The organism is Roseateles sp., from assembly GCF_036486225.1.
Lineage (GTDB): Bacteria > Pseudomonadota > Gammaproteobacteria > Burkholderiales > Burkholderiaceae_C > Roseateles.
The window spans coordinates 1-51,892 of record NZ_DASVNZ010000393.1 but is presented as its reverse complement, the minus strand read 5'-3'; the positions used below and the strand labels follow the sequence as shown (position 1 = coordinate 51,892).

General features: G+C 69.0%; 45 protein-coding genes and 1 pseudogene. 27 read left to right on the top strand and 19 right to left on the bottom strand.

Going from position 1 to position 51,892, the window contains the following annotated elements; genetic code table 11:
• The 3 genes from VF536_RS25650 to VF536_RS25640 all read left to right on the top strand — a co-directional run.
• On the top strand, window positions 1-6,184 hold a 6,184-nt coding region (locus VF536_RS25650), incomplete at its 5' end, for a YDG domain-containing protein (protein WP_331617787.1).
• A 194-nt stretch (window positions 6,185-6,378) separates the two neighbouring features.
• Window positions 6,379-7,743, top strand: coding sequence for a GAF domain-containing protein (locus VF536_RS25645; RefSeq protein WP_331617786.1), 1,365 nt, complete (start codon window positions 6,379-6,381; stop codon window positions 7,741-7,743).
• A complete protein-coding gene (locus VF536_RS25640) occupies window positions 7,709-8,275 on the top strand; it encodes an MOSC domain-containing protein (RefSeq protein ID WP_331617785.1) in 567 nt (188 codons plus the stop codon). The genes VF536_RS25645 and VF536_RS25640 overlap by 35 nt, the downstream gene beginning before the upstream one ends.
• Before the next feature lie 67 nt (window positions 8,276-8,342).
• On the opposite strand, the gene VF536_RS25635 is transcribed toward VF536_RS25640, so the two are convergent.
• Window positions 8,343-9,419 (bottom strand): alkene reductase, encoded by a 1,077-nt coding sequence (locus tag VF536_RS25635; RefSeq protein WP_331617784.1) that lies wholly within the window; start codon window positions 9,417-9,419, stop codon window positions 8,343-8,345.
• A 298-nt stretch (window positions 9,420-9,717) separates the two neighbouring features.
• Between VF536_RS25635 and VF536_RS25630 the strand changes: the two genes are divergently transcribed.
• On the top strand, window positions 9,718-10,905 hold the full coding sequence (locus VF536_RS25630; RefSeq protein WP_331617783.1) for a hypothetical protein: 1,188 nt from the start codon (window positions 9,718-9,720) through the stop codon (window positions 10,903-10,905).
• Here VF536_RS25630 and VF536_RS25625 read toward each other — a convergent pair.
• Together VF536_RS25625 and VF536_RS25620 are read right to left on the bottom strand one after the other, a co-directional pair.
• Window positions 10,896-11,123 (bottom strand): hypothetical protein, encoded by a 228-nt coding sequence (locus tag VF536_RS25625; protein ID WP_331617782.1) that lies wholly within the window; start codon window positions 11,121-11,123, stop codon window positions 10,896-10,898. The two genes, VF536_RS25630 and VF536_RS25625, sit on opposite strands and share 10 nt — an antisense overlap.
• Window positions 11,101-12,705, bottom strand: coding sequence for an anti-phage dCTP deaminase (locus VF536_RS25620; protein WP_331617781.1), 1,605 nt, complete (start codon window positions 12,703-12,705; stop codon window positions 11,101-11,103). Before VF536_RS25620 ends, VF536_RS25625 begins: the two co-directional genes overlap by 23 nt.
• Before the next feature lie 188 nt (window positions 12,706-12,893).
• Between VF536_RS25620 and VF536_RS25615 the strand changes: the two genes are divergently transcribed.
• Window positions 12,894-13,748 (top strand): 23S rRNA (adenine(2030)-N(6))-methyltransferase RlmJ, encoded by an 855-nt coding sequence (locus VF536_RS25615; RefSeq protein WP_331617780.1) that lies wholly within the window; start codon window positions 12,894-12,896, stop codon window positions 13,746-13,748.
• 135 nt (window positions 13,749-13,883) lie between these two features.
• On the opposite strand, the gene VF536_RS25610 is transcribed toward VF536_RS25615, so the two are convergent.
• Window positions 13,884-14,525, bottom strand: coding sequence for an NAD(P)-dependent oxidoreductase (locus VF536_RS25610; RefSeq protein ID WP_331617779.1), 642 nt, complete (start codon window positions 14,523-14,525; stop codon window positions 13,884-13,886).
• Window positions 14,526-14,677: 152 nt separating this feature from the next.
• On the opposite strand from VF536_RS25610, the gene VF536_RS25605 reads away from it, so the two are divergent.
• The 4 genes from VF536_RS25605 (at window position 14,678) to VF536_RS25590 (ending at window position 17,653) form a co-directional block, all read left to right on the top strand.
• A complete protein-coding gene (locus VF536_RS25605; RefSeq protein WP_331617778.1) occupies window positions 14,678-15,604 on the top strand; it encodes a LysR family transcriptional regulator in 927 nt (308 codons plus the stop codon).
• Complete coding sequence (locus tag VF536_RS25600; RefSeq protein ID WP_331617777.1) at window positions 15,601-16,452, top strand: AraC family transcriptional regulator; 852 nt, start codon at window positions 15,601-15,603, stop codon at window positions 16,450-16,452. The genes VF536_RS25605 and VF536_RS25600 overlap by 4 nt, the downstream gene beginning before the upstream one ends.
• Window positions 16,453-16,492: 40 nt before the next feature.
• Window positions 16,493-16,900 (top strand): DUF2000 domain-containing protein, encoded by a 408-nt coding sequence (locus VF536_RS25595; protein ID WP_331617776.1) that lies wholly within the window; start codon window positions 16,493-16,495, stop codon window positions 16,898-16,900.
• A 78-nt stretch (window positions 16,901-16,978) separates the two neighbouring features.
• Entirely contained in the window at window positions 16,979-17,653 is a 675-nt protein-coding gene (locus VF536_RS25590) for a CAAX prenyl protease-related protein (protein WP_331617775.1), read from the top strand.
• 18 nt (window positions 17,654-17,671) lie between these two features.
• On the opposite strand, the gene VF536_RS25585 is transcribed toward VF536_RS25590, so the two are convergent.
• Window positions 17,672-18,436: a helix-turn-helix transcriptional regulator gene (locus VF536_RS25585; RefSeq protein WP_331617774.1), complete on the bottom strand. Its 765-nt coding sequence runs from the start codon at window positions 18,434-18,436 to the stop codon at window positions 17,672-17,674.
• A 172-nt stretch (window positions 18,437-18,608) separates the two neighbouring features.
• Between VF536_RS25585 and VF536_RS25580 the strand changes: the two genes are divergently transcribed.
• From VF536_RS25580 to VF536_RS25560, 5 genes are all read left to right on the top strand, one after another.
• Entirely contained in the window at window positions 18,609-19,856 is a 1,248-nt protein-coding gene (locus tag VF536_RS25580; protein WP_331617773.1) for an amidohydrolase family protein, read from the top strand.
• Between the two features lie 233 nt (window positions 19,857-20,089).
• Window positions 20,090-20,563: a YiaA/YiaB family inner membrane protein gene (locus VF536_RS25575; protein WP_067279986.1), complete on the top strand. Its 474-nt coding sequence runs from the start codon at window positions 20,090-20,092 to the stop codon at window positions 20,561-20,563.
• Window positions 20,564-20,610: 47 nt separating this feature from the next.
• Window positions 20,611-21,051, top strand: coding sequence for a hypothetical protein (locus VF536_RS25570; protein ID WP_331617772.1), 441 nt, complete (start codon window positions 20,611-20,613; stop codon window positions 21,049-21,051).
• A 14-nt stretch (window positions 21,052-21,065) separates the two neighbouring features.
• The gene (locus VF536_RS25565; RefSeq protein WP_331617771.1) at window positions 21,066-21,878 is read left to right on the top strand and encodes a DUF2145 domain-containing protein; all 813 of its coding nucleotides are present in this window, start codon (window positions 21,066-21,068) and stop codon (window positions 21,876-21,878) included.
• Between the two features lie 57 nt (window positions 21,879-21,935).
• Window positions 21,936-23,861, top strand: coding sequence for an MFS transporter (locus VF536_RS25560; protein ID WP_331617770.1), 1,926 nt, complete (start codon window positions 21,936-21,938; stop codon window positions 23,859-23,861).
• Here the strand turns inward: VF536_RS25560 and VF536_RS25555 are convergent, their stop codons facing one another.
• The gene (locus VF536_RS25555; RefSeq protein WP_331617769.1) at window positions 23,862-24,362 is read right to left on the bottom strand and encodes a hypothetical protein; all 501 of its coding nucleotides are present in this window, start codon (window positions 24,360-24,362) and stop codon (window positions 23,862-23,864) included.
• A gap of 56 nt (window positions 24,363-24,418) precedes the next feature.
• On the opposite strand from VF536_RS25555, the gene VF536_RS25550 reads away from it, so the two are divergent.
• Complete coding sequence (locus tag VF536_RS25550) at window positions 24,419-25,918, top strand: tetratricopeptide repeat-containing sulfotransferase family protein (RefSeq protein WP_331617768.1); 1,500 nt, start codon at window positions 24,419-24,421, stop codon at window positions 25,916-25,918.
• On the opposite strand, the pseudogene cysC reads toward VF536_RS25550, so the two are convergent.
• Together cysC and tgt are read right to left on the bottom strand one after the other, a co-directional pair.
• Window positions 25,919-26,485, bottom strand: a pseudogene (cysC, locus tag VF536_RS25545) (adenylyl-sulfate kinase); the annotation flags it as partial. It abuts the gene before it with no gap.
• A gap of 46 nt (window positions 26,486-26,531) precedes the next feature.
• Window positions 26,532-27,659: a tRNA guanosine(34) transglycosylase Tgt gene (tgt, locus tag VF536_RS25540; RefSeq protein WP_331617767.1), complete on the bottom strand. Its 1,128-nt coding sequence runs from the start codon at window positions 27,657-27,659 to the stop codon at window positions 26,532-26,534.
• Window positions 27,660-27,771: 112 nt separating this feature from the next.
• On the opposite strand from tgt, the gene VF536_RS25535 reads away from it, so the two are divergent.
• Together VF536_RS25535 and VF536_RS25530 are read left to right on the top strand one after the other, a co-directional pair.
• Complete coding sequence (locus tag VF536_RS25535; RefSeq protein WP_331617766.1) at window positions 27,772-28,554, top strand: substrate-binding periplasmic protein; 783 nt, start codon at window positions 27,772-27,774, stop codon at window positions 28,552-28,554.
• Window positions 28,555-28,607: 53 nt separating this feature from the next.
• On the top strand, window positions 28,608-29,204 hold the full coding sequence (locus tag VF536_RS25530) for a YigZ family protein (protein ID WP_331617765.1): 597 nt from the start codon (window positions 28,608-28,610) through the stop codon (window positions 29,202-29,204).
• Here the strand turns inward: VF536_RS25530 and VF536_RS25525 are convergent.
• Complete coding sequence (locus tag VF536_RS25525) at window positions 29,201-30,433, bottom strand: type II toxin-antitoxin system HipA family toxin (protein ID WP_331617764.1); 1,233 nt, start codon at window positions 30,431-30,433, stop codon at window positions 29,201-29,203. The genes VF536_RS25530 and VF536_RS25525 overlap by 4 nt on opposite strands.
• Window positions 30,430-30,741 (bottom strand): helix-turn-helix domain-containing protein, encoded by a 312-nt coding sequence (locus VF536_RS25520; RefSeq protein ID WP_331617763.1) that lies wholly within the window; start codon window positions 30,739-30,741, stop codon window positions 30,430-30,432. Before VF536_RS25520 ends, VF536_RS25525 begins: the two co-directional genes overlap by 4 nt.
• Window positions 30,742-30,934: 193 nt before the next feature.
• On the opposite strand from VF536_RS25520, the gene argG reads away from it, so the two are divergent.
• Window positions 30,935-32,275 (top strand): argininosuccinate synthase, encoded by a 1,341-nt coding sequence (gene argG, locus VF536_RS25515; protein WP_331617762.1) that lies wholly within the window; start codon window positions 30,935-30,937, stop codon window positions 32,273-32,275.
• A 123-nt stretch (window positions 32,276-32,398) separates the two neighbouring features.
• Window positions 32,399-33,661: a hypothetical protein gene (locus VF536_RS25510; RefSeq protein WP_331617761.1), complete on the top strand. Its 1,263-nt coding sequence runs from the start codon at window positions 32,399-32,401 to the stop codon at window positions 33,659-33,661.
• 100 nt (window positions 33,662-33,761) lie between these two features.
• On the opposite strand, the gene VF536_RS25505 is transcribed toward VF536_RS25510, so the two are convergent.
• From VF536_RS25505 to VF536_RS25490, 4 genes are all read right to left on the bottom strand, one after another.
• A complete protein-coding gene (locus tag VF536_RS25505; RefSeq protein ID WP_331617760.1) occupies window positions 33,762-34,436 on the bottom strand; it encodes a PEP-CTERM sorting domain-containing protein in 675 nt (224 codons plus the stop codon).
• 185 nt (window positions 34,437-34,621) lie between these two features.
• Window positions 34,622-35,638: an RNA polymerase sigma factor SigJ gene (gene sigJ, locus VF536_RS25500; protein ID WP_331617759.1), complete on the bottom strand. Its 1,017-nt coding sequence runs from the start codon at window positions 35,636-35,638 to the stop codon at window positions 34,622-34,624.
• A 72-nt stretch (window positions 35,639-35,710) separates the two neighbouring features.
• On the bottom strand, window positions 35,711-36,754 hold the full coding sequence (queA, locus tag VF536_RS25495) for a tRNA preQ1(34) S-adenosylmethionine ribosyltransferase-isomerase QueA (RefSeq protein WP_331617758.1): 1,044 nt from the start codon (window positions 36,752-36,754) through the stop codon (window positions 35,711-35,713).
• Window positions 36,755-36,788: 34 nt separating this feature from the next.
• Window positions 36,789-37,535, bottom strand: coding sequence for a transporter substrate-binding domain-containing protein (locus VF536_RS25490; RefSeq protein ID WP_331617757.1), 747 nt, complete (start codon window positions 37,533-37,535; stop codon window positions 36,789-36,791).
• Window positions 37,536-37,767: 232 nt separating this feature from the next.
• Between VF536_RS25490 and recG the strand changes: the two genes are divergently transcribed.
• Window positions 37,768-39,915 carry an ATP-dependent DNA helicase RecG gene (gene recG, locus VF536_RS25485; protein WP_331617756.1) on the top strand — a complete coding sequence of 716 codons (2,148 nt, stop codon included), beginning with the start codon at window positions 37,768-37,770 and terminating at the stop codon, window positions 39,913-39,915.
• Between the two features lie 15 nt (window positions 39,916-39,930).
• Here recG and VF536_RS25480 read toward each other — a convergent pair whose 3' ends face one another.
• The 3 genes from VF536_RS25480 to panB all read right to left on the bottom strand — a co-directional run bounded on the left by VF536_RS25480 (window position 39,931) and on the right by panB (window position 42,606).
• Window positions 39,931-40,662, bottom strand: a complete 732-nt coding sequence (locus VF536_RS25480; protein ID WP_331617755.1) for a peptidylprolyl isomerase — start codon at window positions 40,660-40,662, stop codon at window positions 39,931-39,933.
• Between the two features lie 208 nt (window positions 40,663-40,870).
• Window positions 40,871-41,704 carry a pantoate--beta-alanine ligase gene (gene panC, locus VF536_RS25475; protein ID WP_331617754.1) on the bottom strand — a complete coding sequence of 278 codons (834 nt, stop codon included), beginning with the start codon at window positions 41,702-41,704 and terminating at the stop codon, window positions 40,871-40,873.
• Window positions 41,705-41,706: 2 nt separating this feature from the next.
• Window positions 41,707-42,606 carry a 3-methyl-2-oxobutanoate hydroxymethyltransferase gene (gene panB / locus VF536_RS25470; protein WP_331617753.1) on the bottom strand — a complete coding sequence of 300 codons (900 nt, stop codon included), beginning with the start codon at window positions 42,604-42,606 and terminating at the stop codon, window positions 41,707-41,709.
• A 100-nt stretch (window positions 42,607-42,706) separates the two neighbouring features.
• Here panB and VF536_RS25465 point away from each other — a divergent pair, with 100 nt between their 5' ends.
• Window positions 42,707-43,627, top strand: a complete 921-nt coding sequence (locus VF536_RS25465; RefSeq protein WP_297532779.1) for a hydrogen peroxide-inducible genes activator — start codon at window positions 42,707-42,709, stop codon at window positions 43,625-43,627.
• A 13-nt stretch (window positions 43,628-43,640) separates the two neighbouring features.
• Here VF536_RS25465 and VF536_RS25460 read toward each other — a convergent pair whose 3' ends face one another.
• A complete protein-coding gene (locus tag VF536_RS25460; RefSeq protein WP_331617752.1) occupies window positions 43,641-44,288 on the bottom strand; it encodes an NYN domain-containing protein in 648 nt (215 codons plus the stop codon).
• A gap of 577 nt (window positions 44,289-44,865) precedes the next feature.
• Here VF536_RS25460 and VF536_RS25455 point away from each other — a divergent pair.
• The gene (locus tag VF536_RS25455) at window positions 44,866-45,390 is read left to right on the top strand and encodes a Dps family protein (protein WP_067280034.1); all 525 of its coding nucleotides are present in this window, start codon (window positions 44,866-44,868) and stop codon (window positions 45,388-45,390) included.
• Here VF536_RS25455 and VF536_RS25450 read toward each other — a convergent pair whose 3' ends face one another.
• On the bottom strand, window positions 45,391-46,344 hold the full coding sequence (locus VF536_RS25450; protein WP_331617751.1) for a phosphate acetyltransferase: 954 nt from the start codon (window positions 46,342-46,344) through the stop codon (window positions 45,391-45,393).
• A 119-nt stretch (window positions 46,345-46,463) separates the two neighbouring features.
• Here VF536_RS25450 and VF536_RS25445 point away from each other — a divergent pair, with 119 nt between their 5' ends.
• The 5 genes from VF536_RS25445 to VF536_RS25425 all read left to right on the top strand — a co-directional run bounded on the left by VF536_RS25445 (window position 46,464) and on the right by VF536_RS25425 (window position 51,808).
• Window positions 46,464-48,746: a DUF3141 domain-containing protein gene (locus VF536_RS25445; protein WP_331617750.1), complete on the top strand. Its 2,283-nt coding sequence runs from the start codon at window positions 46,464-46,466 to the stop codon at window positions 48,744-48,746.
• Window positions 48,743-49,534 (top strand): enoyl-ACP reductase FabI, encoded by a 792-nt coding sequence (gene fabI / locus VF536_RS25440; protein ID WP_331617749.1) that lies wholly within the window; start codon window positions 48,743-48,745, stop codon window positions 49,532-49,534. Before VF536_RS25445 ends, fabI begins: the two co-directional genes overlap by 4 nt.
• A gap of 3 nt (window positions 49,535-49,537) precedes the next feature.
• Window positions 49,538-50,761, top strand: coding sequence for an acetate/propionate family kinase (locus VF536_RS25435; RefSeq protein ID WP_331617748.1), 1,224 nt, complete (start codon window positions 49,538-49,540; stop codon window positions 50,759-50,761).
• Between the two features lie 2 nt (window positions 50,762-50,763).
• Complete coding sequence (locus tag VF536_RS25430) at window positions 50,764-51,135, top strand: hypothetical protein (protein WP_331617747.1); 372 nt, start codon at window positions 50,764-50,766, stop codon at window positions 51,133-51,135.
• 67 nt (window positions 51,136-51,202) lie between these two features.
• Window positions 51,203-51,808, top strand: coding sequence for a DJ-1/PfpI family protein (locus VF536_RS25425; RefSeq protein ID WP_331617746.1), 606 nt, complete (start codon window positions 51,203-51,205; stop codon window positions 51,806-51,808).
• Window positions 51,809-51,892: the final 84 nt, after the last annotated feature.

Here is a 51,892-nt window from a genome sequence, read left to right as displayed (position 1 = left end):
CGCGCTGCCCACCGGCGCGCAGATCGCCGCCGGCCAGGCCGCGCTGACACAGCAGGGCTCGCAACTGCGCATCGACCAGAGCTCCAACAAGCTGATCCTCAACTGGAACAGCTTCGACATCGGCAGCGGCGCCTCGGTGCGCTTCAACCAGACCGGCGCCGATGCCGTGGCGCTGAACCGCGTCACCGGCGGCGCACCGAGCCAGATCTTCGGCGACCTCTCCGCCAACGGTCAGGTCTGGCTGGTCAACAACAGCGGCGTGGTCTTCGGCAAGGGCGCGACGGTCAACGTCGGCGGCCTGGTCGCCAGCACGCTGAACATCAGCGACGCCGACTTCCTCGGCGGCCGCGCGCGCTTCTCCGGCACCAGCACCGCGCAGATCCGCAATGACGGGGCCATCCACGCCGACGGCGTGGTCGCGCTGCTGGGCGCGTCGGTGGTCAACACTGGCACGATCAGCGCCGGCCAGGTCGCCCTGGCAGCTGGCCAGCAGGTCGCGCTCGACTTCAACGGCGACGGCCTGCTGCAGGTCCGCGTCGACCAGGCGGCGCTGGACGCCGAGCTGTCGCAGGAAGGCCTCGTGCAAGGCCGCCAGGTCGTGCTGAGCGCGCCCAGCGCCAGCGCGCTGCGCGCCAGCGTCATCAACATGGACGGCGTGATCGAGGCCAAGGGCCTGTCCGAGCAGGGCGGCCGCATCATCCTGGACGGCGGCGACAACGGCCAGGTGAACATCACCGGCCGCCTCGACGCCAGCTCGGCCCAAGGTCTGGGCGGCGACGTGCGCGTCACCGGCGGCACGCTCGCGCTGCGCGGTGCGACGATCGACGCCAGCGGCGCCACCGGCGGCGGCCAGATCCACGTCGGCGGCGGCTGGCAAGGGAAGGACGCGAGCCTGGCCAACGCGGAGAACGTCAGCGTCGACGCAGCGACCACGCTGCGCGCCAATGCGACGGTGAACGGCAACGGCGGCGAGGTCGTGACCTGGTCGGACGGCCGCACCGAATTCGCCGGCCGCGTGGAATCGCGCGGCGGCGATCAAGGCGGCAACGGCGGCCGCATCGAGGTCTCCGGCAAGCAGGAGCTGGCTTACAGCGGCCGCGCCGACGCGCGCGCGGCGAAGGGCACGACGGGCGACCTGCTGCTGGATCCCGCCTCGCTGACCATCAACGGCGGCGGCAGCGGCACCGACGTGCTGACGGGCTCAGTCGTCTACGAGAAGGACATCGAAGCGCAGCAGGCCAACGTGCTGCTGCAGGCCACCGGCGACATCCTGGTCAACGACCTGAACCTCAACGGGGGCGACGGCAAGATCACGATGCAGCCCAACGTCAGCCTGCGCATCGAGGCCGGCACCTCCTCCGGCACCCACCTCACGCCGCCGTCCAACCTGACCGACGGCGCGTTCACGAGCAACTTCGACCTGATGTTCGCCAACGCGAGCAACGTGCTGGAAGTGTCGGGCAGCGGCAGCCTGATGCTGGTGGCCGGTGCGACCGGCTCGGGCCGCGTGCTCAATGCGCCGACGATGATCGCGCACGGCGCCGGCACCAATCCGTCCGGCGCACTGCCGGCCCACAATGTTTCCACCCCCGGCAGCGGCACGCCGGGCGCGGGCTCGATCACCATCTACGGCGCCGACGGCGCCACGGTGGGCGGCTCGCTGACCACCAACGGCGGTTACGTCCGCATCTGGGCCGACTCCGACAACGGCGGTGCCGGCTTCTTCACGCTGAACGCCCCGGTGTCCACCAACGGCGGCAACCTCTACGTGTCGACCGGCAGCGGCGACGTGACGCTGAACTCCAGCATGGTGCTGGGCGCGGGCCGGGTCTTCTTCCGCGCCGACGGCAGCTACACCAACGGCAACAAGATCCTGGCCGGCCTGCTGAGCGTCAGCGGCGACGTCAACATCGACACGCCCTTCGTCTTCAAGGGTGGCGCGAGCATCTACACGGACAGCGCGATCAACTTCGGCAACGTCAACGTCAACCTGAACACCGGCGACGGCGTCCTGACGCTGCGCGCCAACCGGATCGACTGGGGCACCTCGACGCTGCAGAACCTGAGCACCGCGTCCATGCGCCTGGAACCCTACGACCCGGCGACCAACATGGTGCTGGGCGACGCGAACGGCTTCGCCTCGTCGACGACGCTGGCCAAGCTGCCGGGCATCAAGAACCTGACGATCGGCCGCGCCGACGGCACCGGCACGATCAGCGTGCCGGGCAACTTCAGCTTCAACGCCGCAGGCAGTTTCGAGATGGTGGACCGCACCATCGACATCACCGCCGGCACGCTGAACAACACGACGGGCAACATCGTGCTGACCGGCGACAACGTCAACCTGTCGCAGACCATCACCGCCCATGGCGGCACGGGCAAGGTCACGATCCGCCAGATGACGGCAGCCAACGAGCTGCACCTGGGCGGCGGACTGAGCAACGCCTCCATCGGCCAGGTCAACGCGGCGACGCTGGAAGTCGGCCGCAGCGACGGCGGCAACCTCGTCTTCGACAGCGACATCACCACCAACGCCACCACGGTGAGCCTGAAGAGCGGCGGCCAGGTGATCGGCGTCAACGGCGGCGTGGCCGCGGCCAACGTGGCCGTGACCGCGGGCCAGGGCGCGACGCTGACCGACGACACCTTCAGCTTCACGACGCTGGCGATGGACGTCGGCGGCACCACCGTCGTGAATCCGGCCAGCGCCAGCGGCTTCACGCTGGGCACCGTCGACGGCGTCGCCGGCCTGACCACGCGCGGCGCCGCCAACGTGACGCTCAACAGCGGCACCGGCACGCTGACGCTCGACGCGCCGATCAACTTCACCGGCGGCGCGGCGCAGCTCATGCTGCAGGCGCCGAGCTGGAGCAGCACGGCCAACCAGGTGACGAGCAACGGCGCGCAGGCCACGGTCGTCTTCGACCGTACCGGACCGGCCACCGGCATCACCGTCGGCGGCACGACCACGGCGGACCTGACCAACACGATGCTGGCGCGCTTCAACGGCGTGAACACGCTGCGCGTGGACGCGTCCGACCTCGACCTGAGCGTCGTCGGCCCGGTCCAGCTGTCGCTGGGCAACCGTCTGGAGCTGCTGGGCGACACCTTCACCCAGGCCGGCGCGATCACGATGACCAACGGCGGCGTGCTCGTGCGCGCCGAGTCCGGCGGCATCAACGTCGCCAACAACATCAGCTCGAGCGGCACCGTGTCGCTGGACGACCGCAGCACGGTCGGCATCGGCAACCAGCAGGGCGTCCTGATCACCGCCGGCCAGCTGGCACTGCGCAGCGGCGGCGACGCCAGCTTCAGCAGCGCGCAGCAGGTCGGCACGGTGGCGGCGGATGTCCATTCGCTGACGATGTCCAACACCGGCTCGCTGATCGTCGGCGCCGCCGACGGCCTGCAAGGCGTCCAGGCCGACGGCACGGTCTACCTGCGGGCCCAGGGCACCACCGCCGATCTGACGCTGCAGCAGCAGGTCACTGCCGGCAACGACGGCGCGGACGCCACCCCGATCGTCCTGCGCGCGGCGCGCAACTTCATCAACCAGGCCGGCGCGTCGGCGCTCCAGGCCGGCAACGGCGGCGCGTGGCAGGCGTATTCGACCTCGCCGCTGAACGACGCGCGCGGCGGGCTGGTCGCCGACTTCAAGCAGTACGACGCCCGCTACGGCAACGCCGTGCTGGGCACCGGCTCCGGCTTCCTGTACACGGTGGCGCCGACGCTGACCGTCGGCCTGTCGGGCAGCGCCTCCAAGGTCTACGACGGCAACGTCGACGCGGCGACCGGCGGCCTGCAACTGGGCGCCACCGGCGCGATCGACGGCGACATGGTCAACCTGGCCATCGGGTCCGGCGGCTCAGCCCATTACGACACGAAGAACGTCGGCTCCGGCAAGACGGTCACGGTCGACGGCGTCGTGATCTCCGGCGGCCAGAACGGCGGCACCGCCGTCTACGGCTACACCCTGGTCTCGGACAGCGCCAGCGCCGCCATCGGCCAGGTCACGCCCAAGACCGTCACCATCGCCAACGGCGCAGTGCAGGACAAGGTCTACGACGGCAACACGACGGCACAACTGTCGGGCGGCGGCATTGCGGGCCTCGTCGCGGGCGACGACACGTCGCTGAACGGCACCGTCAACTTCCTGGACAAGAACGCGGGCAGCGCCAAGGCCGTCAACGTGTCCGGCCTGGTCCTGGCGGGCAACGATGCCGGCAACTACGTGCTGGACACCAGCGCGGGCGCGACGGCCGCGATCACCCCGAAGGCCGTGAACGTCGGCGCGATCCAGGTGGGCGACAAGGTCTACGACGGCACGCGCACCGCGCAGGTCACTACCGGTGGCGCTGTCGGCGTCATTGCGGGTGACGAGCTCGGCGTCGCGGCGAGCGGGCAGTTCGACAACAAGAATGCCGGCACCGGCAAGGCCGTCGACGTGCAGCTCGCGCTGACCGGCGCGGACGCAGGCAACTACGTGCTGAGCTCGGGTTCGACCCAGGGCGCGGCCTCGATCACGGCACGCACGGTGGACGTCGGAGCGATCCAGGTCGGCAGCAAGGTCTACGACGGCACGCGCACCGCGCAGGTCACCACCGGTGGCGCCGTCGGCGTCGTCTCGGGCGACGAGCTCGGCGTTGTGGCCAGCGGCCAGTTCGACAACAAGAACGCCGGCACCGGCAAGGCCGTCGACGTGCAGCTCGCGCTGACCGGCGCGGACGCGGGCAACTACGTGCTGAGCTCGAGCTCGGCGCAGGGCGCGGCCTCGATCACGGCACGCACCGTGGACGTCGGCGCGATCCAGGTCGGCAGCAAGGTCTATGACGGCACGCGCACCGCGCAGGTCTCGACCAGCGGCGCTGTCGGCGTCATTGCGGGTGACCAGCTCGGCGTCGCGGCCAGTGGCCAGTTCGACAACAAGAACGCCGGCACCGGCAAGGCCGTGGACGTGCAGCTCGCGCTGACCGGCGCGGACGCGGGCAACTACGTGCTGAGCTCGGGCTCGGCGCAGGCCCGCGGCGACGTGACCGCCCGCACGATCCAGGCGCCGACGGTCATCGTCGTCGGCGGGGTCTTCAACAGCGACACCGCGGCCACGCTGGTCATCGGCGCGCCGCAAGGTGTCGTGGCGGGCGACCAGGTGAACGTCGGCGGCACGGGCCGCTTCGACACGCCCTTTGTCGGCACCGACAAGCCGGTGAACGTGCAACTGACGCTGAACGGCGCGGACGCGGCGAACTATCGCCTGGAGCCCGCGTCGCTGACGGTGACCGGCGCGATCAATGCGCAGGTCGTGCCCACGGCGATCGGCGCGCTGGTGATCCAGCCTGCCGGCGGCAATGGCACGCAGGACGGCGGCGGCAGCAAGACCTCGAATGTGCCGACCGGCAACGGTGGCAACGGCGGTGGCATCGGGAACAGCGTGGCCTCGGTCGCGGCGGGTCCGTCGGGCAATCCGGCAGGCACGATCGATCTGGGCAACGGCAGCAGCGCGGGGAACGGCTCCGCCAGTGGTTCCGGCAATGGCAGCGGCACCAACGGCACCAGCAGCAATGCAGGTTCCAGCAACGGTGCGGGTGCGAATGGCGCGGCAGGCAACGGCGCAGCAGGCAACGGTCAGGCAGGCAATGGCCAGGCAGGTGTCGACGGCAGCTCGGGAGGTTCCGGTCTGAACGGCGGCAACGGCTCGGGCCAGAACGCGAACGGCACCGGCGGCAGCGTCGCCGTCGCCAACGTCGGTCTGGAGCAGATGCTGCGCGACAGCGGCCAGGTCAGCCTGGCGGTGGACGCGCCGGCCTACGAGCAGCCGCGCCAGAGCCAGATGCCGGTCTACGCCGACAACGGCGGATCGGCACCGACCCCGCTGGGCATGTTCCGCGTGGACGACCTGGGCGACAGCCTGGCGCTGAAGCCGGTGCAGCAGCCGGTCCCCGCGGCGGAAGCCGTGTCGGGCGGCGTGAGCCGCCAGGTGCGGACCATCGTGGCGCTCGGCGGCGAGCGCTCGACGACCCTGGACCTCGTGCTGATGGCCGACGGCACCTTGCGGGTGCAAGCGCCGGCGGCGGCCTCGGAACTGGACGACGACCTGGTCACCACGCTGGCGCTCAGTGCGCTCAAGCAGCAGACCGGCATCGCGCCCACCAGCGTCCGGGCCGTGATGCTGCGCCGCGGCGGCTGACCCGAACCATCCCCGCCAAGGGGATCCCCACCAACGCCGTGGCGTCTGCACGCCGCGGCGTTGCCATTTCCGGGCCCGGCAGTCGCTGGCGGACGGCGGCGTCACTGGACGCCCCACCCCCAAAGTTCCGGGGATCGGCTCGCGCGTCGAAACGCCCTATGCTCGGCGCCTCCTCCGCGAGGTCCTCGACATCCATGTCCGCTCCCACCGGCCTGTCGCTCCGCGCCCGCCTCTACCTGGTCCTGGGCCTGGCCCTCGCGTTGGTCGCCTCGTCGGCGCTGCTCGGCTGGTGGCAGTCGCAACGGCTGGCCGACATCGCGCAATCCCTCTATGACGACCGCCTGGTCCCCGTCGACCTGCTGCGCGAACTCGAGCACACGCTCGGTCCGCATCAGCTGGGCGCGCTGCTGATCACGCAGGCGCAGCAGCCCGACGCGGCCAAGCTCGACGGCGCCGGCCGCCGGCTGGCCGACACGACGCGACAGCTCTGGACTCGCTACCTCGCCACGCGCATGGCGCCGGCCGAGCGCGCCCTCATCGTCCGCACCCAGCCCTTGCTCGACCAGCTCTGGGCCGCCCTCTCCACGACCCAGGCGCCCACGCCCGACTCGCTGCGCGAACTCAACCAGCGCCGCCTCGCAACGATGCGCATGCTCGACGAGCTGATCGCCTTCCAGTTGAGCCAGGCCCGCGTCGACACCGAACGCGCCCGGCAGACCGCCACCGAGGCCGCGCACCTGGGCCTGCTGCTGGTGCTGCTGACCGGCGGTCTGTGCAGCGTCGTCGTCTGCACCGTCTGGACGCGCTACGACGACGAACGCCGCGTCAGCCAGGACGCGCGCGAACGGCTGCAGCGGCTCTACGTCGCACTGTCGCAGACCAACCAGCTCATCGTGCGCCGCGAGGCCGAAGCCTTCGACGACCCGCGCGCGGAACAGCGCCTGTTCGAAGGCCTGTGCCGCATCTGCGTCGAGACCGGCCATGCGCGCTTCGCGGCCGTGGTGCTGGTCGACGACGACCACTTCGAGCGTGTCGCCGAACACGGCCCGGCCGACCGCCTGATGCCGGGCGCACCACGCCAATGGTCCCGCGACACGCCCTTCGCGCGCAGCTCGATGGCGACACGCGCGATCCTCGAGGGCAAGCACCAGGTCAGCAACCACGCGCTCGAGGATCCCACGCTCGCCGCCTCCGGCGCGCCGATGATCCCGCCCGGCGTGGAGGCGATGGCGGCCTTCCCGCTGCGCCGCGGCGGCGAGGTCGTGGGTGCGATCAGCCTGCTCGCCGGCGAACGCGGCTACTTCGATCCCCAGGTGCTCGGCCTGATGGACGAGATGGCGGGCGACCTGTCCTTCGCGCTCGACCACCTGAGGCGCGAGCGCGACCAGGCGCGCGAACTCGACGGCCTGCGCGACGCGCTGCACCGCCATGAATCGGGCCTCGTCGAGACCACGCCGGCGGCCTTCCGGCCCCCGATGCCACCGGCGCCGGCGACGCCATCGACGCCTGCGGCAAAATTGCCGGATGCAACTGATCAGTCTGAACACGGCCCGCGCTGAACCCCTGCTCATCGACGGGCGCCCGGTCATGACGGGCATCCGCAAACGGCCGGTGGACGGCGAGGTCGAAGTGAGGCCCCTCGGCCTGGAGGGCGACGAGCAGGCCGATCCGAGCGTGCACGGCGGGCTGTCCAAGGCGGTCTACGCCTACCCTTCCGAGCACTACGCCTTCTGGCGCACGGTCCGCGCACAGGCGCAGGCGGCCGGCTGGGACGACCCGCTGTCCTGGGGCGCGATGGGCGAGAACCTGACGATCTCCGGTCTGGCCGAAGGCGACGCCTGGATCGGCGATGTGCTGGTCTTCCCGGACTGCGAGCTCGCCGTCAGCGAGCCGCGTTACCCGTGCTTCAAGTTCAACGCGGTGATGGGCTTCAACAAGGCCGCGAAGATGATGACGCAGAGCGGCTGGTGCGGCTTCTACCTGGCGGTTCGACAGCCCGGCACGATCACGGCGGGTCAGTCCTTCACCGTCCGCCCCGGCCCGCGCGAGGTCTCCATCGCGGAGCTCTTCCGGGCCAAGACGAAGCGCTGATCTCTTTCTCCCTCTCCCGGGGAGAGGGTAAGAGTGAGGGCCAGCGGCGGTCGCAGTGCAGAGGCCCTCAGTCCGCCAACGCCGGATAGTCGGTGTACCCCTCCGCGCCACCGCCATACATCGTCGCCGAGTGCGCCTTCTGCAGCGGCGCATTGAGCTTGAGCCGGCGCACCAGATCCGGGTTGGAAATGAAGCTCCTTCCGAACGCCACCGCGTCGGCATGCCCCTTCGCGACGGCCTCGATCGCCATCTCCCGGGTGTAGCCGTTGTTGGCGATGTAGACGCCCTTGAAGCGCTCACGCAGCGCGTCGTAGTCGAACGGCGCGACATCGCGCGGACCGCCGGTGTGGCCTTCGATGACATGCAGGAAGGCCAGCTTCATCGGCGACAGCTGCTCGACGACGTAGTTGAAGAGCTTCTGCGCATCGCTGTCCTGCCCCGCGTCGTTGACCGGCGTGACCGGCGACAGACGCAGGCCGGTGCGGTCGGCGCCGATCGCGCCGGCGATCGCCGTCATCACTTCGAGCAGCAGCCGCGCACGGTTCTCGATCGACCCGCCGTACGCGTCGGTGCGGTCGTTGATGCTGTCGCGCAGGAACTGGTCCAGCAGATAACCATTGGCGCCGTGCACTTCGACGGCGTCGAAGCCCGCCGCCATCGCCGCCTTGGCGGCATGGACGTACGACTCGATGACGCCCGGCAGCTCTTCGAGCTTCAGCGCGCGCGGCGCAGCCACGTCGACGAAGCCGTCCTTGGTGAAGGTCTTGCTGTTGGCCTGGCGGTCCGTCGCCGACAGCGGCTTGGCGCCGCCCGGCTGGAAGTCCGGATGGGAGATGCGCCCCACGTGCCACAGCTGCACGGCGATCTTGCCGCCGGCCTGGTGGACGGCGTCCGTCACCTGCTTCCAGGCGGCGATCTGTTCGGGCGAATGGATCCCGGGTGTGTCGAGGTAGCCCTGTCCCTGCTGCGTGATCTGGGCGCCTTCGCTGATGATGAGTCCGGCGCTGGCGCGCTGGCGGTAGTACTCGATCGCAAGCGGTCCCGGCACCAGGCCGACGGAGCGGTTGCGGGTGAGCGGCGCCATGACGACGCGGTTGGCCAGCGAGACGGCGCCGACTTGCAAGGGATCGAAGAGACTGGGCATGGCGATGTCGAGGATGCAGATGAAGGTGGACAGCGTCCGGCAGGGGTGCCGGACCACGATGGCACGCAGCTTAGCGAGCGAATCCGGCCTTCGCAGCGCCTAGGCGACAGCCCGGACGTGGGCTGGGGCCTTGCGCCGCCTTCACGGCCGGCCCGAAACGCTTGGCTACACTCGCCCGGCTGCCTGGGGACGCTGTCCCCGCCTCCGCGCGGCGCCCCCTCCTTCACCGCCCCGACTCGGGAGCCTGTCGATGCCCTCTTCTGGTTCCCCGCTCTCCCCGCTCCCCCCGGTTGAATCCTTGCTCCGCGCCCCGCTCGCCGACATCGGCCGACGCCGGCTGCTGCAAGCCGGCGCCGCGGTGGCGCTGCCGTCCTGGCTGCTGCCGGTCCAGGCCCAGCGAGGCGGCGCCTCGGGCGCCGTGATGCACGTGGGGCCGGACCATCCGGTGAAGACGCTGGCGGCGGCCGCCTCGCAGGCGAAGGCCGGCATGACGATCGAGGTGCAGGCCGGCGAGTACGCCGGCGACGTCGCCGTCTGGCCGCAGGACGACCTGACGCTGCGCGCCGTCGGCGGGCGCGTGCGGATGCTGGCCAAGGGCGCGCATGCGCAGGGCAAGGGGATCTTCGTCACGACCGGCAAGCGGATGACGATCGAGGGCTTCGACTTCGTCGGCGCACGCGTGCCGGACCGCAACGGCGCGGGCATCCGGCTGGAACGTGGTTCGCTGAACTTGCGGGACTGCCGCTTCCAGGACAACGAGAACGGCCTGCTGGCCGGCAACGACGCGAGCATCGAGCTGCGCATCGACGGCTGCGATTTCGGCCCGATCGCGCCCGGCGAGGGCCGCACGCACAACTGCTACGTCGGCGCGATCGGCAAGCTGTCGGTGGTGGCGAGCTACTTCCACCACGGCGCGTCGGGGCATCTGCTGAAGACGCGCGCGGCGGTGAACCACATCTTCTACAACCGCCTGACCGACGAGACCGGGCGCGCGAGCTTCGAGCTCGAGTTCCCCAACGGCGGCGTGGCGCTGGTGATGGGCAACGTGATCCAGCAGAGCGCGTCGACGGAGAACTACCACCTGATCGCGTACGGCAGCGAGGGGTTGTCCAACCGCCGCAACGAGCTGCACCTGATCAACAACACGCTGGTCGACCGGCGCCCGGCCGGCGGCGTGTACCTGCGCATGGGGCAGCAGGCGCAGAAGCTGCGGCTGATCAACAACCTGCTGTGCGGCAAGCACGAGCTACCGGCGGGACCGGACCGCGAGCAGCACCACAACTACTTCGTCGAGCTGGACAGCTTCGTCGACGCGGACCGCTACGACTTCCGCCTGCGGCCGGACTCGCCGCTGATCGGGCGCGCGGTCGACGCGGGCACGGTCGACGGGCAGGTGCTCAAACCGGTAATGCAGTACCAGCATCCGTGCGGACTCAAGGAAGTGCCGGCGGGGACGGCGTATTCGCCGGGGGCGTTTCAGGTTTGAGCCATCAGCTTCTTCGCTTCGCGATCCGCTGCAAGCTCGAAGAGTCGGACGATGTCGATGTGCTGAACGCTCGCGATGATCTCGTCGATCAAGGCCTCCTCCATCTTCGCTCGGCGCTCCGCGCGAAACGCCGATAGCGAGATCACTGGTGCGGCGGTACCGCTGGTCGTCGACGATGTTGCCTTGGCCTTCGCTTCAGATGGGATATGCAGAATCATGGGTGGAGGCTCCTTGAATGACCGAGAGGTGAGGCGTCTTGTCTGCGAGCGCGCGTTGACGCAAGGATTCGATGACGATTCCCTCAAGCGCAGGAAGGGCCTCGAGGCTTTTCTTCAGTCGGGGAGATGCCGAGCCCGGTGCGATGCGGATGACCCGTCCTGATTCCTTGCGCGAGTTCGCCGGGATCCGGAAGAAGCTCAAGTAGCGCGTCGGCGCGACGCCGTCGAACGGGATCAGGCGCACTTTGTCGACGTCCTTCTCGCACTCCGACAATGCGTCTCCGTGCAACTTGACTGCCAAGCTCTTCTTGTACGGTTCGATGAAGTAGACCTCTTTGATGCCCGCGGCAACGAGGTGCCTCGCGCAGACGTGACAGGGATAGGTGGTCACAAAGAGCTGCCCCCCTCGCACACGCTCTCCAGCATGTCGAAGTGCCGTCAACAACGCATGCATCTCAGCATGCACGGCGCGCGAAAACTCGATCAAGCTTCGCAGCTTCTTGTTCTCGAAGACGGCTTCCGCCGCCTCTCCCCTCCTGGATTCTTCGATGAACGGGGTCAGCGCCGACATGAGTTGCGCCGACAGCGCACGCTTCTCCTCGTCGTTGTGACAGATGCCGCCATAGCTCCAGCACCGGCCGTCCTTGTCCCCCTTCGGATCGGTTTCAAGATCCGTGACGTAGAGATCGCCGAACGGGCGAGGAACATCGTTCCAACCGATAGCCAGGACCTCGCCCTGCTGATCGGTGACCGCAGCACCCACTTGCCGAGACAGGCAGGCGGAATTGCCGGCGGCAGAAGCGGCCGCGTGCATGGCTGTCTCCTGCCGCGTCGGCGTAATCACCTGCGTCCCGAGGACAAGATCGAGGAACCGCTTTACATGCGTCGAACGCCCGGATTCGGCTTCAGCCCGAAGGAAGTAGTCGCATTGCGGAAAGATCTCGTCGACGCCGATGCCCTCGTGCACTTCGGCGCCCGACTCTGGATCCATGAGCGCGCCGATCTCGGCGTCGCTCAATCCCTCATGTCGCAGAGTGGCCTCTCGATGCGACGGTGGGGAATACACGCCCACCATGTAAAGCACCTCCCGGTAGACGGTACGAAGAAGTTCGAGCTCCTGCGGCGTCTTGATGGACTGGATGATGTGACATACCCGCCGCGACATGAAGTCGCGCGAGATCGGATTGCGACCATTGACCTGCCGGCTCAGTCGAATCTGCTGGACCGCCAGCTCGGCAAGCACAGCAGATCCGTAGCGGCGACGGAGTTCCAGACCGTCCCGGATCAAGCCCGTCCGTCGATGCAGGGCCCCTTCAACGCGCTGCGCGTCGTCTTGCGGCGAGTGCTTCCGGATGAAATCGCTCACCCGGATGATTTCGACCTCGTACTTGAAAGATGCGTTGAGCATCGCGCCAATCTCGATCGCCACGTCCTGGAGAGGCGTGCCGATGGGACCGCACAAGGCAATGACGAGTTCGTCGGTATGGGTTCCCTTGAGAACACTCGTCGACGAGTGATCGGATAACAGGCGTCCGCGCGAAGACTCGCCGGATGCGGAGGGGGCATTCAACTTCTGGCTCATTCGGATCTCCATCAACAGATCGAAATCCTGCGCCCGTTCCGGAGGGCCCAATTTCACCTGGCCGCGATGCCGTCGCGATTCCGCGACGGGCCCTCCTGCACATTCATGGGTCCGTTGAGGGATCGATGCCTTGGATTTGCTAGCCCCGTGGGGGGAACCTTGGCCGGGGGCGCGCTACAGTCCTGTCCATGCTCGCTTACCGACACGCCTTCCACGCCGGCAACCATGCCGACGTGCTCAAACACCTGGTGCTGGCCGAGGTCCTCCGCTACATGGGGGAAAAGGACAAGCCCTACACGCTGGTGGACACCCACGCCGGCGCCGGCGGCTACGCCCTCGACGGCCGCTACGCCCAGAAGAACGCCGAACACGCCGGCGGCATCGCCGCGCTCTATTCGCGCAAGGACCTGCCCGAACCGCTGCAGCAGTACGTGCAGCTGGTGCACGACTTCAACCCCGGCAAGAAGCTCGAGCAGTACCCCGGCTCGCCGGCCATCGCGCGCATGCTGATGCGCTTCGACGACCGCCTGCGCTGCTACGAGCTGCACGGCACCGACCACCGCATCCTCGCCAGCTACCTCGAGGACCGCGCCAACACGCAGGTCCTGCAGCAGGACGGCTTCGCGTCGCTGAAGGCGGAACTGCCGCCGCCCTCGCGCCGCGGCGTCGTGCTGATGGATCCGTCCTATGAGATCAAGGCCGACTACGGCAAGGTCGTCGCCGCGCTGCGCGAGGCGCTGCAACGCTTCGCCGACGGCACGATCGCGATCTGGTATCCGCAGCTGCAGACCGTCGAGTCCGCGCAGCTCGTGCAGCGCCTGAAGTCCGCCTCCGAGCCCGTCGCGAAGAAGGGCTGGCTGCATGTGCGCCTCACCGTCACGCAGGCCGACGAGCGCGGCTTCGGCATGATGGGCAGCGGCATGTTCGTCGTGAACCCGCCGTTCGTGCTCCACGACAAGCTGGCCGAATGCCTGCCCACGCTGGTGGACACGCTCGGCCAGTACGACGACGCCAACTACCTGCTGGAACAGCAGACGGCCTGATCGCGCTCACGCACGCTCTTACGAAGTCCTCGCCCGGAGCGGCGGATGCCGGTGCCCCCGGCCGCGAATTCCGAGCGGCGAGGAGGAGATTGAGCGGACGGGGGCACCGGCATCCGCTGCGATCGCCGTCCTCGATCAGTATCCGACGGTGAACCGCCGGCGAATGTGCTGCGGGCGTTCCAGCTCGTCGACGATGGCGACCGCCAGGTCGGCCGTCGACACATGCGCCGGCCCGTTGGCGTCCATCACCGGCGTGTCCAGGCTGACGCGGTAGCTGCCGCGGCGCTCACCCGGTTCCAGGTGCGGGGCGGGCGACAGGAAGGTCCAGTCGAGCGACGATTCCAGACGGATCAGGTTCAGCGCCTCGCGCGCGGCCAGGGCGCCCTGCTTCCATTGGTCCGGGAACTCCGGCAGGTCCACGATCTGCACGCCCGGCGCCGCATACAGGCTGCCCGCGCCGCCGACCACCAGCAGGCGCTTCACGCCGGCGCGCTTGACGCCGTCGTAGATCGCTCGGGTGCCTTCCAGGAACTCGGTGTGGATGTCTGCCACCGACCAGCCCGGGTTGTAGGCGCTGACGACCGCATCGACGCCTTCGACAGCGGCGGCGACCTGATCCGACTGCTTCGCGTCGGTCTTCACCACGGTGAGGCCGGCACGGGCGTCCAGCTTGGCCGGATCGCGCGCCAGGGCGACGACCTCGTGGCCGCGGGACAGCAGTTCCTTGAGCACTTCCTTGCCGACAAAGCCGGTCGGTCCGATCAGGGCGACTTTCATGGGGATTCCTTTCGAGCGGGTTTCGCTGGGTTCCGAAGATTCCGGGGGAGCGACGGGGGTGTCGCCATGGATTCGACTGTAGGAACTTCACAATCTCCGCAGAAGTCCTCAGAATCCGACTCCATTCTTTAGACGATCTACACAATCCCCCGATGCTGGACCAACTCCGCCGGATGGCCGTGCTGGCGACCGTCGTCGAACAGGGCAGCCTGGTCGCGGCGGCGCGGCAGTTGCAGACCACGACCTCCGCGGTCAGCCAGCAGCTGCGTGCGCTGGAGCGCGACATGGGCGTGACGCTGCTGCACCGGTCGACCCGCCGCATCAGCCTGACACCCGCCGGAGAACGCTTCGTGCAGGGCTGCCAGGCGATGCTGGCCGCCGCGCGTGACGCGCAGACCCAGCTGCATCACCTGCGCGACGCGCCCGAAGGCGAGTTGCGCATCAGCGCGCCCGTCGGCGCGGCGCGGCAGATCGGACCGGCGCTGGCGCCGCTGCTGGCAGCCCATCCGGGGATGAGCCTGCACCTGGAGGTCGACGACGGCTTCACCGACCTCGTCGCCAAGCGCATCGACCTGGCCGTGCGCTTCGGCCGCCTGCCCGACAGCAACTGGGTCGCGCAGCGCATCGGGCAGCGGACGGTGGGGCTCTATGCCGCACCGGCCTATCTGGCGCGGCGCGGCGTGCCCACCACGATGTCGGACCTGACGCGGCACGACTGGGTGTTCCTGCGCTCGGACACCGGCGCGATCCGGAACCTCTCGCTGATCGGCCCCGACGGTCGCGAGGAGGTGCTGCGTGTCAGCCCGCGCGCGAGCAGCAACAACCAGCTCAGCCTGCAGCAGTTCTGCGAAGCGGGCATCGGGCTGGCCTTCCTCAGCGCGGAGGACGTCGAGGAGTCGCAGTCCCAGGGCCGCCTCCTCCCGCTGCTGCCGGGCTGGTCGCTGCCGATGCTGCCGGTCTACGTGATGACGCCGCAGCGCGATGCGCAGCCGGCCAAAGTACGCCACGCGATTGAAGCGCTCGCCTCTGCGTTCGCAGGCGCCGCAACGACGCGGAGCGACCCGGAGCGCCCCGGATGACCGATGACCACTGGATCCAGCTGCGACGCGATCCACGCACCGGCATCGAGACCGTGCGGGCGCATTTCACCGGGCATGCCTACGACCCGCACGGCCACGACGAACTGCTGATCGGCATCACCCAGCAAGGGGTGCAGCGCTTCCGGTGCCAGCGCGCGCTGCACACGAGCACGCCCGGCCGCGCGATCCTGATCGAGCCGGGCGCGGTGCACGACGGCCATGCGCCGGAAGAGACCGGTTTCACCTACGCGATGCTCTATCTGCCGCAGGACTGGACGACGCGGTTGCTGGCGCAGCACGGGCTCGGCGGGTTGTCCGCCATCCAGCCGGCATTCCGCGACACGCTCGCGGACGATCCCCGCCTCTTCACGGCGATCGAGTCGGCCTTCGACGCGCTCCACGCCGGTGAAGCGCGTCTGGGCTGCGACCAGACGCTCGACCGCCTGATGGGGCTGCTGGCCCGACATGTCGATGTCTCGGACGAACCGGTGCGAGGGGACTCGTCCCGGCTGGCGGAGCGCGCCCGCGAGTTCCTCCATGACCGGATGGCAGGGGATGTCGGACTCGACGACCTGGTCGCGCACACGGGGATGGACCGTTTCCGGCTGACGCGGCAGTTCAAGCAGTCCTTCGGCCAGTCGCCCCACGCCTACCTCGTGAGCCTGCGGCTGCGCGCGGCACGGGCGCTGCTGGCGCGCGGCCACCGGCCGTCCGAGGTCGCGACCGAGGTCGGCTTCTCCGACCAGAGCCACTTGGGACGCTGGTTCCAGCGCGCCTACCGCCTCACGCCGGCCGACTACCGCCGCCGCTGCACAAACCTTCTAGACCGGGATCCGGGGCCGACGTGACGATGTGGGCTTCGCAGTTGAAGCACGCCGTGCGACGTCCATGTTTGATACGAAAGTGGCCCTCATCGTCCGGAACGACCTGGCAACCTGGCAGCGGCTGAACGTGACCGCATTCCTCGCGACGGGGATCGCGGCCTCGGCGCCGGAGGCGATCGGCGAGCCCTATGTCGACGCCCTTGGCCGCCGCTATGCCGCCATGCTGGGTCAGCCGATGCTGGTCTTCGAGGCGGACCTCGCCGGCCTGCAGACCGCGTACCGCAAGGGGCTCGAGCACGACCTGACCCTGGTGCCCTACGTCCACGCGATGTTCTCGACCGGCCATGACGAGGCCAACCGCGCCGCCTTCCTCGCGGAGGACGCCGAGCGGCCCGACCTCGTCGGTCTGGCGTTGCGCGGACCGAAGAAGGCCGTGGACAAGGCGATCAAGGGTCTCTCGCTGCACCGCTGACCGCCGCGCCGACTGCACCGCAGACAGCCTCTCGGTTGTCCGCATGCCGTCGTCACGGCGCGCCGCTACATTGGCCCCATGCAACTGAGTCAAGCCGCCTGGGCCCGCATCGTCCCGTTCGCCCTCTTCATGCTGCTGCTGGCGCTGCGGGGCGCCCTGCCCGAGCAGAACGCCCTGGGCCTCGATCCGCGCTGGATCTACGCGCTGAACCTGGTCGTGGTCGGCGGCGCGCTGGCGTGGTTCTGGCGCGGTTACGGCGAATTCGCCCGGCAGAACCGGCCGCGCCTCGGCGAGGCCGCGATGAGCGTCGCGGTCGGCCTGATCGTCTTCGGGTTGTGGATCCACCTCGACGCGCCCTGGATGCAGCTCGGCGAGGCCACCGCCGCCTTCGTGCCGATGACCGCGGACGGCCGCGTGGACTGGACGCTGATCGCGATCCGCTGGCTGGGCGCAACCCTGATCGTGCCGGTGATGGAGGAGCTGTTCTGGCGCAGCTTCCTGATGCGCTGGATCTCGAGTCCGCAGTTCGAGACGGTCGACCCGCGCGCCGCCGGCCTGCGGGCGCTGGTGCTGTCGACCTTCGTCTTCATGCTCGCCCACACGCTGTGGCTCGCGGCCATCGTGGCCGGCGCGGCCTACGCATGGCTCTACATCCGCACCGGCAAGCTGTGGTGCGCCGTCATCGCCCACGCGGTGACGAACGGGGTGCTCGGCATCTGGGTGGTCTGGAGCGGGCGGTGGGAGTTCTGGTGAGCGGCTGCCCGCCGCGTCTCAACGCTTGAGCGCCTTGGTCACGGCCGCCGGCCGCTGCAGGTGCTTGAAGCGCTCGAACAGCCAGCAGCGCATGCCCATCACCAGCGTGAACTGGCGCTTCTCCTCGTCGGGCAGTTTCTGGTCCAGCAGATGCTGGCGGGCGAAGTCCTCGGCGACACGCTGCAGCCGGTCCCGCAGCTCGCGCGCCATGCCGGGGCTGAGCTGCCCGTGGACCAGCATCAGCAATTCCGCGTCGTTGTCGAAACCACCGGCGAAGAAGTCCTGCATGACGTTCTCGCGGAAGAAGGCCATCACCGGGCCTTGCGGCCGCCAGCGGAAGGTCTTGGCGACCTGCAGCCGATACCGGTTCAAGGGCCGTAGTTCGATGATGCCGAGCCGATCCAGCTGCGCGAGCGCGCGCGTCACGTCCGGCTCACCCATGCGGTAGGTCGCGACGATCTGCTCGAAGCTCCACTGGCTCAGGCAGCAGATGGCGGTCAGCAGCAGCTTCTCATCGGCGACGACCTCGCGCTCCTGCTGCAGCGTCAGCTCGCTGCGCAGCGAAGTCGACTTGGCCAGGCGCTGCGACAGCTCCGCGAAATCGGTCTTCAGCACGCGGCAGATCTCGTCGATCCGCGACAGCGGCATCTCGCCGCCCGACGCGAACATCCGCTTCACGCTGGACTCCGACAGGTCCAGCGCGGTCGCCAGCTGCGCATAGCTGATGCCGGCCTGCTTCAGCTCGGCCTTGATGAGATCGATGAGGGATTGCGTGCTCGCCATGGGGGCGGACGTTAGCGCAAGTCGGCAGCGCAACCCGACAGCGCGGCCGGGTATCGGGTACCGGGATTCGAGACCGTCCGGCTCGCGCCGCGATACCGCGTCAGCCCGCGGGACGGTTGCCACGCAGAGAGCCGGACCATCGCGCCCGTTCCCACTTCCACGAGCGCCGACCATGCTCCGCCGACGTCATCTCCTGTGCTGCGGCGCCGCCGCGGCCGCGGGCCTCTTCAGCGCGCTCGCGGCCGATGCGGCCGGTCCGCTGCGCAACCCCTGCGGCCACCCGGCCCTGCCGATCCCCGGCGTGGATCCCGACTGGCTCGAACGCATCTGGGACGGCATTGATGCCAAGCAGCTCTGGGATGTCCATGCCCATCTGATCGGCACCGGTGACTCGGGCTCGGGCTGCTGGATCGCGCCCTCGCTGTCGCAGTGGTGGCATCCGGTCGAGTTCGCCCGCAAACACGCGATCCTCAACGGCGCCTGCGTAGCTCCGCGCTCGGTCGCGGCGGGGGATGTCGACCGCGCCTACGTCCGCCGGCTCACCGCGCTGGCGGATGAGTTCCCGGTCGGTGCGCGCTGGCTGCTCTTCGCGTTCGACGAGGCCGTGGATGCCGCCGGTCACCGCAGGCCCGACTGGACGACCTTCCATGTCCCCGATGCCTATGCCCGCGCCATCGCCGCCGAACGTCCCGACCGCTTCGGCTGGGTCGCCAGCATCCATCCGAACCGCGAGGACGCGCTGGAACGTCTGGACCGCGCGATCGCCGGCGGCGCGCTGGCGATGAAGTGGCTGCCCAGCAGCATGGCCATCGACCTGCGCGACGCCCGTCTGCGGCCGTTCTACGACCGCCTCGCCGCCGCCAGAATCCCGCTCATCGTCCACTGCGGGGAGGAGCACGCCGTCCCCGGCGCGGACCGCCAGGACCTCGGCAATCCGCTGCTGCTGCGGGAGCCGCTGCGCCACGGCGTGCGCGTGATCGCGGCGCACTGCGCCTCGCTGGGCCACGCGATGGACCTGGACCTGCCGCGTCCCCGCTCCGTTCCCGCCTTCGAGCTCTTCGCGCGCCTGATGGACGAGCCCGCCTGGAACGGTCTGCTGCTCGGCGACGTCTCCGCGATGTTCCAGTTCAACCGCCGGCCCGAGGTCTGGCGCACCGTGCTGCGTCGCAAGGACTGGCACGACCGTCTTCTGCATGGCTCCGACTACCCGCTGCCGGGTGTGCTGCCGCTGGTCCAGTTGCCCCAGCTCGTCCGGGCCGGGGTGCTGGACGAGATCCACGTCGCTCCTTTGGGGGCATTGCGCAACCACCATCCCCTGATGTTTGATCTCGCCCTCAAGCGGTTCGCCCGGTGGCAGGGAGACGCATTGAGCGCTCCGGTCTTCGCGACCGCCCGGCACTTCCCTGTGCCGGCGGCATGAAGTCCTCCCACTGAACCCCGGGGTCACCCCGGCGGCGAGGCCCGCCCGGATCGAGCGGTAGCACCGATCGATACCAGGACAGGCGGCGGGTGATACTCGCCGCAAATCAGCAAGGGGAACCGGGCGCCCGCGACGACAGTTGCGCCATCGCCACCGGAAACCACCCGACGGGGCGACGACCCCGGCAACCACAACCGGTCCCGACCGACCGGCTGACAGGAGGAAACCCAGACATGACCACCCCGCACATCCGCATCCAGCGCGACACGCAAGCCTGGCGCTACCAGGTGTGGATCTCTTTCGGCATCAGCGTCGCGCTCTGCGCGATCGGGCTGGCCTGGCTCCCCGGCGCGGACCTGGACCGCGCCTTCATGGTCATGGGCTACGTGTTCTGCCTGTCCGCCGCCTTCGCGCTGTCCAAGTACATCCGCGACAACCAGGGCGCCCGCACCGACACCCCGATGTGGGGCCTGGTCGTCTGGAGCGGCTTCGCCCTGGCGATGGCGCTCACCGGCTGGGGCCTGTGGCGCATGGAGGTCCAGCCCGTCTGGAAGGCCTACCTGCTGGTCTGCTGGTTCTACCTGATCTCCAACGTCTTCACGCTCGCCAAGATGCTGCGCGACGCCCACGAGGCCGAGCTGGCCGAAGCGCGCCTGCAAGGCCGCCGCGACGCCCAGCGCGAGGCCGTGCCGGCCGCCGCTCAATGAGCATCGCCGCAATCCTCGCGCCGACCGCCCCCACAAGGAGTTTCCTCATGCGTCCCCGTTTCTCCCTCATCGCCCTGCTGACCGCCGCCGCCCTCGCCTTCGGTGCGACCGGCGCGGCCCGCGCCAACGGCCCCAGTGACGCCAGCGCCGCACTGTCGGCCGTCCCGGTCGCCATCTCGGTCGTCGCGCCTTCCGCGGTGCTGGTCGGCGGCGCGGCCTTCGTCGTCGTCGCGGTCGAGAGCACCGCCCGCGGCACCGTCTGGGTGCTGCAGCGCGCCTCCGACGGCGTGCGCATCAGCGTCGAGTTCTCCGGCAAGGTCGTCTCCAGCGCCGCGAACTCGATCGGCACCGCCGTCGTCATCACGGCGATCAGCACGGGCTACGTGATCTCCGCCGCGGCCGAGGCCATCGCCTTCATCCCGAACGAGATCGGCGCCTCGCTGCTGCACAACGAACGCGTCACCGGCAAGGACCGCGTCACGCGATGAGCGGCGGTCACGCCATGAAGACGATGCTGACGGCGGCCGTGCTGGCCGCCGCGCTGGCAGCGGGTCCGGCGCAGGCCGGCCGCCCGTGCGAGAACGCCAAGCCCACGATCGACCAGATCCGCCGCGGCATGGACCTCGCGCAGGCGACCGCCGCGGCGCTGGACCGCAGCGGGGCCGACGTCGTGCTGCTGGCGCGCGCTGGCCAGGACCTGAGCGAGTACGGGCTGCGCTGGTCGCACGTGGGCTTCGTCTATCGCGACACGATGGGCAGCGGCGCCGATGCCAGGCCGGTCTGGCGCGTGATGCACAAGCTCAACCAGTGCGGCACGGCGCTGGCCGATCTGTACCGCCAGGGACTGGGCGAATTCTTCATGGACAGTCCGGTCCGCTACGAGGCGGCGTTCTCGGTCCTCAAGCCCGAGCTGCAGCAGGCGCTGCTGCCGGTGCTGAAGGAGAACGCCCGCTCGGCGGCGCTGCACACGCCGGACTACAACATGGTCGCCTACCCCTGGTCGCGCCAGTACCAGCAGAGCAACCAGTGGGCGCTGGAGACGCTGGCGTCCGCCGCCGCGCCGCGCGAGGTGCTCAACCGGGCGCAGGCGCAGGACTGGCTCAAGCGCCAGGGCTACGAGCCGTCCGACCTGCGCCTGTCGACTGCCAAGCGCCTGGGCGCGCGCATCGGCATGGCCAACGTCGCCTTCGACGACCATCCTTCGGCCAAGCGCTTCGCCGGTCACATCGAGACCACCACGGCCGACACCGTCTTCAGTTGGCTGACCCGCAGCGGCTACGGCCAGGCGCCGCAGATCGTCAAGGCGGCGCCCTGACGCCCGTCCACGGGAACTGACCGACACTCTCCTCCGACTTCCACAGCGAGCCCTCCCATGAGCGACTCTTCCCACACCAGCCAGTTCGCGTTGCTGAGCCAGCGCCGGTTCGCGCCCTTCTTCTGGACGCAGTTCCTCGGCGCGGGCAACGACAACCTGTTCAAGTTCGCCTTCACGGTGCTGGTGACCTACCAGCTCAACGTGAGCTGGCTGCCGCCGACGCAGGCGGGCCTGGCGATCGGCGCCTTGTTCATCCTGCCGTTCGTGCTGTTCTCGGCCACCAGCGGCCAGCTCGCCGACAAGTACGACAAGGCGCGGCTGATGCGATTCGTGAAGTCGCTCGAGATCGTCATCATGGCGCTGGCCGCCTACGGCTTCTACGCGGTCAACGTGCCGGTGCTGCTGGGCTGCGTGTTCCTGATGGGGCTGCACTCGACGCTGTTCGGGCCGGTGAAGTACGCCTACCTGCCGCAGCACCTCAGCGATCACGAGATCACCGGCGGCAACGGCATGGTGGAGATGGGCACCTTCGTCTCCATCCTGCTGGGCAACCTGGCGGGCGGTCTGCTGGTCGCGACGCCGATCGTCGGGCCGCAGCACGTGGCGATCGCCTGCGTGGTGGTGGCGCTGCTGGGTCGCGCGACGGCGCAGGCGATTCCCGCCAGCCCCTCGACCGATCCCGACCTCGTCATCAACTGGAACCCGGTCACCGAGACCTGGCGCAACCTGAAGCTGGCGCACGGCCAGCTGGCGGTGTTCCGTTCGCTGCTGGGCATCTCCTGGATGTGGTTCTTCGGCGCGGTGTTCCTGGCCAACTTCCCGTCGTTCGCGAAGGAGGTGCTGCACGGCAACGAGCAGGTCGCCTCGCTGCTGCTGATGGTGTTCTCGATCGGCATCGGCATCGGCTCCCTGATGTGCGAGATGCTGTCGCGCCGGCAGGTCGAGATCGGCCTCGTGCCGTTGGGCGCCATCGGCATGAGCGTCTTCGCGATCGACCTGTACTTCGCCTCGCGCGGGCTGCCGCCGTCGTCGCCGTTGAGCGTGGGAGCCTTCCTCGCCAATCATGCGCACTGGCGCGTGCTGGCCGACCTGGGCCTGCTGGCGCTCTTCGCCGGCCTGTACAGCGTGCCGATGTACGCGCTGATCCAGATGCGCGCGCAGCCTTCGCACCGCGCGCGGATCATCGCGGCCAACAACATCCTCAACGCGCTGTTCATGATCGCCAGCTCCATCCTGGCCGGCGCGCTGCTGGGCGCGGGCCTGACGATCCCGCAGCTGTTCCTCGTGGTCGGCATCGCCAACGCGGTGGTGGCGTTCTACATCTTCCTCGTGGTGCCGGAGTACCTGCTGCGCTTCTTCGCCTTCGTGCTGTCGCGCCTCATCTACCGTTTCCGCGTCACCGGCGATCAGCACATCCCGACGCAGGGCGCGGCGGTGCTGGTGTGCAACCACGTGAGCTTCGTCGACGCGGTGCTGCTGATGGCGGCGAGCCCGCGGCCGATCCGCTTCCTGATGGACCACCGCATCTTCCGGGTGCCGGTGCTGGGCTGGATGTTCAAGCTGGCCAAGGCCATCCCGATCGCGCCGCAGAAGGAAGACGCGGCGACCTATGACGCCGCCTTCGCCGCCGCGCAGGCGGTGCTGGACGACGGCGAGCTGGTGGGGATCTTCCCGGAAGGCGGCCTCACACGTGACGGCTCGCTGCAGGCCTTCAAGGGCGGCGTGATGAAGCTGCTGGAGGGACGCCCCGACATCCCGGTGGTGCCGATGGCGCTGCAGAACCTGTGGGGCTCGTTCTTCTCGCGCGTCGAGCAGGGTCAGGCGATGGTGCGGCCGTTCCGGCGCGGGCTGTTCAGCCGCGTGGGGCTGGTGGCGTCGGCGCCGATCGCGGCGAAGGAGGTGACGCCGGAGTTGTTGAGGGAACGGGTGGCGGTGTTGCTCGGATCAGAGAACGCCGTGACGGGACATCCGGCGAAGGCCTGATCAGGCACTGCGGGTCCCGCGCCGAAGCGCGCGCCGGATCCGCAACTTGATCGCCCTCGCCGATCGCCACACCGCGCTCGCGCGGACCCAGACGAGCAGGCCTTCCTTCCACACGGTCCAGCGCCCGTAGAGCCGCGCGAACCAGGGCAGGCTCATCAGCGCGGGCTGTGTCAGCGCGAAGATCCGCGCCACCACCGCCGTGCCGATGACCTTCGCCAGCACGATGACGCAGAGCCCCAGGCCTGGCCGGCCGATGCCGATGAGCCAGAGCGCCAGCAGCTTGATCGGCAACAGCATCAGGCCTGGCAGGAAAAACACCACCAGCGCCGCATACGGCGGAAGCCGCCTCACGACGGCTTCCAGTTGCCGCAGCACCGGCAGTCGGCCGATCGCGGCCATCGCGCGCTGCAGCGGTTCCCAGCCCCATTCCTCGAACAGGATCACCAGCGCCAGCACCAGGCGCACCATCCCGCGCAGCGGCGCCAGCAAGCTCTTCAACATGGCCGGGATGATGCCAGGGGTTACGCCCGGTCCCGCGTGCAAGAATGGTCGCGACCATGCAAGACCCCGTTTTTTCCCTGCGCGACGCCGCCGTCGGACACCTTTCCGCGGGCAGAACGGCGCAGGCCGTCACGGCGTACCGCACGCTCTTGGACGTGACGCCCGGACTACCCGACGACTGGTTCAACCTGGCTTACCTCCAACGCCAGCTGCGCGATTTCCCCGCTGCGCTGGCCGCCTACGATCGCGCGCTGGCCTTGGGCGCCCAGGGCGCCGAAGAGATTCATCTGAACCGCAGCGTGATCCTCGCCGAAGACCTGCGCCGCGAGGCCGACGCGATGGCCGAGCTGAAGCGTGCGCTCGCCATCGCGCCCCGTTTCCTGCCGGCCTTGGTGAACCTGGGCAACCTGCACGAGCAACGCGGGGAACGCGTCCAGGCCCAGGCCCGCTACGAACAGGCGCTCGCCGTCGACCCGGGCCATGCGCTGGCCCTCTCCAGGCTGGCGAACCTGCGCCGCTTCGACTCCCCCGCCGATCCGCTGATCCAGCGCCTGAGGCAGGCGCTGGGCGTTCGCGGCCGGCATCCCGCCGAACACGCGGACCTCGCCTTCGCCCTGGGCAAGGCGCTCGACGACGCCGGGTCCCATGATGACGCCTTCGCCGCCTACGCCCACGCGAACCGGGCCGCGCGGTTCAGCCAGGGCCGCACCCCGCTGCGCTACGACCGCGACGCGCATGAACGGCTGGTCGACACGCTCATCCGCCAGTCGCTGCAGCCAGTGCCGCCCTCCCGCCCAGACGAATCCGTCGCCCCTGCGCCGGCGGTCTTCATCTGCGGCATGTTCCGCTCGGGATCGACGCTGCTGGAGCAGATCCTGGGCAGCCATCCCGGTGTACGCCCTGGCGGAGAGATCGACCTGCTGCCCAGCCTCGCCCACCGCCATCTGCTGCCGCGTCTGGCGGAACCGGACCGCCCGCTGCCCGCCGAACTCGTCGCCCAGTTGCGTCGCGAGTACCGCGACGGCGTCGCGATGCGATTCCCTGGCGCGGCACGGCTGACGGACAAGCGCCCTGACAACTTCCTCTTCGTCGGCCTCATCAAGCAGCTCTTCCCGGACGCGAAGATCCTGCACACACGGCGCGCCGTGCTCGACAACTGCCTGTCCGTGTTCTTCCTGCACCTCGGTCCGTCGATGGCGTACTCGCTAGACCTGGAGGACATTGCGCACTGGTATCGCCAGTACCGGCGGCTGATGGCCCATTGGAAATCGCTGTACGGGGACGACATCCACGATGTCGACTACGACGCGCTGGTCGCCGACCCGCGCCCGCACATCGCGGCGGCGCTGGAACACCTGGGCCTGACATGGGATGAGGCCTGCCTGAATTTCCACGCCAGTACGGCCAGCGTCGCGACGCCCAGCAACTGGCAGGTGCGGCAGCCGCTGTACCAGCGCTCCTCGGGCCGGTGGCGCCACTATGAGCGTCATCTCGGTGGACTGCGCGCGGCGCTCGGCCCGCTCGCGAACGACGCCGAGGGCGGTCTCCCCCGCTGATCAGCTGCCCAGCAGACCCGCAGCGCGCAGGTGCGCCAGCACGGCGTCGGCAGCGGCGTCCGGCGAGACGGTGGCCGTGCGAAGGTGCAACTCGGGCGCGGTTGGCGGCTCATAAGGCGAATCGACGCCGGTGAAGTCCTTCAGCAGGCCCGCGCGCGCCTTGCGGTACAGGCCCTTGGGATCGCGCGCCTCAGCGACCGCCAGCGGCACGTCGACATGGACTTCGATGAACTCGCCCGGGGCGAAGCGCTCGCGCACCGCCTGCCGATCGCGTCGGAACGGCGAGATCAGCGCCACGATCACGATCAGCCCCGCATCGGCCATCAGTCGCGCGACCTCGCCCACGCGCCGGATGTTCTCGCCCCGGTCCTGGGCAGTGAAGCCCAGGTCGCGGTTCAGCCCGCCTCGCAACACGTCGCCGTCCAGCAGGTAGGTGTGCAGGCCTTGCGCGTGCAGCCGCTGCTCCACGCGGTCCGCCAAGGTCGACTTGCCCGCACCCGACAGGCCGGTCAGCCACACAACCGCGCTGCCGTGACCTTTGAGTTCGGCGCGCGCGGCGCGATCGACTTGCGACGTCGGCAGCAGGGACGCGTCACCGCTCATGGTGCCGGCCTCATACGCCGCGGGCGCGGTCAGCCTGGAACCGCTGCCGGAAGCCCTCGAAGTCGCCGGCGTCCAGCGACTCGCGCACTTCCTTCATCAGGTTGAGGTAGTAGTGCAGGTTGTGCACGCTCGTCAGCATTGGGCCCAGCATCTCGCCGCAGCGGTCCAGGTGATGCAGGTAGGCGCGGCTGAAGTTCTGGCAGCAGTAGCAGGTGCAGGTCTCGTCGACCGGCTTCTCGTCCGACTTGTAGCGCGCGTTGCGCAGCCGCAGGTCGCCGAAGCGGGTGAACATGTGGCCGTTGCGCGCGTTGCGCGTCGGCATGACGCAGTCGAACATGTCCACGCCCTGGCGCACGCCTTCGACCAGATCCTCCGGCGTGCCCACGCCCATCAGGTAGCGCGGCTTGTCCGCCGGCAGCTGATGGGCGATGTGATCGAGGATGCGCAGCATGTCCGCCTTGGGCTCGCCCACCGACAGCCCGCCGATCGCGTAGCCCGGCAGGTCCAGATCCTTCAGCCCGGCCAGCGACACGTCGCGCAGGTGCTCGAACATGCCGCCCTGCACGATGCCGAACAGCGCATTCGGGTTCTGCAGCTTGGTGAATTCGTCCTGGCAGCGCTTGGCCCAGCGCAGGCTCATCTCCATCGACAGCCGCGCTTCCTTCTCGGTCGTCAGCTGGCCCTTGGACTCGTAGGGCGTGCATTCGTCGAATTGCATGACGATGTCGCTGTTGAGCACCGTCTGGATCTGCATCGAGATCTCCGGCGTCAGGAACAGCTTGTCGCCGTTCACCGGAGACGCGAACTTGACGCCCTCCTCGCTGATCTTGCGCATCTCACCCAGCGACCAGACCTGGAAACCGCCCGAGTCCGTCAGGATCGGCTTGTTCCAGCTCTCGAAGCGGTGCAGCCCGCCGAACTGCTTCATGATGTCCAGGCCTGGGCGCATCCACAGGTGGAAGGTGTTGCCCAGGATGATCTGCGCGCCCATCTCCTCGAGCGAGCGCGGCATCACCCCCTTGACGGTGCCGTAGGTGCCCACCGGCATGAAGATGGGCGTCTGCACGACGCCGTGGTTGAGCGTCATGACGCCGCGTCGTGCGCGGCCTTCGGTCTTGAGCAGTTCGAACTTCAGCATGGGCGCGATTATCGGGCCCCGCGTCCGATGGGGGTCGCGCGCGGGCCGGGCGTCGCGGCAGCGGCGTAGACTCTTCTCGCAATCGGGAGCGCAGACTCCCCGGAGAAGCATCTTGAGGTCCTGGATCGCCGCCCTTGTCGCGACGGCCGCCTGCGCCATCGCGCCGGCGTCGGCGCTCGCCTGCGGGCCCTACACGGTCGGCCTGTACGAGTACAGCGGGCTGTACTACCGCGATGAGCAAGGCCGCTGGGCCGGCATCGACAAGGACGTCGTCGACGAGGTGGCCCGACGCAGCGGCTGCAAGCTCACGGCCATCACCGAATCGCGCGTGCGCATCTGGGCGCGGCTCGCCTCCGGCCAGATGGACATGACGGTCTCCGCGCTGATGACGAAGGAGCGCGAGCTGCTCGTCGAGTTCATCCCGTACATCGAATCCAAGCAGTTCGTCGTGATGCGGCCCGCGCTGGCCGCGTCCAGCGGGACGCCGGCCGCCTTCCTCGCCGACAAGCGGCGTCGCGTCATCGTCGTGCGCGGCTACGTCTTCACGCCGACGGTGGAGTCCTGGCTCACGAGCCTGCGCATCCAGGGCCGCGTCGACGAGGCGCCCGACCAGCCCACCGCGATCCGCATCTTCAAGGCCGGCCGCGGCGACGCGGTCGTGCTGGGCGCGCACAGCCTGGCCCTGGCGCGGCGCGCCGATCCGGTGTTCGCGGCCTTCACCGCCCTGTCCTTCGCGCCGAACGAGCGCAGCATCGGCGCACTGGCGCTGTCCCGCGAGCGCATCCCGCAGGTCGATCGCGACCTCATGCGGCACGCCGTCGAGGAGATGCTGAAGGACGGCACCATCGAGGGCTTCAAGCACCGGCATCTGGGCGACGTGTCCGAGACGCCGTAGCAGCGACGGCAGCGGACGATGAAGGCCGGCGTCGGGCCGCGACAATCGCGCCCATGCCCCACAGCCTCGCCGCGCCGGTCCACGCCGAACTGATCATCAAGAAGAGCCGCTTCCTCGGCTGCGTGGAATCGGTGCCCGATCGCGCGGCGGCGCTGGCGCGGGTCGAGCAGCTGCGCGCCGAACACCCCGGCGCCGCCCACGTCTGCTGGGCGCTGATGGCCGGCGGCCAGTCCGCCGCCAACGACGACGGCGAGCCCGGCGGCACCGCCGGCCGGCCGATGCTGGAAGTGCTGCGCCACCAGGACCTGGAAGGCGTGCTGGCGACGGTGGTGCGCTACTTCGGCGGTGTGAAGCTGGGCGCTGGCGGGCTGGTGCGCGCCTACACCGACGCGGTCGCGCAGGCGCTCCTCAAGGCCGACAAGGTGCCTGTGATCCGCCTGCGGACGCTCCGCTGCACCCTGCCCTATGCGCAGGAGGGTCTGCTGCGCCGGGAGGCCGAGAAGGCCGGCGCGCAGCTGGTGGACGTGGCGCATGGCGCATTGGTCGATGTCACGCTGCGGCTGCCAGAGTCAGCCGCGAACGCTTTCGTCGCGACCTTGAATGAGTCGGGTCAGGGACGAATCGGGTGGCTCAAGCCGCCCGAGGATTAAACAGCCGCGCCGCAACGTCGCACGTTTGTCGAGACTGCGGCAGAAATGGTCTGCCTCGTCGCCCGTCGGACGCCCTCTGCGTCCAACGCGTCGGGCAGCCCGCTCGCGACCTCGCACATCCTGTCGATCACACCCATCGCATGCTGCGACGGAATGTCGCAGGCCTGCGCCAGGCGCAGCAGATGCTCCCGCCCCGGTGTCTTCGCCTCTCCCATCACCGCCGTCTGGTGATACCCCCCCGGTCCTGGATTGAAGGTCAGATCGAAGGCCGGTGCGACCTCCCATTCCATCCGCCGGTTCATCCTCAGAGCGAAGTTCTTCGTGTGATCGTCTCGATTGTTGAACACGACATTGAAGACGCATCGTTGGAAAGCCTTGAGCACCTCCTGGTGGCTGGCGGTCGCGAACTTGGTCGCCTGCATCAGTTGCTGATAGTCCGCAGAGGGCAGACGGAAGTCGGCGTGAAGCAGGGAGGCCAGCGATTGCACGGGCACGCGCATGCCCTCGCTGCGATCGAAGCGCTCCACGCCGAATGCGGCCAACTTCGGCGCGAGCTTGAACAGATGAACCGGCGGCATGTCGATCTCCGCCGCCTGCGCGAGTCGCGCGTACGCGACTTCGATGCCGCACACCTCGACGTGCTCGTTCTGCGCCGGGAACTTCACCAGCCAGGGCGCGCCCCTGGCGCGGGGATCGGTGCTCACCCGGCGCGATTGGGGATCGAACTGGACCAGCGCCTTGGGACGCGCGCCCTGCGGGGAACCGCCCACCACGGCCAGCGTCTTGAGCGCCTCCGAGTCCCGGTCCTCCACCACGTCGTGCGCCGCCTGGGCCAGCTGCAGCAGCGTCAGGTCTTCCTGCGTGATCTCCACGTCGCTCGCCGGCTTGAACGAGAGCGCCCCCATGGCCCGGTCGGCGATGAAACTCAATCGGTCCAAGGTGTTGAGGGTCGCAGGGTCGCGTCCGGACTTCCGGAAGACGCGGTCCATCAGCAGCAGGCCCCAGCCATCCGGTAGCGCATCGGCGATGAACCCGGGAACTCCGCCGAGATGTTGCGGAAAGTCCGCGTAGGTCTGCATTTGCAAGGGCACCCGCAGCGGCGAGAACTCGATGCCGCGTGCGATGGCCTCCGGGGAATACTCGAACAGGGTGGTCCGGGCGCGTTGCGCCAGGGTGCCCAGGGTCCACGACTGACCCCAGCCCTCAAAGACGATCTCGACCTTGTTCATGTCTTCCCCGGCCTCACGCGTTGGCGTTGCGGCGTCTCGAGCCGTTCCAGATCGGCAATGGACAGCGTCGCCTTCGGCTGGAAAGCGTCCTCCAGCTCGACGACGAGCGACAGCACCTGCAGCACCTTCACGAGCGACGCCACGGTGACGTTACCGCCCGCTTCAAGATTCCTCACGGCGTTGAGCGCCACACCGGCGCGCAGCGCCAAGTCCCGCTGGGTCCACGACCTCGACATCCTCTGCAGACGCAGGCGCTCGCCGAGCTCCGCCTGAATCTGCGTCGCCGAGGCCAATCTGAAGTCGATCATGGAAGCGTCCTTTTATAGATGCTTATGTCGGAATTATGCGACTTAAGAGCCCTTAAAGAGGCTCTTATTTGCATCTTGATTCTTTCGAGACGGCCCGCCCGGTTTTCTCCTCCATCGCCCATCCGCGAAGCCTCGCCGCCCTCCGCAGCCTAGAATCGCCGGCTGTTTTCCCCACTACCGCGCGAGACTGCCCGTGGCCGCAACCATCCTCCAAAAGATTCCCGCCGGCGAGCGCGTCGGCATCGCCTTCTCGGGCGGCCTGGATACCAGCGCCGCGGTGCACTGGATGCGCGGCAAGGGCGCCGTCCCCTGCGCCTACACCGCCAACCTCGGCCAGCCCGACGAGAGCGACTACGACGAGATCCCCCGCAAGGCCAAGGCCTACGGCGCCGAGATCGCCCGCCTGGTCGACTGCCGCGCGCAGCTGGTCGCCGAAGGCATCGCCGCCCTGCAGTGCGGCGCCTTCCACATCAAGAGCGGCGGCGCCACCTACTTCAACACCACCCCGCTGGGCCGCGCCGTGACCGGCACCGCCCTGGTCGTCGCCATGCGCGACGACGGCGTGAACATCTGGGGCGACGGCTCGACCTTCAAGGGCAACGACATCGAGCGCTTCTACCGCTACGGCCTGCTGGCCAACCCGGCGCTCAAGATCTACAAGCCCTGGCTGGACCAGACCTTCATCGACGAGCTCGGCGGTCGCAAGGAGATGAGCGAATATCTCATCGCCAACGGCTTCGACTACAAGATGAGCGTGGAGAAGGCCTACTCGACCGACTCCAACATGCTGGGCGCCACCCACGAGGCCAAGGACCTGGAGTTCCTGAACCAGGGCATGAACATCGTCAACCCGATCATGGGCGTGGCCTTCTGGAAGGACGACGTCGTCATCAAGGCGGAGACGGTGTCGGTGCGCTTCGAGGACGGCGTGCCCGTCGCGATCAACGGCCGGACCTTCCCCGACCTGGTCGAGCTGTTCATGGAAGCGAACCGCGTCGGCGGCCGCCACGGCCTGGGCATGTGCGACCAGATCGAGAACCGCATCATCGAGGCCAAGTCCCGCGGCATCTACGAGGCCCCCGGGATGGCGCTGCTGCACATCGCCTACGAGCGTCTGGTCACCGGCATCCACAACGAGGACACCATCGAGCAGTACCGCATGAACGGCATGAAGCTCGGCCGCCTGCTGTACCAGGGCCGCTGGTTCGACCCGCAGTGCCTGATGCTGCGCGAGACCGCCCAGCGCTGGGTCGCCCGCGCCATCACCGGCGAGGTGACGCTGGAGCTGCGCCGCGGCAACGACTACACGATCCTGGACACCGTCAGCCCCAACCTGACCTATGCGCCGGAGCGCCTGTCGATGGAGAAGGTCGAGGACGCCCCGTTCACGCCGGCCGACCGCATCGGCCAGCTGACGATGCGCAACCTGGACATCGCCGACACCCGCGACAAGCTCGGCGTCTACAGCCGCAGCGGCCTGTTGGGCAAGCACTCGGAAGGCTCGATCCCGCTACTGACCGGCGGGGACGAGTAAGACATACACGGGCTCCGGCGACACCGGAGTTCCCCGCAAAAGCCGCCGTCATCGGCGGCTTTTTCTTTGGGTGTCGACAGCGCCTCTCGACACTGATCGGGCTCCTTGTTCGTGAGAGCTCCCATGCGTCTGATCGCCCTGTCCGCCTTGATCCTGCTCGGCGGCACCTTGTCCGGCACCGTCCTCGCCACATCGCCGCCTGCCGCATCTCCGACCGAGTGGAAGAAGTGGTACGACGGATGGGTACGGCTCGAGGCCGACGGCAATCTGAGTTGCCTGAGTTTTAACGGCACGCACTGCTCCTGGAACAGACCGGTGTCCGAGCCCGGCAAGGTTCCGGCTTCGGAGTTGCAACCGCTCGTGTGCGGAACCGCGCACGCCGCCAAGTGGGGCAACAGGACCGGCTACAACGACGCGAACAACCTCAGCGGCGACCGACACTGGTGCCGCTCCGCCTACGCCACGTATTTCGCCAAGTGGCAGGATTACTCCATCCTGGGAGCCAGGCATTGGCTGTCCGAAACGCCGGCCGGCGATGCCATGTGCCATTCGACGGATGGCAAGACTTGCACGCTGGTCCTGCCGGGGGAGTCACAGCCGCCGTCCGGCGATGTCCATCCAGTGGTGTGCGGCGCCCATCACCGCCGCATCGATCGCGAGCAGGAGCTCGAACGCCAGCCCGACTTCACAGGCAAAGGCAAAGAGGGCTACGACACGCCAGGACACTGGTGCGCAACGCCCAAGATCGACGAGGACTTCGGCAAGCAGCAGGCGACGGCCGACTGGACGCAAATCGAAGCCAAGGGGTGGGCCCACTTCATCGAGCCCGCGATGCTCATGCGCGTCAGAGTGCCTCAAGGGCGATCGCTGATCCTGCGCACGGAAGCACTGCTCGAGAAGCCGGTGGTCTTTCAGCAGCAGGAGCTCTCAAAGGCCTTCTTCGGGCTGGAGTTCGGAAAACAGCTTCGGTTCCATCTAGGAGACACCCACGTCGAAGCCCCTCCATCCTGGAAGGCACTGGATCCGTCGAGCGATGAAGTCATCGTGGCTGCGACCGTGACACCGGAAGGCAACGCCTGCTTTTTTTCCGGGAAGAGCGGAGACCGCTTCTTTGCCGACGCGAATCTGATCGGCGACACCCGCCAGATTCTTGACGACGCACAGCAGCCTGTCCGTTTCACGGCCAGCAGCGCCGAAGCGGTAGCGATGCTGATGGGCGGGAAGCCGATGACGGCCGTCGGACCCGTCGATTGGCGCGCCGACACCGGGGCCGACTTCGCGATCGACAAGGTGCTGATGCTGTACGCGCGCTTCGTGCCGGTCGAGGGCGACATCACCGGCAAGAAGCGCCCGATCTACTACGCGGCTGATTGCGACCAGCGATGATCTGTCGTCCGGGGTCGTTCGATCCCGGCAAAAGCAAAAAAGCCGCTGATCACTCAGCGGCTTTTTCCGTCACAGGGCCGACGAGGCCCGATGCGGCAGATCAGCTGCGGCGGCGGCGGGCGATGAAGCCCAGCGCGCCCAGGCCGGCCAGCATCAGCGCGTAGGTGTGCGGTTCCGGCACGGCCGGCGCGACCGCGGCGTTGACGTTGGAGCTCAGGAACTCCGCGCGCAGGCCGGTGAAGTTGTAGGTCTGGTCGACCGTGTCGGTCACGACGAACTGCAGCGTGTTCACGCCCGCCAGGAAGCCGCTCGAGGCCGCGAACGAGGTCCAGTCCGCGTAGCCGCGCTGGCCGGAGATGGTCGAGATCGCCACGCCGTTGAGCAGCAGCACGCCGTTGTTGTCCGCCGCCCAGTGGCCGCTGAACGAGGCGCTGCTGGCGTCGAAACCGGTCAGGTCGAAACTCAGCGTCCAGGTGAACGTCGAGTTGCCGTTCGGGCTGTAGTTGGTGTTCTGGTCGGCACCCGGGATCAGCCACGCCGAGGACGCGGTGTTGGGCAGCCAGCTCGGGAACGGATCCGCGTTGCCGTTGCTCACCACGCCGAAGCCCGACAGGCCGGCCGCGTCGCCGGTTGCCGTGTACTTGTAGTTGGTGTCGGTGCTGCCGGTCGACTGTCCGGCGCCCGTGTTCACCAGGCCCCCGATGGAAGCGGCGGCGGCCAGGCCGCTGAACAGCGCGGCGGCGGCGGCGATCGAGGTGCGAGCGAACAGCGTCATGGTGGATCCCGGACAGAGGGTGGTCTAGTGGCCTCGATTGTCCCTAAACCTAGGGGTGCACGCCCCCCCGTGGGCGCGGGGGGACACCACAGTCCGAAAGAGGGGTCGGGTGTTGCCCGAGCCGTCATTTCGCGCCAGAACAGCGCGGTTTCGCATCAGAAGGGCGCATCGCGCCCTTCGTCGGATCAGGTCGCACCGTCTTCGGGCGCGGCAGAAATGCCCGGTGGAACCGGCGCCGAAGCCGGCGCCGGCTCGATCCTCGGCAGGTGCCCGAGCTTGTCGGGATTGCGCTGGACATAGATCGCGCTGACGCGGCCCGGTTCCGGCGCGGGTCGCAATGCGACGGTCTGGATCGGCTCGCCGGCCACGTCGTAGACGATGTAGCCCGGCAGCCCGTTGATCCGCGCGGGACGCACGCGCCAGTCCCGGGCGGTGGGCATCTTCACGAAACCCACGAAGGTCCGCGCCACCAGGGCGCCGCCCTCGAGCATCCGCGGCACCGCCGTGACCTTGCCGCCGCCGTCCGCCAGCAGGATCGCGTCATCGGTCAGCACCTTGGCCAGTCCTTCGACGTCGAAGGACTGCAACGCCCCCATGAAGGCCTGGAACAGGCGCTGACGCTCCTCGTCCTCGACCTCGTGGCGTGCGTAGTCGGACTTGACGTGCTGCCGCGCGCGGCTCGCCAGCTGGCGGCAGGCCGCGGCGCTGCGACCCAGCCGGCGGCCGATCTCGTCGAAATCCAGCTCGAACACCTCGTGCAGCAGGAAGGCGGCGCGCTCGAGCGGGGACAGCCGCTCCAGCGTCAGCATGAACGCCACCGACACGTCCTGCGCGAACTCGGCCTGGGTCTCCGGGTTCGGCGACCAGTCGCCGGCGTCGTCGATCAGCGGCTCGGGCAGCCAGACGCCGACGTACTGCTCGCGCCGCATCGCCGCCGACGAGAGCCGGTCCAGGCAGAGGTTGGTCACCAGCCGCGACAGGAAGGCGCCGGCATGGCGCACGGTCGACTCGTCGACGTCGGCCCAGCGCAGCCAGGCCTCCTGCACGATGTCCTCGGCCTCCGCCCGCGAACCCAGCATCCGGTAGGCCAATGCGCGCAAGGACCGCGCGTGGTCGCGGTCGTAACGCAGCGCGCGGGCCGCGGGCGAGGGATCGAGCGCCGGATCGCCGGCGTCAGCGGAGTCGGGAGCGGTGTCGGTCATTGGCGCGTCGTCCGGAGTCGTCTTGCCCACAAGACGTCGCAGCCTACTCCGATGTGACAACGCGCCTGTCGATCAGCGCCGGGCGCGCTCCAGCAGCATGGCGTCGCCGTAGCTGAAGAAACGGTAGCGCTGTTCGATCGCGTGGCGGTAGAGCGCCATGATCGGCTCGTAGCCGGCGAAGGCCGACACCAGCATCATCAGCGTGCTCTTGGGCAGGTGGAAGTTGGTCACCAGCCGGTCGACGACCTGGAAGTCGAAGCCAGGCGTGATGAAGATGTCGGTCTCTCGCGCGCCGGCCTTCAGGCCGCCGCCGAGTGCCGCCGATTCCAGCGCGCGCAGCGTCGTCGTGCCGACGGCCGTGACCTTCCCGCCCGCGGCGCGACAGCGCGCGATCGCCTCGACGGTCTCCGGCGTGACCTGGAACCACTCGCTGTGCATCTTGTGCTCGGCCAGCGACTCGACGCGCACCGGCTGGAAGGTGCCGGCGCCGACGTGCAGCGTCACATGCGCCGTGCCGACGCCGCGGTCGGCCAGGCGCGCGAGCAGCGCCTCGTCGAAGTGCAGCGCGGCGGTCGGCGCGGCGACGGCGCCGGGCTCCCGCGCGAACACGGTCTGGTAGCGCCGCACGTCGTCCGCCGAGTCGCCGTGCTCGATGTAGGGCGGCAGCGGCACATGGCCGTGCTGCTCGAGCAGCGCGAAGGGATCGCCGGACAGCCGCAGGTGGAAGAGCCCGTCGTCCGGCCCGCAGCGGCCGAGGACCTCGGCGTCGAAGGCGTCGGCGAAGCGCACCACCGCGCCCGCCTTCGGGCTCTTGCTGGCGCGCATGTGGGCCCAGACCTCGCGCGTGCCGGGCAGCACGCGCTCGACCAGCGCCTCGACGGCGCCGCCGCTGGCCTTGGCGCCGTACAGGCGGGCCTTGATGACCTTGGTGTCGTTGAACACCAGCAGGTCGCCGGGGTTGAGCAGGTCGGGCAGTTCGCGGAACACGCGGTCGACGGGCGGATCGGACCGGCCGTCGAGCAGGCGCGAGGCGCTGCGTTCGGCGGCGGGATGCTGGGCGATGAGGTCGGGGGGCAGAGCGAAATCGAAATCGCTCACCGAGAAGGTTCGGGACATGGGCGCGATTTTCCCACTAGTCCTCCCAGCCCCCCTATTGCCAGCGCGCCCCCTGCTGCAGCAGCATCGCCAGCCGGCCGCTGCCCTGCAGATCGCCGATGCCGCGGCTCAACGCGGCGGCGAAGCGCTCGCCCTCGGGCCGGACCTTCGAGAACACCGTGTACAGCGGCACCTCTGACACCGAGGGCTCCAGCCACACCAGCTTGCCAGCGGATTCGCGCAGATGGGTTTCCAGCAGGTGGGCGCCGACGCCCTTGTCGATCAACGCCAGATCGACGCGCCCGGCCAGCAGCTTGCGCAGGTTGGCAAGGTCGTCGACGGCGCCTTCGACCGGCAGGCTCGCCGCGTCGAAGCGCGGCGGGTTCGCATAACCGTGGACCACGCCGACGCGCAGGTCGCGCAGCGCGGCGAGGTCGTCGACGCGCCGCCTGCGATCCGCCCGCGCCATGAAACCGACCTGGTTGAGGATCCCGAGCGGCTGCGGGAAGCGCATCGTGCGTTCGCGCTCGACCGATCGCCACGCGCCGATGACGCCGTCGTGGTCGCCGCGCTGGAACTCGAGCAGCGCCCGGGCCCAGGGCCGGAAGGTGAGCGTCATCGACCGGCCCGCCTGGTGCAGCGCGGCGCGGGTGATCTCGCAGGCGACGCCCCCGCCGGGCAGCGTGCTGCCGGTATACGGGGGAAACTCCGTGGCGACCATCCGCACGGGCGCGTCCGCCGCGCGTGCCGGAACGGCGGCGGCGGCGGCAAGCCAGAGCAGGCTCTCGCGGCGGGTGGTCATGGGTGGACGGATCGGGAAAGGGAGGTCGACACAGCCTAGCAGCCAGCCATGTCGGATGCGCCCCCGTCGACCCGGGGGAAATGCCCGGTCGCCCCGGCGGAAGCGGCAATCGGTCACGGCGGCCCATGAAAAGAGCCGGCCGACGCTCACGACGCCGGGCACGGAGGCGCCTTCTGAACGTTCTGGCACCTCGCCCATGGGAGGGATCGCCCCAAGGCAAAATCCCACCCACATGACCCAGGCCAGCACCGCTCCATCGTCACCGCCGCCGCCCTCGACACCGGGTCGCGCGGGAGCGGGTGCGGACGCCGCGCCGTCCAAGTCCGCGCCGCAGAAGGCGATGGAGAAGATGGGCCTGGCGCGCGACATCGACCTCGCGTTGCACCTGCCGCTGCGCTACGAGGACGAGACCACGCTGACGCCGCTGGACCGCGCGCACGACGGCGACACGCTCCAGTGCGAAGGCGAGGTCGTCGAGAGCCGCATCGAGCACCGCGGCCGCCGCCAGTTGCTGGTCAAGCTGCGCGACGACGACGGCGCGCTGTTGACGCTGCGTTTCCTGCACTTCTATCCCGCCCACCAGAAGACGATGGCGGTCGGTACCCGCGTGCGCGTGCGCGGCGAGATCCGCGTCGGCTTCTTCGGCCGCGAGATGGTCCATCCGAACTTCCGCAAGGTCGACGCGGACACGCCGCTGTCGACCTCGCTGACGCCGGTCTACCCGACCAGCGCCCAGTTGCCGCAGGCCTACCTGCGCAAGGCGGTGGCGTCCGCGTTGCGCAGAGCCCCGCTGGACGAGGTGCTCCCGCTGGCGCTGGTGCCCAAAGGCCTGCCCGCGCTGCGCGACGCGCTGAACTTCCTGCACCATCCACCGCCGTCGGCCGGTCTGTCGACGCTGGAGGACCACACCCATCCGGCCTGGCAACGGCTCAAGTTCGAGGAGCTCCTCGCCCAGCAGCTCAGCCAGCAACGCGCACAGCGCGAGCGGGCCCATCTGCGGGCCCCGCCCCTGCGCGGCGCGGCGGGCGGCCTGCATGAACGGCTGCTCGCCGCCCTGCCCTTCGCATTGACCGGCGCGCAGCACCGCGTCGCCGGGGAGATCGCCGCCGACATCGCCCGCCCGCAACCGATGCACCGCCTGCTGCAGGGCGACGTCGGCTCGGGCAAGACCGTGGTGGCGGCGCTCGCGGCCGCCGTGGCCATTGATGCCGGCTGGCAATGCGCGCTGATGGCGCCCACCGAGATCCTGGCCGAACAACACTTCCGCAAGCTGATCGGCTGGCTGGAACCGCTGGGCATCCGCGTCGCCTGGATCACCGGCAGCGTCAAGGGCAAGGCGCGGCAGAAGATGCTGGACGCGGCCGCCTCGGGCGAGGCCACGTTGATCGTCGGCACCCACGCGGTGATCGAGGACAAGGTGCGCTTCCACCGCCTGGGGCTGGCGATCATCGACGAGCAGCACCGCTTCGGCGTCGCTCAGCGGCTGGCACTGCGCAAGAAACTCGCCGACGAAGCCGCCGGGGCGGTCGATGCGGGCGCGCCCGGTTCAGGCCCGCTCGAGCCCCACCTGCTGATGATGAGCGCCACGCCGATCCCGCGCACGCTCGCGATGACCTACTTCGCCGACCTGGACGTGTCCACGATCGACGAGCTGCCGCCGGGTCGCAGCCCCATCGTCACGCGCGTCTTCGCGGACGGCCGGCGCGACGACGTGATCGAGAAGATCGCCGCCGCCGTCGAGGACGGGCGGCAGGTCTACTGGGTCTGCCCCTTGATCGAGGAGTCCGAGGCGCTCGATCTCAAGAACGCCACCGAAACGCACGCCGAGCTCGGCGCCGCGCTGCCGGGCAAGCGGGTCGGCCTGCTGCACGGCCGCATGCCGGCGGCGGAGAAGGCGGCGGTGATGTCGCAGTTCAGCGCCGGACAGATGGACATCCTGGTCGCGACGACCGTCATCGAGGTCGGCGTCGACGTGCCCAACGCGAGCGTGATGGTCATCGAGCACGCGGAGCGCTTCGGCCTGTCGCAGCTGCACCAGCTGCGCGGGCGCGTGGGCCGGGGATCGGTCGCCAGCGTGTGCGTGCTGATCTACACCGGGCCGCTGTCGGACACCGGCAAGTCGCGCCTGCGCGCGATGGCCGAAACGACCGACGGCTTCGAGATCGCGCGCCGCGACCTCGACATCCGTGGGCCGGGGGAATTCATGGGCGCGCGCCAGAGCGGCGCGCAGCTGCTGCGCTTCGCCGATCTGCAGGAGGACGCGCCGCTGCTGAGCGCGGCGCGGGCGCTGGCGCCCCGGCTGCTCGACGAACAGCCGCGCGCGGCGCAGCTGCAGGTCGAGCGCTGGCTCGGTCACAAGACCGAGTACCTCAAGGCCTGAGGGCCCCGAGCGGGATCAACGCAGGCGGATCGCCCAGTACAGCAGGACTTCGGTCGCCGGGGTTTCGGCACCGGTGTAGAGCTGCGGCTCGGCGTTGATCTTGTCGACCGTGGCCTGGCCTGAGATCACGCGGCCGAAGGCGGCGTAGCCCGGATTCGGATTGGTGGTCGAGGCGCTGTAGTCCAGCGCGGCGCTGTTGTCGGCGGAATTGAAGAAGAACTGGCTGGTCGCCGAGTCCACCGGCGTGGCCAGACGCGCCATCGCGATCGTGTACTTCACGTTCGAGATGCCGACGTTGCTCTCCAGCTTGATGGTCCCGCCCAGGTTGTTGCCGGGGGGCTTGGCGGCGTAACCCGTGATGTAGGCGCCACCCTGCGCAACGAAGCCGGGCACCACGCGGTGGAAGATCGTGTTGTCGTAGAACTTCGCGTCGACGTACTTCAGGAAGTTGGTGACCGTGATCGGCGCGCGGGCGTCGAGCTCGACGACCATCTCGCCGTCGCTGGTCAGCATGCACACGACGTTGGCCGCCGTGCTCGCATTCGCCGCGGCGACGCCGGCGGTGCTGCACGTCGTGGTCGGCGCGACCGTGATCGGGTTCGGCTTGGGCCGCTGCACCGGGTTGCCGCTGTCGTCGTCGCTGCCACCGCCGCAGGCGGCCAGGATCAGGACGCCGCCCAGCGCGGCGGACAACGCCAGCAGGCGGGGTTTGGAGGAGATGGTGGAGGTGAAGGTGATCGACTTCATGTGGGCTCGCGTTGGGAGCTCATGGCTCCCGATTTCTGGCAAAGAAGGGCGAAGTATCGTGGGCAGATAGACACAAGTCAGGGGGGCGGGTGCGCGCGCCGCACGAAATGAGACCGGGCTTTCCCTAACGCCGTCTTTACAGAGTGTCGGACGTCACTGAGTGGGTTCCGGACAGGCCAGGATCCTCGTCAGAAAGACACGTCCCGTTTCAGAACTCGAGGTTGTCGATCAGGCGCGTCTGGCCGATCTTTGCGGCGGCGAGCGCCACCAGCGCGTCGCCCTCGCGCGCCGCGCCGAGGTCGTGGCGGCGGCGCAGCGTGAGGTAGTCCGGCGCCCAGCCCGCGTCGCGCAACGACTGCATCGCGTCGGCCTCGATGCGGGCCAGGTCCCGCTCACCGGCCTGCCAGCGCGCGATCATCGCCTTCAGCGTGCGCGACAGCAGCAGCGCCTCCTGCTTCTGCTGCTCGCTCAGGTAGCCGTTGCGCGAGGACAGCGCCAGACCGTCGCCGTTGCGCTCGGTTTCGCCCGCGAGGATGCGGATCGGCATCGCCAGCTGGTCGACCATGCGGCGGATCACCATCAGCTGCTGGTAGTCCTTCTTGCCGAAGACGGCGACGTCCGGCTGGACGATCTGGAACAGCTTGGCGACCACCGTGCAGACGCCGATGAAGAAGCCCGGTCGGAAGTGGCCCTCGAGGATGTCGGCCAGCTCGACGGGCGGGTGCACCTTGTAGCCCTGCGGCTCGGGGTACATCTCGCGCTCGTCGGGCGCGAAGATGAGGTCGCAGGTGGCGCTCTCGAGCAGCTCGGCGTCGCGGGGGAGCGTGCGGGGATAGCGGTCGAAGTCCTCGTGCGGCGCAAACTGCAGCCGGTTGACGAAGACGCTGGCGACGACGAGGCCGTCGGGCCCGACGGCCGCGCGGGCCTGGCGCACGAGCGTCAGGTGACCCTCGTGCAGGTTGCCCATCGTGGGCACGAAGGCGACCTGACGGTCCCCCGCGAGCGCGGCGCGCAGGCCGGCGATGTCGTGGTGGATCCGCATGCTCAGTAGGTGTGTTCGGCCGCGGGGAAGGCGCCGGACTTGACGTCGGTCACGTAGCGCGAGAAGGCCTCGCCGATCGAGGCCGCGCCCTGCAGGAAGTCGCGCACGAAGCGCGGCTTGCGGCCGCCGCCCACGCCCAGCATGTCGTGCATCACCAGCACCTGGCCGGAGCACTCCGCGCCCGCGCCGATGCCGATCACCGGCACGCCGAGGGAGCGGGTCAGCTCGCCGGCCAGCGCCGCCGGCACCATCTCCAGCAGCAGCATCTGGGCGCCGGCGTCGACCAGCTCGCGCGCATGCGCCTTGATGCGCGCGGCACCGGCTTCATCGCGGCCTTGCACCTTGAAGCCGCTCAGCGCGGTCACGGTCTGCGGCGTCAGGCCGAGGTGGGCGCAGACGGGGATCCCGCGTTCGGTCAGGAAGCGCACCGTCTCCGTGGTCCAGCCGCCGCCCTCGAGCTTGATCATGTGCGCGCCGGCCTGCGCCAGCTGCATCGCGTTCTTCCAGGCCACCTGCGGCGACTCGTGGTACGTGCCGAACGGCAGGTCCGCGATGACCCAGGCGACGCGACGCGCGCGCGCCACGTTGGCCGTGTGATAGACCATCGCCTCCAGCGTGACCGGCACCGTCGTCTGCAGGCCCTGCACGACGTTGCCCAGCGAATCGCCGATCAGGATCGAATCCACGCCGGCGTCCTCCATCGCGTGCGCGAAGGTGGCGTCGTAGGCGGTCAGCATCGCGATCTTCTCGCCGGCGGCGTGCATGTCGAGCAGGCGTTGCAGCGTGACGGGCTTGCGGTCGGGCGCAGCGCCCGCCGGACGCGGCACGGCGTAAAGAGACGTCGGTGGGGACACCGGCGAGGACGTCGGAGGAGCGGTCGGGGGGGAGGTCGATTCGGTCATGCGTGTCCCCTGGAGGATGGTCCGGGGAGGGTCCGGGGGGTGGGGCGGCAGTGTACCGGGACGGTGTCACGATGCCGCTTTCTGAGGACAATGCCGGCCCATGACCCTGACTGAACTGCGCTACATCGTCGCCGTCGCCCGTGAGCGCCATTTCGGCCGCGCCGCGGAGGCCTGCTTCGTTTCCCAACCGACCTTGTCGGTCGCGATCAAGAAGCTGGAGGAGGAGCTCGACGTCAAGATCTTCGAGCGCGGCGCCAACGAGGTGACGATGACGCCGCTGGGCGAGGACATCGTGCGCCAGGCGCAGTCGGTGATCGAGCAGGCCAGCGCGATCAAGGACATCGCCAAGCGCGGCAAGGACCCGCTGGACGGGCCGCTGCGGCTGGGGATCATCTACACGATCGGGCCCTACCTGCTGCCGGAGCTGGTCAAGCACTGCATCGACCTCTATCCGCGCATGCCGCTGATGCTGCAGGAGAACTTCACCCAGAAGCTGCTGGACATGCTGCGCACCGGCGAGCTGGACTGCGCCATCATGGCCGAGCCCTTCCCCGATGCGGGCCTGGCGGTGGCGCCGCTGTACGACGAGAGCTTCGTCGTCGCGGTCCCGGCGGTGCATCCGCTGGCGAAGAAGCCGCGCATCAGCGCCGAGGAGCTGAAGGCCGAGACGATGCTGCTGCTGGGCAACGGCCACTGCTTCCGCGATCACGTGCTGGAGGTCTGCCCGGAGTTCGCGCGCTTCTCGACCGACGCCGAGGGCATCCGCAAGAGCTTCGAAGGCAGTTCGCTGGAAACGATCAAGCACATGGTGGCGTCCGGGATGGGCGTCACGGTGGTGCCGGCGCTGAGCGTGCCGGACCATGTCCCGCCGCACCTGCGCTACGTCCCTTTCGAAGATCCGGCGCCGACGCGCCGCGTCGTGCTCGCGTGGCGTCGCACGTTCACCCGCTACGAGGCGGTCGCGGCGCTGCGCAACGCGGTCTACGCGTGCACGCTCAAAGGAGTGACCTTGCTGTCGTGAGGCTTCGTCTCCGCTACCAGTGCGGCGGCTTGCGGATAGGCTTCTTGCGCGTGGGAATCACGATCGGCAATTGCGATGACGACAGTGCTTCATCACTCAACGACGACAACGTCCAGTCAGCCATTTCAGCCAACGCGGCACAGGACCTGCGGTGATTGGAGATGCCCTCCACTGCAGGTCGGATCGGCATCACGACACCGATTCCGATGTGCGGAAAGTCTTCGCGGATCGCTTCCAGTGCCGGTTCGAAATCGCTGTCATTCGTGATGACCACGATGCGGTCGTACAGCCCACTTGCGGCGTCTCGATACAGGCGAACTGCCATATTGACGTCAGTCTTCTTTTCCTCGATTCGCCACACACGCACCCGCCGGCCGCGATCAAATGGTTGACCGGCAACGTACTCAGGGAGCAATGAACCAGACGTATCGCAGGTGTGCGTGCCGAAGACCGCTTCGAAGCGCCCTTCGTGGCGCGCTGCCAGCGCACGCAGGTAGGTGGTCTGGGCCTCCACTGACGCAGCGCCATGGCCCGAAAAACGCGCCAGCGCGTAGGCCGTGAACAGATTCAGCTTGGTCAAGGTCTCGTTCTGATCGCGCTGCGCCAAAAGCAAGTCCATCAATCCGACCAGATCCAACCACTTGAACGGACTGCCGCGCAACCGCCCGTAGTACAGGTTGTAGCCGTCGACATAGGCGCCAACGCGAAGGGGCGTCTTGATGTTGTCAAGAGAATGAAGGTCCAGAAAGTGAAAAGGCCACCCCGGGTGGAGCGGCCTTTTCGTCCCAAGCGGGTTGGCTAACTGAATAGCGCCCGCAGGGGAGTAGTCGTGATGCGATTGTCGCCCTTCTTCAAACCTGCCGTCAATCTGAATCTCATCGCTCAGTTAGTTTTCCCAATCGTCATGCTTGAACTATTCAAATATACAAATCAATAGCCATTCTCTAAATTCCTACTCCTGCGCCGTCTCGATCATCCCTTCGGGAGATTTCAGCGACGGGCATTTCGGATTTCATCTGCAAGGAGCAAGACATGACCCCACGTTCCGGACAACGCACACTGGGTTGGCTGCTGGTGGCCGCCGGCGCCGCGCTGAACGTGCAGTCGCTGATCGACTGGATGCGACACAGCGTCGCTTGAACAGCACCGCCGCACGCACCTCGGTCATGTTGCCGATCCCCTGGATCGGTTAGGCTGCTCAGCGTCTTTTGTCTTCCATTCCCGTAAGGAGTCCCTCGATGGCCAAGAAGAGCCCCTCTCCCGCCAAAGCCGCCTCCGCCAAGGGCGCGCCGTCCATCCAGATCGGCATCAGCGACAAGGACCGCGCGGCGATCGCGCAGGGTCTATCCAAGCTGCTGGCCGACACCTACACGCTCTACCTGACCACGCACAACTTCCACTGGAACGTGACGGGGCCGATGTTCAACTCGCTGCATGCGATGTTCATGGCCCAGTACACCGAGCTGTGGAACGCCGTGGACCCGGTCGCGGAGCGCATCCGCTCGCTGGGTCACAAGGCGCCGGGTTCGTACGCGCAGTTCGCGGCGCTGAGCTCGCTGCCGGACGCGCCGACCACGCCGCCGAAGGCGCTGGACATGGTCCGCATCCTGGTCGACGGTCATGAAGGCGTCGCCCGTACCGCGCGCGCGCTGTTCGACCTGGTCGACAAGGCCAGCGACGAACCCACCGCCGACCTGCTCACGCAGCGCCTGACGGTGCACGAGCAGACCGCGTGGATGCTGCGTTCGCTGCTGGAAGAGTGATCAGCCCACGGCCTTGATGCGACCGGCCCGCCCGGCCTGCGCCAGCATCGAGGCCAACGCGCACGACGCGAGCCGCGCCGTGCGCGAATCGGCGCGGCTGGTCAGCACGATCGGCACCTTCGCACCGAGCACCACCCCGGCCGCGTAGGCCTGCGCCAGGAAGCTCAGGCTCTTCGCCAGCATGTTGCCGGCGTCCAGGTCCGGCACGATCAGCACGTTGGCCACGCCCGCCACGGGCGAGACGATGCCCTTGATGCGCGCGGCCTCGGGGTCGATGGCGTTGTCCATCGCCAGCGGCCCGTCCAGCACCGCGCCGGTGATCTGCCCGCGGTCCGCCATCTTGCACAGCGCCGCCGCATCCAAGGTCGACGGCACCTTCGGATTCACCGTCTCCATCGCCGACAGCAGCGCCACCCGCACCTCAGGCAGCAGCAGCGCGTGCGCGAGATCGATCGCGTTCTGCACGATGTCGACCTTCTCCTCCAGCGTCGGCGCGATGTTGATCGCCGCGTCCGAGATGATCAGCGGCTGCGCATGCCCGGGCACGTCCATCACGAAGCAATGGCTGATGCGCCGCGCCGTGCGCAGGCCGCCGTCGCGGCGCACCACCGCGCCCATCAGCTCGTCGGTGTGGAGGCTGCCCTTCATCAGCGCGTCGGCCTCGCCCTTGAGCGCCATCGCCACGCCCATCTCCGCCGCCGCATGGCTGTGCGGCACATCGACCAAGGTGTAGCGCGAAAGGTCTACGCCGGCCGCCGTCGCGGCCTCGGCCACCTTGCCCGCCGGGCCGATCAGGATAGGCTCGATCAGGCCCAGCGTCGCCGCTTCCGTCGCCGCGAGCAGGGACACGTCATTGCACGGATGAACGACCGCCATGCGCAGCGGCGGCAGTTCGCGCACCGCTGTGATGAGGCGGTCGTAGTGCGGATGGGCACCGGGCGCTGGTTCGGTCATGGTTCGATCACCCTGCGTCTCCCTCGGACATTGGCAACGAGTCGCGGTCGATGATGCATGCTGCGGTGCAACAAATCAAGCCGAGCGGACCTCGCGAGGCGGTGCTGGGAGCAATGCGAATGTCCGGAACGTCCGACTGGATCCACGACTGGCAAGCGTACGCGACCGACGCGTGGCAGCGCTCGCTGCTGACGCTGGACACGATGCGCGAGCGCGGCAACGTGTTCCTCGACCACCTGCAGGCCGGCAAGCCCGCGCTGCTCAAGTTCGAACATGAACTGCTGATCGACGGCCGCGACCTGCCTCAGCCCTGCAACTACGCGCTGTTGCGCATCCTGCCGGCGGATGGCGACATCGTCGATCCCGCGCGGCGTCCCATCGTCGTCATCGATCCGCGCGCGGGCCACGGCCCGGGCATCGGCGGCTTCAAACCGGACTCCGAGATCGGCGTCGCGCTGCGCGCCGGCCATCCGGTCTACTTCATCACCTTCGAGCCGGAGCCGGTCGAGGGTCAGACCTTGCTCGACGTCGCGCGCGCCGAGGCGCACTTCATCGAGGAGGTCGCCCGCCGCCATCCGGAGGCGCCGGGCCTGCCGGCGGTGATCGGCAACTGCCAGGCCGGCTGGGCCGTGGCCGCGCTGGCCGCGGTGCGCAGCGACCTGATGGGCCCCATCGTCCTGAACGGCGCGCCGCTGTCGTACTGGGCCGGCTCGCCGGAGCAGAACCCGATGCGCTACGCGGGCGGCGCGCTCGGCGGCGCGTGGATGTCGGCGCTGTCGGCGGACCTCGGCGGCGACCGCTTCGACGGCGCGCACCTGGTGTCCAACTTCGAGAACCTCAACCTCGCCAACAGCTGGTGGGACAAGTACTACCACCTCTACGCCAACGTCGACACCGAGCGCGAACGCTTCCTCGACTTCGAGCGCTGGTGGGGTGGCTACTTCCGCATGACCGGCGAGGAGATCGAGGCCATCGTCGAGAACCTCTTCATCGGCAACCGCCTGGCGCGCGGCGAGGTCGAGATGGAAGGCTACCGGCTGGACCTGCGCAACATCACCGCGCCGATGGTGATCTTCGCGTCCTGGGGCGACAACATCACGCCGCCGCAGCAGGCGCTGGACTGGATCATCGACGTCTGGGGCAGCGAGAAGGCCCTGATCAAGGCGGGCCGCACCATCGTCTACATGCTGCATCCGAAGATCGGCCATCTGGGCATCTTCGTGGGCGGCGGCATCGCGCGGCGCGAGCATGAGCAGATCCTCGACACGCTCGAGCAGATCGTCGCGCTGCCGCCCGGCCTGTACGAGATGAAGATTGACGCCCGCGATCCCGAGGCACCGCTGGCGGCTCTGGAATCGGGCGACTACTCGGTGAGCTTCGTGACCCGCACCGTCGACGACCTGCGCGCGCTGAACCCGGAATGCCGCCGCGACGAAGCGCTGTTCAGCACGATCGCGCAGGTGTCCGAGATGAACATGCGCCGCTACCGCCAGTGGCTGCAGCCGGCCGTGCGCGCGGTCGGCAGCAAGGCGCTCGGCGACTGGCTGCGCTGGGTGCACCCGCTGCGCCAGCAGCATCTGGCGATCTCCGACCTGCATCCGCTGGCGCCATGGATCAAGCAGGCGGCCGATGGTGTTCGCGAACGCCGTCAGACGGTCGATGCGGAGAACCCCTGGCTGAAATGGGAACAGCTCGGCTCCCGCGCGATCAGCGAGTCGCTGGACCGGCTCGGGCACCAGCGCGATGCGACGCTCGTGCACTGGATCGAAGCGGTCTACGGCCCCCACGGTCTCGGCGCGCTGCTGCCGCCGCGGGAATCGGATCTCGCCTCCGGCGCCGCGCACGCGGCCGCCGATGAACGCGAGGGCCGCCGCATGGCGCTGGAACAGGTCGGACAAGGCGGCTTCGCCGACGCGGTCTGCCGCATCCTGCTCGCCGGGCTCGCGCACCGCGGCGTCGTGCAGCGGCGTGGGCTGGTGCTCGGCCAGCTGCTGGCCGACTCCCACCGCCGCATGGCCGAGGATGCCGAAGGCGCCGTCGCGGCCGAGGCGGTCCCCGGCGAGGACTGGGCGACGCTGCTGCACCGGCAGGCGCTGATCGTGACCTTCGCGCCGGACGAGGCGATGGCCGCGCTGCCAACGCTGCTCCCGACCCTGGAGGACCGCGAACAGGCCCTGGCGCTCGCGAGCGCGGTGCTGATGAGCGAATCCGAACTGGCCGATCCGAAATCGCCGACGGCGCGCTACGTCCACGAGCTGCTGCACGTCGATCCAGCGCGCGTCGCCGACATGGCGCTCGCGCTGTCGGCGCCCGGCACGGCGTCGACAGCGGCTGCGGCGACGGTCTCGATCGCGGCCTCTCCAGCGTCCAAGACGGCGCGTCGCCGCAAGGCGGTCGCATGAACTCCGCTGCCGTGCAGTTCGGCCGGCTGCTGGCCGGGCGCAAGGTGCTGATCACCGGCATCGCCAACGACCAGTCCATCGCGTACGGCTGCGCCCGCGCCTTCCGCGCGATGGGCGCGGACCTGGCGCTGACCTACCTCAACGACAAGGCGCTACCGCACGTGAAGCCGCTGGCCGACGCGCTCGGCGCCGACATGCTGCTGCCGCTGGACCTGCGCGATCCCGACGCGCTGGACGGCGTCTTCGCCGCCGTGTCCGAGCGCTGGGGCGTGCTGCACGCCGCGCTGCATTCGATCGCGTTCGCGCCGAAGGATGATCTGCACGGCCGCCTGATCGACAGCAGCGCGGCCGGTTTCGCGATGGCGATGGACATCTCGTGCCACAGCTTCATCCGCATGGCGCGGCTCGCGGAGCCGCTGATGCGCGCCTCCGGCGGCACGCTGTTCACGATGAGCTTCCAGGGCGCGAGCAAGGTCGTCGAGCACTACAACCTGATGGGGCCGGTGAAGGCCGCGCTGGAGGCGTCGGTGCGCTACCTGGCGCATGAGCTCGGTCCGTCGGGCATCCGGGTGCACGCGATCTCGCCGGGACCGATCGCGACGCGCGCGGCCTCGGGCCTGGAGGAGTTCGACCAGCTGCTCGCGGACGCCGCCGCGCGCGCGCCGGCCCACGCGCTGGCGACCATCGACGACGTCGGCTACGCGACCGCGATGCTCGCGGGCGATCACGCGCGGCTCATCACCGGCTCCACGCTGTACGTGGACGGCGGTTATCACATCATGGGGTGAGCAATGGATGCACGACTTGAAGGCGAATTCATCGCGGTCGTCAACGCGGGCTCCTCCAGCATCAAGCTGTCGATGTACTCGCTGCACGAGGACCGGCGACTCGGTCCGTTGCGACTCGAGTTGCGCGCGCAGGTCGAAGGCATCGCCACGGCGACGCCGCATTTCGAGGCCTCGCATGCCGACGGCTCGAAGGCCGGTTCACGCGACTGGCCCATCGGCGAGACGCTGACGCATGAGGCCGCGCTCGATCACCTGGTCGAGTTCGTCACCCACGAATTCCCCGGCATCGAGATGCTGGGCATCGGCCACCGCGTCGTGCACGGCGGCACCGCATTCGCGCAGCCGGTGCGGGTGACGCCGCCGGTGCTGGCGCAACTCGAGGCGCTGACGCCGCTCGCGCCGCTGCATCAACCGCACAATCTGGCGCCGATCCGCCGCGCCTTCTCCGCGCTGCCGGGGCTGCCGCAGGTCGCGTGTTTCGACACCGCCTTCCATCGCGGCCAGTCCGACGTCGCCGACGCCTTCGCCCTGCCCTACGCGCTGTTCGAAGCCGGCGTGCGCCGCTACGGCTTCCACGGCCTGAGCTACGAGTACATCGCCTCGCGGCTGCCGGCGCTGTCGCCGCGGCTGGCGGACGGGCGCGTCGTCGTCCTGCACTTGGGCAACGGCGCCAGCGCCTGCGCGCTCCACCGCGGCCGCAGCATCGCCAGCAGCATGGGCTTCACCGCCGTCGACGGCCTGCCGATGGGCACGCGCAGCGGTGCGGTCGATCCCGGCGTGTTGATCTACCTGATGGACGAGCAGCGCATGGATGCGCGCGAGCTCGAGACCCTGCTCTACAAGCAGTCCGGACTGCTGGGCCTGTCCGGCATCTCCAGCGACATGCGCCAGCTGCTGGCCAGCGACGCGCCGCGGGCGCGTTTCGCGATCGACGTCTTCGTCCACCGCGTGGCCCGCGAGATCGGCGCGCTGGCGGCGGAAATGGGCGGCCTGGACGGGCTGGTCTTCACCGCCGGAATCGGCGAGCATGCTGCGGAGATCCGCCGGCGCGTGCTGTCGCGCTGCCTGTGGCTGGGGGTATCGGTGCAGGACGCCGCCAACCGCGAGGGGCCGGCCGAACGCCGGATCAGCACCGTCGACAGCCGGTGCGAGGCCTGGGTCATCCCCACCGACGAGGAACTCATGATGGCCCGCCACACATTCCGGCTGCTGGCCGGGGAGGAGTGACCATGCGAACGCCCAAGCAACGCCACAGCCACGAGGAGTGGGAAAAGACCGTCGAGGACGTGGACCTGCAGATCGCGCAGCTGGCGATCATGTGCCACGTGCGGCTGCTCGATCCCGGCGTCATCGAACGCGTGCTCGACAACGACCTGCGCATCTGCGGCGACGGCCACGAGAGCGGCTTCGAGAAGCTGCGCGGCATGCTCTACCTGCACTACGAGGTCCAGGCCCGGCTGGCCGAGGAGCTCGGCCCGGTCGACGCGGCCGAGGTGATCCAGCGCGTGCGCCAGCACCTGCTGGTGCGCATCGGCACGCAGTTGGGCACGCTGGGCACGGCGCAGACGCCGGGCGCCGGCGGCGGTCCCGGCGGCCAATAACCCCGACGGCTTGGGCCCGGCGGGCAGCGGCGCTACAGTGGGCCGCATCGCCTTGCGGGGTCACTCCATGCGCATCGCCATCCTTTCCTTCGACGGCTTCAACGAGATCGACAGCTTCCTCCCGCTGGGGTTGCTGAACCGGCTCAAGCCGCTGGGCTGGTCCGCCGAGCTGTGCGGCCCGGGGCCGGCGGTCACCTCGATGAACGGCGTGACCGTGCAGTTGAAGCACCCGCTCGAGTGGGCCAACGAGGCCGACGCCGTCTGGTTCGGCTCCGGCATCTACACGCGGGCGATCGCGGAGAACTCGGCGCTGCTGGACCGGCTGCAGCTCGATCCGACACGGCAGCTGATCGCCTCGCAATGCTCCGGCGCGCTGCTGGTGGCGCGGCTGGGGCTGCTGGGCGACGCGCCGGCCTGCACCGATTCGTCCACCCGACCCTGGCTGGTCGAGGCCGGCGTGCGCGTCCTCGACGAGCCCTTCCACGCCCGCGGACCGGTGGCGACCTCGGGCGGCTGCCTGGCGTCGCAGTACCTGTCCGCATGGCTCATGTGGAGCAAGGCCGGCGAGTCCGCCGCGCGCGATGCCTTGACCTACGCCGCGCCGGTCGGGGAGAAGGATGAATACGTCGAGCGATTGCTCTCCCGCGTCCGCCCCTTCCTGCCTGCGGCATGAAGGGTCTCACGAGGTCCTGACACCGGAGTCGGCGGCAGCCGGCCCCGGGGGATGCGTCCTGCAGTTAAGCCCCGCCAGCGTGGG

What these genes read in the sequence shown, in the direction of transcription:
- VF536_RS25575 (WP_067279986.1), top strand. Translation starts at nt 20,090, where the DNA reads ATGACCACCCCGCACATCCGCATCCAGCGCGACACGCAAGCCTGGCGC.
- VF536_RS25620 (WP_331617781.1), bottom strand. Translation starts at nt 12,705, where the DNA reads ATGAGCCAGAAGTTGAATGCCCCCTCCGCATCCGGCGAGTCTTCGCGC.
- VF536_RS25610 (WP_331617779.1), bottom strand. Translation starts at nt 14,525, where the DNA reads ATGAAAGTCGCCCTGATCGGACCGACCGGCTTTGTCGGCAAGGAAGTG.
- VF536_RS25565 (WP_331617771.1), top strand. Translation starts at nt 21,066, where the DNA reads ATGAAGACGATGCTGACGGCGGCCGTGCTGGCCGCCGCGCTGGCAGCG.
- recG (WP_331617756.1), top strand. Translation starts at nt 37,768, where the DNA reads ATGACCCAGGCCAGCACCGCTCCATCGTCACCGCCGCCGCCCTCGACA.
- VF536_RS25530 (WP_331617765.1), top strand. Translation starts at nt 28,608, where the DNA reads ATGCCCCACAGCCTCGCCGCGCCGGTCCACGCCGAACTGATCATCAAG.
- VF536_RS25600 (WP_331617777.1), top strand. Translation starts at nt 15,601, where the DNA reads ATGACCGATGACCACTGGATCCAGCTGCGACGCGATCCACGCACCGGC.
- sigJ (WP_331617759.1), bottom strand. Translation starts at nt 35,638, where the DNA reads ATGACCGACACCGCTCCCGACTCCGCTGACGCCGGCGATCCGGCGCTC.
- VF536_RS25645 (WP_331617786.1), top strand. Translation starts at nt 6,379, where the DNA reads ATGTCCGCTCCCACCGGCCTGTCGCTCCGCGCCCGCCTCTACCTGGTC.
- VF536_RS25435 (WP_331617748.1), top strand. Translation starts at nt 49,538, where the DNA reads ATGGATGCACGACTTGAAGGCGAATTCATCGCGGTCGTCAACGCGGGC.
- VF536_RS25590 (WP_331617775.1), top strand. Translation starts at nt 16,979, where the DNA reads ATGCAACTGAGTCAAGCCGCCTGGGCCCGCATCGTCCCGTTCGCCCTC.
- VF536_RS25465 (WP_297532779.1), top strand. Translation starts at nt 42,707, where the DNA reads ATGACCCTGACTGAACTGCGCTACATCGTCGCCGTCGCCCGTGAGCGC.
- VF536_RS25595 (WP_331617776.1), top strand. Translation starts at nt 16,493, where the DNA reads ATGTTTGATACGAAAGTGGCCCTCATCGTCCGGAACGACCTGGCAACC.
- VF536_RS25605 (WP_331617778.1), top strand. Translation starts at nt 14,678, where the DNA reads ATGCTGGACCAACTCCGCCGGATGGCCGTGCTGGCGACCGTCGTCGAA.
- VF536_RS25625 (WP_331617782.1), bottom strand. Translation starts at nt 11,123, where the DNA reads ATGATTCTGCATATCCCATCTGAAGCGAAGGCCAAGGCAACATCGTCG.
- VF536_RS25580 (WP_331617773.1), top strand. Translation starts at nt 18,609, where the DNA reads ATGCTCCGCCGACGTCATCTCCTGTGCTGCGGCGCCGCCGCGGCCGCG.
- VF536_RS25505 (WP_331617760.1), bottom strand. Translation starts at nt 34,436, where the DNA reads ATGACGCTGTTCGCTCGCACCTCGATCGCCGCCGCCGCCGCGCTGTTC.
- VF536_RS25450 (WP_331617751.1), bottom strand. Translation starts at nt 46,344, where the DNA reads ATGACCGAACCAGCGCCCGGTGCCCATCCGCACTACGACCGCCTCATC.
- VF536_RS25455 (WP_067280034.1), top strand. Translation starts at nt 44,866, where the DNA reads ATGGCCAAGAAGAGCCCCTCTCCCGCCAAAGCCGCCTCCGCCAAGGGC.
- VF536_RS25490 (WP_331617757.1), bottom strand. Translation starts at nt 37,535, where the DNA reads ATGACCACCCGCCGCGAGAGCCTGCTCTGGCTTGCCGCCGCCGCCGCC.
- VF536_RS25585 (WP_331617774.1), bottom strand. Translation starts at nt 18,436, where the DNA reads ATGGCGAGCACGCAATCCCTCATCGATCTCATCAAGGCCGAGCTGAAG.
- panC (WP_331617754.1), bottom strand. Translation starts at nt 41,704, where the DNA reads ATGCGGATCCACCACGACATCGCCGGCCTGCGCGCCGCGCTCGCGGGG.
- panB (WP_331617753.1), bottom strand. Translation starts at nt 42,606, where the DNA reads ATGACCGAATCGACCTCCCCCCCGACCGCTCCTCCGACGTCCTCGCCG.
- VF536_RS25445 (WP_331617750.1), top strand. Translation starts at nt 46,464, where the DNA reads ATGTCCGGAACGTCCGACTGGATCCACGACTGGCAAGCGTACGCGACC.
- VF536_RS25510 (WP_331617761.1), top strand. Translation starts at nt 32,399, where the DNA reads ATGCGTCTGATCGCCCTGTCCGCCTTGATCCTGCTCGGCGGCACCTTG.
- VF536_RS25560 (WP_331617770.1), top strand. Translation starts at nt 21,936, where the DNA reads ATGAGCGACTCTTCCCACACCAGCCAGTTCGCGTTGCTGAGCCAGCGC.
- VF536_RS25640 (WP_331617785.1), top strand. Translation starts at nt 7,709, where the DNA reads ATGCAACTGATCAGTCTGAACACGGCCCGCGCTGAACCCCTGCTCATC.
- VF536_RS25520 (WP_331617763.1), bottom strand. Translation starts at nt 30,741, where the DNA reads ATGATCGACTTCAGATTGGCCTCGGCGACGCAGATTCAGGCGGAGCTC.
- VF536_RS25635 (WP_331617784.1), bottom strand. Translation starts at nt 9,419, where the DNA reads ATGCCCAGTCTCTTCGATCCCTTGCAAGTCGGCGCCGTCTCGCTGGCC.
- VF536_RS25550 (WP_331617768.1), top strand. Translation starts at nt 24,419, where the DNA reads ATGCAAGACCCCGTTTTTTCCCTGCGCGACGCCGCCGTCGGACACCTT.
- VF536_RS25480 (WP_331617755.1), bottom strand. Translation starts at nt 40,662, where the DNA reads ATGAAGTCGATCACCTTCACCTCCACCATCTCCTCCAAACCCCGCCTG.
- VF536_RS25430 (WP_331617747.1), top strand. Translation starts at nt 50,764, where the DNA reads ATGCGAACGCCCAAGCAACGCCACAGCCACGAGGAGTGGGAAAAGACC.
- tgt (WP_331617767.1), bottom strand. Translation starts at nt 27,659, where the DNA reads ATGCTGAAGTTCGAACTGCTCAAGACCGAAGGCCGCGCACGACGCGGC.
- fabI (WP_331617749.1), top strand. Translation starts at nt 48,743, where the DNA reads ATGAACTCCGCTGCCGTGCAGTTCGGCCGGCTGCTGGCCGGGCGCAAG.
- queA (WP_331617758.1), bottom strand. Translation starts at nt 36,754, where the DNA reads ATGTCCCGAACCTTCTCGGTGAGCGATTTCGATTTCGCTCTGCCCCCC.
- VF536_RS25615 (WP_331617780.1), top strand. Translation starts at nt 12,894, where the DNA reads ATGCTCGCTTACCGACACGCCTTCCACGCCGGCAACCATGCCGACGTG.
- VF536_RS25570 (WP_331617772.1), top strand. Translation starts at nt 20,611, where the DNA reads ATGCGTCCCCGTTTCTCCCTCATCGCCCTGCTGACCGCCGCCGCCCTC.
- VF536_RS25425 (WP_331617746.1), top strand. Translation starts at nt 51,203, where the DNA reads ATGCGCATCGCCATCCTTTCCTTCGACGGCTTCAACGAGATCGACAGC.
- VF536_RS25555 (WP_331617769.1), bottom strand. Translation starts at nt 24,362, where the DNA reads ATGTTGAAGAGCTTGCTGGCGCCGCTGCGCGGGATGGTGCGCCTGGTG.
- VF536_RS25525 (WP_331617764.1), bottom strand. Translation starts at nt 30,433, where the DNA reads ATGAACAAGGTCGAGATCGTCTTTGAGGGCTGGGGTCAGTCGTGGACC.